A 56,414-nucleotide genomic window follows, 5' to 3' on the forward strand; every position below is an offset into this window, starting at 1 on the left:
CGTCGTGCCACAGTAGTCATTCTGGCTTATCTCCTTATGCAGGTTGGAAACCCACACACAAACCATCAGACACTCTCGCAGTCGACGATCAATTCCTACTGCCGCGCCAGCATCACCACCAGGCAGGCTCGCCAGCCGAAGGCGCAGATATTCCACTCTTAACTGCGTCTGGCGGACTTTCCGAGCATACTGACTCAACCGGATATGGCACCCAGCTTCCGTAGCTACGGCATAAGCCGCAGAAAGATGCATCCCACATCTTTTAGCAGCTTGGCGTACCGACAGTCCGCTTCGGACTAGCTCTACAAGCTGGAAAGCCTGGCTACCGCGGCGATCAACTCGTTTGGCTTTAAACACGACTGGCAATCCAAAGGCATGACAAAAATTCAAAGCATGCCCGTAATGACAACCAAGCTCACCAGCCGCCGAACGGACACTACGCCCACTGCCAACCAAGGCAACTAAGCCACGACGATCCGATTCAGACAACGAATGAAACGGGCCAATAATCTCAGACACAACAACACCCTTCTAAGGGAAAGTGTTGCAACGACCCTCTGAACTCAAGATTGCTTCGTGGTGACGACTATCTATAGGTAATTCAATTTAAATCGGTGTGGACTTTGGGGGTGGTAGTGGCGTTGTCGATAGCCGGGGGTTTAATCTGAGTCACACTCGCTTGTATTCGTAGCGTAGGACATGGTGAGTTGTCGACTTTTGAAGGAGCACTATGCAGACCCCGCTCGGGCTCACGGCCATGGGCCTCATCATCATTTTCGTGACGGTGGGATTTTTGATCCGCGGCCGAGTAAATCCCATCATCCCCATGACGCTGGTACCCGTAGTTGGCGCCTTAATATGTGGATTTGGTCTAGGTGAAATATCTGACTTTTTCAGCGAGGGCTTAAATTCCGTCATCAACGTCGTGGTGATGTTTATCTTCGCCATTATCTTCTTCGGCATTTTGCAAGACGTCGGCCTGTTTACCCCAGTCATTCGCGCGCTCATCAAGGCCACCCGGGGAAGGATCATGGCCGTAACGCTGGGCACTGCGGCGATTGGTGTAGTAGCGCACCTTGATGGATCGGGTTCTACTACCTTCCTCATCACCATCCCGGCCCTCTTGCCGCTCTACCGTGCGCTGAACATGTCGCGCTACGTGCTCATTACCATTGTGGCGATGGCTGCCTCGGTCATGAACATGGTTCCTTGGGGCGGCCCGCTGGGCCGCGCCGGTGCTGTGGTCGATCAGGAGCCCAATGCCATCTGGGTGCAACTCCTGCCTATTCAAGGCGTGGCGATTGTGCTGGTATTCCTCTTGGCTGCGCTTTTGGGGTGGTGGGAACAGCGACGCATAGCGGGCCTGCGCGAAAGCGGAGAACTAGCGGGTGGTACTGCAGTGGACGTTAACGCATTGGCCGATGAATTCGCTGCTGCACAGGTGCGTGAACAACATAAATTGGGCTACCACATCCGCACAGGGCGCTGGGTAACCGTGGTCAATATCGTCGTTGCACTTGCCGTTTTGGTGGCCTTGCTCTCGGGCGTAGTCCCGCCCGCCCCAGCCTTTCTCATTGCCACGACCATCACTCTGGCTATCAACTTCAGCGGTCCCATGGAGCAGGGTGAGGCCCTGCGACGGCACGCGCCCAATGCCTTGGCCATGGCAGGCGTCATCCTTGCAGCCGCTATGTTCTTGGGTGTCCTCAATGAAACCAAAATGCTTGAGGAAATCGCACTGACACTAGTGAACGTTCTGCCAGAGAGCGTCGCACCGCACCTCCATGTGATCGTGGGCTTCTTCGGTGTGCCGCTAGATTTGTTGACCTCGACGGATGCTTATTACTTCTCAGTGCTTCCTATTGTTCAAGGAACTGTTGAAAGCTTTGGGGTCAGCGGCATGGGTGCGGCCTGCGCGCTCATTATCGGCAACGTGGTGGGCACCTTTGTTTCGCCCTTCTCTCCTGCATTGTGGTTGGCGCTGGGGCTTGCGGAAGGTCAGATGGGTAAATACCTCAAGCTGGCTTTCCCAATTGCGTGGATTTTCTCCGCCATCTTGGTTGCCGTGGCGCTATTTACGGGAATGCTGGCGTAACAACGAAAAAGGCCCGCAGCAAAGCTGCGGGCTATTGGTCGGGATAACAGGATTTGAACCTGCGACCTCTTCGTCCCGAACGAAGCGCGCTACCAACCTGCGCCATATCCCGGCGTTCCGCCTTGAAAAGCGGTACCTGGATACTTTAACGCAAGCTGAGCGCAATCAACAAAACGGCAGGTGGCTGGGTTTAGTCCACCTCGGTGATTTTCAGCAGAGTGGCGGAAGGGCGGCAGAAAATGCGCACCGGGGCGAATTTGGAGGTGCCCAGACCATTGGAAACATGCATCTTCATCGGGCCGAAGTCGTGGAGGCCCTGCACGCGGTCGCGGTCGATGCCGCAATTGGTTACCAGTGCGCGGGAGCCGGGCAGGCAGATCTGGCCGCCGTGAGTGTGGCCGGACAGGGAAAGTTGGTAGCCATCGTCCGCGAACTTTTCCAGCACGCGGGGCTCGGGGGCGTGGAGGAGCGCCAGGGACAAGTCGGCGTCCTCGTTGGGCGGGCCGGCGATTTCGGAGTAGTCATCCAGATCGTGGTGCGGATCGTCCACGCCGGCGGCGGCAAGGCGGACGTTGCCTACCTTGAATTCATGGCGGGCCTGGTTGGCATCGCGCCAGCCGTGCTCCAAGAAGGCGGCGCGCATACCGCGCCATGGCAAGTCCACGTAGGAGGGCTCGCGCTTTTTGCCCAGCAGGTACTTGAAGGGATTGACCGGCTGCGGTGCCCAGTAATCATTGGTGCCGAAGACGAAGAGGCCGGGGCGGGCCAGCAAAGGGCCGAGAGCGCGCAACGTATCGGGAACGGCCTGCTGGTCGGAGAGATTATCGCCAGTGTTGACCACGAGGTCCGGCTCCAGGGCGTCGAGGGCAGAAACCCAGGCAATCTTGGTCTCCTGGCCGGGGATCATATGCAGATCGGACAGATGCAGCAGCCGAAATTCTGGCTTACCGCGCAGCGTGCCCTTGGGCAGGAGGGGGAGCGTATATTCCTTGAGCTCGAATTTGGTCAGTTCGCTATAGCCCCATGCCGCGGCGCCCAGGCCGGCAGCGGTGAGGCCGCCAAGAATACGTAAAAGTTTCACGGCTACCACACTACCTGGCGTACATTGATAGGCATGAGCGAGCTAAAACAATCCATCCGTGCAGATCTGAAAACCGCAATGAAGGCCAAGGAGAAGCAGCGCACCAGGGCCATCCGCGCCTTGCTGGCCGCCATCCAGGCCGAGGAGACCAATGGTTCCCGGCATGAGCTGGAGGACGCCGATATCCTCAAGGTGATTGCGCGCGAAATCAAAAAGCGTCGCGAGTCCGCCGAGGTTTATGAGGACAACGGCCGTCCGGAGCTGGCGGAAGCCGAGCTTGCCGACGTCCCCTTCTTCGAGGCCTACCAACCCCGCCAGCTGGACGAGTCCGAGCTGCAGGCTTTGGTGAAGGAATCTATCGCGGAGGTTGAGGCCGAAAACGGCGAAGCACCCACCATGAAGCAGATGGGTGCAGTAATGAAGGTGGCCAATGCCAAGGCCGCCGGCCAGGCGGATGGCAAGCGCCTGTCCGCCGAGGTCAAGTCCCAGCTGAGCTAAAGCGGGCGAGACCGCAACGGGCGAGGCTTAGCGGCCAAGCAGGCTGCGGACGTCGTTGGCAAAGCTATCGATGTCCTCTTGGCGGATGCCAAAGTCTTCCGGCGAGAACCCGCCGCCGGTACCGCCACCGCCGTTGCCCGTTCCGCCGCCTGTGCCGCCAGTCGAGCGGCCCGGGCTCGTAGCACCGTCGGCATTACCGCCGCCGGTGCTATTTTGTGCGCCGGTGGAGTTGGCGTCGGCCACGCCGGAGGAAGGGGATTGGGAGGCCCCGGCGCCGTCGGAAAGCTGCAGCGTAATCTCCGCGCCCTTCTTCTTGCCGTCCTTGCCGGTAATCGCGCGAACCACGCGGCCATAAGGAACATTGCCGCCGATGACCCGGGAGGTCTTGACCACGTAGCCCTTGGACTCCAAGGTCTGGCGGGCCTCGGTCTCGGACTTGCCGCGCAGGCTATCAAGGGTCTTATCGGCCGTGGTGCCGTTGTCGTACTTCTTGTTGTAGTTCGGCAGTCCGGCCTTGGTCGCTATCGGCAGCTGCGTAGCCATGCTGAAGAAGGTCTGCGCCGGTTCCAAGCCGCCGTAGAGGTTGCCCCAACCCGCGCACTGGCGCACCGGTCCGGTACACAGCGGGACGGTGGAGGTGCCATCGTTATAGATATACGGCGCGGCGGAAATGCCCTCGTTGAATCCCAAGAATGCGGAGGACTGGTTGGACTCGGTGGTGCCGGTCTTGGCCGCGATTGGGCTGGAGTAACCGGCCGCCTGGGCGGCATCCTTGGCGGTGCCTTGCTTGGCGTCCTCGGACAGGGCATTGCTCATCGCGCGGGCTACGTCCTTATCAACGGCCTGCTCACACGGGGTTTCCTTGAGATAGACCTCGTTGCCTTCCTTATCCGTAACCTGGGAGATGGGGTTGGGCTCACACCACCTGCCATCCGCGGCCAGCGTGGCGCCGACATTGGAAAGCTCCAGCGGGTTGACCTGGTCCGGGCCCAAGGTGAAGGAGCCGGAGTTGGCGTCCTTGGTGTGCTGAGCAATCGAGGTGTCTTTATCAAAGCTGCCCTTGTCATCGTAGGAGCGCAGGCCCAAACGAACGGCCATATCGACGATGGGTGCAACGCCCACCTGCTCCGTGAGCTTGATAAACGGCGTATTGGGGGAGTGTGCCAGCGCTTCCTGCAGCGTCATCGTGGCCTTATAGGAACCAGCGTTTTCCACGCAGTAGCGGTCCGCCGGGCAGCCGGCGGCGCCACCATGGCCTAGGCCCTCCGCCTCGTAGCGGGTGGGCACATCCACGGTGTTTTTGATGCCATAGCCCGCTTCGAGCGCGGCCGCGGCGGTAAAGACCTTGAAGACTGAACCTGCACCGTTGCCCACCAAGGAGTAGGGCTGCGGCAGGATGGTCTCATTTTTATCTAGGTCCAAGCCGTAATCGCGCGAGGAGACCATGGCCAGCACCTTGCGGTCCGACCTGCCGGGCTTGATGACGTTCATGACTTCGGCCACGCCCTGGGCATCCGGATTGGTATGGCTTTGGACGGACTCGAGGGCCTTGTCCTGCACCGTTGGATCCAGCGTGGTCTTGATGGTGTAACCGCCGCGCGCCAGCTGATCCTCGCTAATGCCCTTTTTATCCAGGTATTTCAGCACATAATCACAGAAGAAACCGCGGTCGCCGGCGCCGATGCAGCCATTGGCCAGCGTTTTGGGCTTCTTGCCGACGCCCAGCTTCTCCTCCTTATACTTATCCGCTTCCTGTTGCTTGATATGGCCATTATCCGCCATGGATTGCAGGACTAGGTTGCGTCGGTCGGTTACTTCCTCGGCGTTGGTATAGGGATTGAGGCGCTCAGAGGATTGGACCATGCCGGCCAGCATTGCTGCCTGCGGCACCGTGAGCTCGGAAGCATGCGTGTCAAAGTAGGTGCGGGCCGCCGCCTCGACGCCGTAGGCATGGTTACCAAAAGACACCAGGTTGAGATAGTTGGTGAGGATGTCCTCCTTATCCAATTCCGCATCCATCTTGGTGGCCATACGCATCTCGCGCAGCTTGCGGGCCACGGATTGCTCGGTGGCCGCGGCGCGCTCTTCATCGGTGGTGGCAGAGACTAGCAACAGGTAGTTCTTGACGTACTGCTGATCGATGGTGGAAGCGCCCTGGGAGACGCCGCCTGACGTCAGGTTTGTCCATAGCGCGCGGAAATTTCCCTGGAAGTCCACGCCTTCGTGATCATAAAAGCGCTCGTCCTCAATGGAGACGATGGCGTTTTTCATGGCCTTAGAGATCTTCTTGCTCTCTACCGGGTGGCGGCGTTGGCTGAAGACATAAGCCATGTCCTTGCCCTTGGCGTCTTTGATTGTGGTGACGCCTGGGATATTGCCGGCAGTCAGATCTTGCAGGTCAGATTGCATGGTTTCGTTAGTGCGGGCAATCGCCACACCGGAAATGCCCGCGAAGGGGGCAAGAGCCAGGGCGATGAGCGCTCCTACCAAGACCGTAGACAGGGCTATCTTGGCCAAAGATTTGATGACAGTCACGCCCCATACACTACGTGGTTGCCCTTGGTAGGTGGAAGATCACTCGCACCCCCTAAAGTGTGACGTGTTAGACAATCTTCTACCTGGATGAATAGACTCAGATGCGTTACATAGTATTCCGTCTGGGAAGGAGCACACTCACCCATGACCGTTCGTGTGAAGACTGCTGGAATGTCTAATACAGCCCGAAATCCCGAGCGTGGTGAGTGGGTCACCCAGGCCAAATGCCGCAAGGGCGACCCGGATGCCCTATTTGTTCGCGGTGCGGAACAGCGCAAGGCGGCGGTCATTTGCCGCCACTGCCCGGTGTTGACCGAATGCCGCGCCGACGCCCTGGATAATCGCGTCGAGTTCGGTGTGTGGGGCGGGCTGACCGAGCGCCAGCGCCGAGCCCTGCTGCGCAAGAACCCCCACATTACGGATTGGGCCCACTACTTGGCCCAGGGTGGTGAGCTCGTCGGGATTTAAGAATTTAGACGGCGTGGGGCGTATTTAATAGTTAGAATGGGCCCCATGACTAAATGGGAATACGCAACCGCACCTGTCCTTACCCACGCCACCAAGCAGATCCTCGATTCTTGGGGTGAAGATGGCTGGGAACTGGTCACCGTCACCCCGGGTCCTAACCCGGAAAACGTCGTGGCCTACTTCAAGCGCGAGGTGGCAGAGTAAATGGGCTTTCATGCTCGCTTGCGGGAGCTGGGGTATGAGCTACCGGGCGTCGCCAAGCCGCTAGCTTCCTATGTGCCGGCCGTGCGCGTGGGTGATCAGGTCTGGACCTCTGGCCAGCTTCCCCTCGTGGAAGGCGCCCTGCCGTTCACCGGCAAGGTTGGCGCCGAAGTCACCACGGAACAAGCCCAGGAACAGGCTCGTATCGCGGCGCTGAATGCTCTTGCCGCTATCGATGCCGAAGTTGGCTTGGACAATGTCTCCCGCGTGGTAAAAATCGTGGGGTTTGTGGCCTCCGATCCGGCCTATGCAGACCAACCGGTAGTTATCAATGGTGCCTCCGATTTCATCGGTGAGGTCTTTGGGGATGCTGGAAAGCATGCTCGCTCCGCTGTGGGCGTAGCTGCGTTGCCTAAAAACGCCCCGGTAGAGATCGAACTAATCGTAGAAATTGCTGCTTGATCGGATAGGCTAGTAACTATGGAGCACCCCGCATATAGTCAATTGCGTCCCGTCAGCCAGTCCGTTGGCGTAGTCCTTTGTGATAACCCCAGCTACACCGCCCTTGAGGGGACGAATACGTGGATTATTCGCGCCGCTGAAGACTCTCGGGCGATCGTCGTGGATCCGGGTCCCGAGGATGAAGGCCATCTCAACGTTGTGCACCGCAACGCAGGTGAGGTGGCTTTGATTTTGATTACCCATCGCCATGATGACCACGCTTCGGGCGCACAACGCTTGCGGCAGATGACCGGCGCCCCCATCCGCGCCTTCGATCCGAGCTACTGCAATGGTGCCGAGGCCCTCCAGGACGGCGAGCACATCTCCCTCGATGGCATCACCCCAAGTCTCGAGGTCGTGCACACCCCAGGGCATACCGCGGATTCTACCTGCTTCTTTGTGTGGAGCGGCGAGGTAGCAAATTCCCGCCTCGAAGGCATTATCTCCGGTGACACCATCGCCGGCCGCCACACCGTTCTCCTTTCGGAGACGGACGGTAACTTGGCCGATTACCTGCGCACCCTCGACACCTTGGAAGAGCGCGGTAAGGATATTGCGCTGTTCCCGGGACACGGACCAGACTTGGATGACACCTCTCAGGTGGCCCGCAAGTACATTGACCGCCGCCACTACCGCCTTGACCAGATTAAGGAGATCCGCTCCCGCCTAGGCGATGATGTAGATCTGAATACCCTGGTCAACGAGATGTATGACGATGTGGACCCGGTGCTGCGCCACGCTGCGGAGCAGTCCACGCGCACCGCGCTGAAGTACTTGGACGGCGAGGCTAAATAAGCCTATTTCCATTGGCCCCTCTTCCTTTTTGGTGGGAAGAGGGGCTTAATTGTTCTGTGGGCTGAGGAAGGAGGCGCGCAGGGTCAACGTGTGGCCACGGTATGGCCCGCCGGCAGTGCGGTGTGGAGCGTACCGTGGCCACAAGTGTGGTGTGGAACTGGTTAAGGGGGGTAAAACCAGCGAAACCCCGCCGAGGCGGGGTCGTGAGCCGGCGCGGTCTTAGCGAGCGCGGCGGGCGAGGTGCTCGGTATCGACGATGAGCACGGACTTGCCCTCGAGGCGGATCCAACCGCGGTGTGCGAAGGTGGCCAGCGCCTTGTTGACGGTCTCACGGGAAGCGCCCACCAGCTGGGCAATCTCTTCCTGGGTGAGGTCGTGGTTCACGCGCAGGGCGCTGCCTTCCTGGACGCCGAAGCGGTTAGCCAGCTGCAGCAAGGTCTTTGCCACGCGGCCCGGAACGTCGGTGAAGATGAGATCAGCCAGGTTAGCGTTGGTGCGGCGCAGGCGGCGAGCCAGCACGCGCAGCAGCTGCTGGGCGATTTCGGGGTGGTCACCAACCCACTTCTTGAGCAGCTCGGAGTTCATGGTGGCGGCCTGAACCTCGGTCACGCACACTGCGGAAGAGGTGCGCGGGCCCGGATCGAAGATGGACAGCTCGCCAAACATATCGGATGGGCCCATGACGGTCAGGAGGTTTTCGCGGCCATCTGGGGCGTGGCGGGCGAGCTTAATCTTGCCCGAGGTGATGATGTACAAGCGATCACCAGGCTCGCCTTCGTCGAAGATGGTGGTTCCGCGCGGGTAGCGCACGGTCTCCATCTGCTCGATTAGGTGCTGCACTGCAACGGGATCAACGCCTTGGAAGATTCCGGCGCGGGAGAGGATGTCCTGTACGCCTTCCACGTTTTACTCCTTGGATGTCGACTACGAAAGTCCATAGATGAGCCTGTGCCACATCTGGGTGCGGTCTTTCGTGCACTCGACAATGCGGAACAAGCGGGGTCACTGTGTAACGCGTTTCATCTTACAGTGTAATTGGTCACTTTTGGTACTTCAGTGAAATTTTGTCACACTATAGAAACTCTACTCGTGCTAGTGCACGGTTCAGGCCAGCAGTTTTCCGGCCTAGTCAGCAAAAACGACTGCCTCAAGCTTTTCCATCAGGAGGGCGAAAAGGGCGATGGCAAGTGGTACCAGAATCACGAGTGAAATCATGTTTTCCTAGTCTACTAAGCTAAACCCCATGAATTCAGCACTGTCAGCGGCCAGCGCGCCGGAGCTGCGCGCACCGGAGGTAAATCGGCGTTTGGCGCAGGAGTACCCGGATGCACGGTGTGCCTTGGATTATGACTCCCCGCTGCAGCTGCTCGTTGCCACCGTTCTTTCTGCGCAATGTACGGATGAACGCGTGAATTCGGTGACCCCTGAACTCTTTGCCCGCTACCCAGAGGCGGCGGATTATGCTTCCGCGCAGCGCTCGGACTTGGAGAGCATCCTGCGGCCGCTTGGCTTTCAGCGCGCCAAGGCGGGGCACCTTTTGGGCATTGGGGAGAAGCTGGTGGCAGATTTTCAAGGCGAGGTCCCGCGCACGGTCAAGGAACTGACCAGCCTGCCCGGCGTCGGGCGCAAGACCGCACTGGTGGTGCTCGGAAATGCCTTCGGGGTCCCCGGACTGACCGTGGATACGCACTTCGGCCGCCTCATGCAGCGGCTCGGGCTGACGGGGGAGAAGACGCCGGTCAAGATTGAGAGGGACATCGCTAAGCTCGTGCCGGAAGAAGAGTGGACGATGTTTTCACACCGCGTCATCTTCCACGGGCGCCAGGTCTGCCATGCGCGCACGCCGGAGTGCGATGCATGCGTTCTGTGGGATATGTGTCCAGCTGCTCGTGGGCGCTAGGCTAACGGTATGAAGAACTACGTCCTTGGCACGGTGATTGCCGCGATCCTCATTGCCGTTATCGCGGTCGTGGGGGTCTCGCAGTTACGGGGTGGGGGCGGATCCGAGGAGGCGTCGCCAAGCGAGGCTTCCCCGCAAGAAGTCCCGCAGCGCCCAGACTGCCCGGCCGGCACCGTGGCTGGGGTAGAGCTGGAGTGCCTAGGTGGTGCGGCTGCCGGAAAGCCCGCCGATGAGGGCATAGCCGTGGTTAACGTGTGGGCGTGGTGGTGCGAGCCGTGCCGCGCGGAACTTCCCTATCTGCAGGATGTGGCGGAAACGCATCCGGACTGGCAGGTCGTGGGCGTGCACGCGGATAAGAACGCGGGAAATGGTGCGGCCTTCCTGAATGACTTGGGCGTGGAGCTGCCGAGCTTCCAGGATTCGGATAATAAGTTTGCCGGTGAGCTGGGCCTGCCGGGCGTGGTGCCGGTGACCGTGGTGTTAAAGGACGGTGAGGTGCGCAAGCAATTTGCGCAACCGTTTAGCTCCGCAGCGGAGATTGAAAAGGCCGTGGAGGAGGCGATTGCGGCATGAGTCAACTCCTTCCCGAGCGCACGCCAGATTGGCTCAAGCCGGCGCTGGGGGTAGACCCCAGCCAGGTGCAAGAGCTCATTGGCAACCGGCAGGCTTCGTCCCTCAATGGCACCAATGTGCAGGTACCAGTTAAGCGGGAAGCGGCTGTGCTCATGCTGCTGAGCGGTGAGAGCGCGGAGGAGGCCAGCATTTTGCTCACGCATCGCTCGCCGTCCATGCGCTCGCACTCGGGCCAGATTGCCTTTCCCGGCGGCCGCCGGGATCCCGCCGATACCTCCCTGGTGGATACCGCGCTGCGGGAAGCCTGGGAGGAAACGGATCTGCAGCGCAACTCCGTGACCCCGCTGGAGCAGTGGGATCAGCTGCATATCCGCGCCACCGGCAATCCGGTGAGCCCCATTCTGGCGCATTGGACCCAGCCGGGGGAGGTCTATCCCGCCAGCCCCGATGAAACCGATGACGTGTTTCTCGTACCGATCCGGGAGTTGGTCGATCCGCGCAACCGCTTCATGGTGGGCTTTAGGAAATGGCAAGGACCAGCATTTCACGCCAATGGCTACGTCATTTGGGGCTTTACCGCCGGTGTGCTCTCGGCACTATTGCAGCACGCCGGGTGGAGCGTTCCATGGGATAACAATTCAGTCATGGACCTGCGTGACTCCCTCACAAACTCCCGCAATAATGAGAAGATGTCCTAACCGCTTGTGCCGCGGTACGTATTCGTTTTAACTCCCAGATAGAAAGAACCCATAGCCATGACTCCTGCGCTCATCGTTGACGGCCTGATTGTGGTCGCCGTCCTCATAGCGCTCCTGAGTGGGTGGCGCAATGGTGCCCTCGCGGCGGTATTGGCCTCCATTGGTGTGGGCGCTGGGGTAGTGCTAGGCATTGCCGTGGCCCCGGCCGCCCTGCGTTTGGTGGATCAACCCTCGCTGCGCTTGCTGCTATTGGTGGGAATCCTGGTGCTTTTTGTGGGCGTCGGGCAGCTTATCGGATCCTCGTTGGGTGGCAGCGTGCGCGATCGCATGAAGGCGCGCAAGACGCAGCGCCTCGATTCCGCCGTGGGTGCGGTTTTTCAAGCCTTTGCCGCCTTGGTGGTTATTTGGCTCATTTCTATCCCCGTGGCCACCAACTTAGGTGGGGTGGCGGGCCAGGGCCTGCGCGATTCCCGCATCTTGGGCAAGCTCAACTCGGCCGCGCCGGCGCAGGTAGCGTCGCTGCCCAATGGGGTGGCGGCGATGCTCAACGAGTCCGGCCTGCCGCCGCTAGTCTCGCCGTGGCAAAACTCGATTAGCACCGAGGAAGTAGAAGAGCCGGACCCAGACGTGCAGGATCCGGAGATGGTGCGGCGTATGCGGCCGTCTATCATTCACGTGCTTGGCGACGCCGAAGAGTGCTCCCGCCGCCTCATGGGTTCCGGCTTCGTGGCGGCCGATGACTACGTGATCACCAATGCTCACGTAGTGGCCGGCACGCAGACCGTGCGTTTGGATACCAAGGTGGGCCTCAAGGACGCGACCGTGGTCTACTACAACCCGGATGTGGATGTGGCGGTGCTGCACTCGCGCGACCTGGGCATCGATCCGCTGCCGTGGGCCCAGGCCCCGGCCCAGACGGGCGATGATGCCATGGTCATGGGCTTCCCGCACTCTGGGCCTTTCGACGCCGAGATGGCGCGCGTGCGCGATCGCATCACCATTTCCGGCCCGGATATCTACTCGCATGGTCGCGTGGAACGCGATTCCTACACCGTGCGCGGCAAGATCCAACAAGGAAATTCCGGCGGGCCGCTGGTCAACACGGCCGGCGAGGTCCTCGGCGTGGTCTTCGGTGCCTCGGTGGATGATTCCGAGACGGGCTATGCCCTAACCGCCGATGAGGTCAATGCCCAGATCGGAGACATCACGCGGCTTACCCACCCGGTTGATACCGGGGAGTGCGTGGCGCACTAGCGATGTTCTTGTAGCCAGGCCGCTAGCGTGGAAACGAAATCCGCCGGTGCTTCCAGGTGCGGAAGGTTCTTCGCGCCGGGGACGGTCGTGGCGGTAAATCCGCGGCGGGCGCGCGAGGCGGCGCGGCGGACCACGGGGTTCCACAGTCGCTGCTGGGCGTGGATGAAGAGCACGGGACGCTCTACTGTCAGTTCTACCCAGGTCAAGGGGACCACGGCGGTGCGCATGCGGTGGTTCCACAAGATTCCACGGCGGACGCTGCCGATGCGGGAGGCGCGCAGGCGGAGATCGAGGATGCGGTCTAGGGCGGCGTCGGCAAGCGAAGGCCCCGTATCCAGCTCCAACTCCTTGCGGTAGGCGCGCGGGCTAAGCAGCAGGTTTTGGGCGCGGGTAACGCGCGGCAGGCGGCACAGCAACGAGCGCAGGTTAATCCACCCAAAGTCCCACGGCCGGGCAGCAATCGCGCGGCGCAGATCCACCGGGTGGGCGGCGGAAATGGAGGCCAGGCCGCGCACCCGCTCAGGGCGCTCTGCCGCCAAGCACCATGCCACGGCGCCGCCGGTATCGGCGCCTACTACAAAGGCGTCGTCGTGGCCCAAGGCTTGGATAAGACCGCTGATATCGCCCACCAAAGTGCGGATATCCTGCCCCGCATCAATGGGCGGCTTATCGGACATACCAAAGCCCCGCATATCCACGGCCGCGACGTGGAAGCCGCGTTGTGCAATCGGCGCTATGACCTCCTGGTAATCGAACCATCCGCCGAAGGCGCCGTGGATGAGCACCACGAGTGGCTGCGTGCTATCGCCCGCCGTGGCGACGTGCAGGCGAATGCCGCGGGTGTGGACGAACTCATGCGCATAAGGTCCATCCAGCTCCACCGTTGAGGGGGGCAGGGGTGCGAAGGCCATGGTGCCGCCTTTCTATAGTTGGGGCAGAAACGGTAGAGAAGAGGGGGCGGAAGTACACAAAATCCGCCCCAGGCTAGCTAGGGCGGATAGAGGCGTGCACGTACGCGTGGCGCCTGCCGGTTTAGGTGTAGAGGCCGTTGGTGTTCTTACGGTCCAGGGACTTCTGCGCCTTGCCCGGAACTAAGTTCTTGAGCTCCTTGGTGGAGTCAATGGTCTTCTGCGGGGCCTTGACCTGCTTGACGTTCTTCAGGCCAACGAAGGCCAGGATGCCGGCGAGAACGATCATGATCAGGAAGACGATCAGGAACGCTGCCCAGCGGTCCAGCCAGACGGCGAGGAGCTCGGCCAGGAAGAAGAAAAAGAAGAAAGAGCTATACAGCGCGATGGTGCCTGCGCCGCCGAAGAGGCCTGCACCGATGCCGCCCTTCTTAGCAGACTCTGCCAGCTCGGTCTTGGCTAGTTCCACCTCGGAGCGCACGAGCTGGGACATCTGCTCGGTGGCGTTGGAGACCAGCTGGCCTACCGAGGTCTCGGACGAGGATGTATCCACGTCACTCAAAGGGATCGAGTTCACCTTCGGTGCAAATTGATCAGTACCGTCGGTAAAAAGTCCATCGTTGCTCACGATTAATTCTCCTCGCGTTTATCTAAACCTTGTAATGTCCCCAACAATAATGGAATCACTATTATCCCATGGTGCCACGCATACTTAGGGACTTCCACGGCTATCCTAATGGATATGTCAGAAAATGACGCGTTATCCCCGCTGTTTCGCCTGCCGGGGGTAAAAGAAAGTGCAGAAAAGGCCGCCGCTGCCATTGCCCGTGCACACCGCCGACCTGCAGGATTGCGCAAGTTTGAGGTCATCTCCGCCGAATCTCTCATGCGCGGCGCCCGTGCCAGCGTGGCGCTGGACGGCCACGCCATCCCCCCACACCCGGGACCAGAAGATATGGAAGAAGGGCCGCTGGCCAGCGCTGTCAGCGCCTATTCCGTGGCCGCCCCAGAACTCTTAGATGCTACGGTGCGATCCTTTGCGCGGGCACCGCTGCAGGTGCTGGCGCGCATCGACGTCGCGGCCGGAGGCACCGGCATTCCGACCGGCGAGAGTGCGCGCTTGCAAGGGTTAGGCCGGCTCATCGCGCAGGGTGGCGGTCCCGCCTTCGATCTCTTGCTGCCGAGCGTGGTCCATGCCGAGATTGCCGCCGGCGAGTTCTTTGGCCCTCGCAGTGGCCTCGTCGCGCGCGTTGCCTCCCGCCTTGCCGCGGTGCATACGGGCTTTGACCCGCGTGGTTTTGCCGTGCCCGAGGTCTACTACACCCGCCACCGCGCCGAATATGCCGCCGCGGTGGGCAACTATCGCACAGCGCTTGCCGACGCCCTCTTAACCCACCTCGCCGCCTGGACCGCCGGTGGCAAAGAAGCCGACGCGATTGCCCGCGCGGCCTAGGAGGCGCGCCGTGGGCCCCGCTTGGGCGGGCCAGGGCGGCCCGGATGCTGCGTTAGCCACAGGCCAGCGCCGATAACTGCCGCGGTACCCGCCAGAACGGAAGCGCCGATTCCAATTTCCTTGGCGGTCGGTGCAGGAAGGAGCGGCACCGGGTCCTTAAAGGAGCGGATATTCCACTCGTGGGCGAGGGCGTGGCGCTTTAGTTGCTTGTCTGGGTTGACGGCGACGGGGTGGCCTACCTTTTCTAGCATCGGGATATCCGTAGCGGAATCCGAGTAGGCGTAGCTGGCATTAAGGTCGAGGTTTTCTGCCGCTGCGGTCTGATCCAGTGCCTCTGCTTTAGTGGGGCCCTTGCAATAAAAGAGCACCTCCCCGGTAAAGCGGCCGTTTTCCTCTGCCAATTCGGTGGCAATGACGTGCTCGACGCCGAGTTCTTCTGCGATGATGTCCACCAGCACGGCCGCGGAGGCAGAGACAATGACCACGTGGTGGCCAGCGGCGCGGTGGGCGCGGATAAGTTCGCGGGCCTCAGCATAAATGGAGGGCGTGACCACGTGATGCATGGTGTCGCGGGCGATGGCGCGCACCTCGTCCACGGACCATCCGGTGACCATTGCGGTGAGTTGGTCGCGGGTGGAATCCATGCCTTCGCTGGTCAAACCGGAGAACATATAGCTGGCCTTAGCAAGTGATAGCTGCAGTGCTTCGGCCGGCGAGATGAGCCCGTTGTGGAGGAACTCGCGGCCAAACGCATAGGCCGAGGAGGTGGCGATGATGGTCTTATCGAGATCGAAAAACGCCGCGGTGCGTGCGGGGTCGCCGCCAGCGCGGGTGGTGGCGCGGCGGGGATGACGGGGCTCGCGGGAAGTAGTCATGATGTGCTGCCGAGTGTAGCCGCACTTAACGCTTGCTGGTGTAGAAGTGGCTGATGTTAGCGGTGATTTGTATGTCACTAATGTGGGATTGGGAGTCCGCGTGGGGGTGGCGCTGGGTGAACATGCATTCGGTGCAGGTCAGCGCCGTGACCGTGGAAATCTGCTGTTAGCTGTTGTGATTGGGTGGCGAACATGTCATAATAAGCCGTGCAAGGCCCCGATATACCGTGCGGCCTGCCCCGGCTCACCCCCCGAGGCCGGGTTACTGACGGCCCGCGCGCACACCCCCCGATGCGCGGGCCGTCACCTATATCTACCGCCGTGCGGCGCCGGTTATCCACAGATTTTTGGTTGAAACGACAACCAAACTAGGTCCACATGGTGACTTCTGGCGGGTTATCCACAGCACTGCTGCCGGAGCCTCGTTGCGGTTGCGCGAATGCTTCAAGCTATGAGGCATGAACGCACTACACCCTGATTCCGCCGTCATCGTCGTCGCCATTGGTGACGAAGCGCTGCGCGCCGAGGCCGTTCACGCCGCGGCTGCTACCAGCCACGATGTGCTGACTGTAACCGATCCCCGCGATATTCCGCGCAGCTTGCCTGGCGCCTATGCGGTGCTGGTTGATTCCCTCATGGCCCGCGTGGTGGCAGCAGCGCGGCGCACCGACACCGCGCCTGCGCCGGTGCTTTTCCTGGCCGCGGACCCCGGACCGATTGATTACGAGGCGGCGCTCGCCTGCCATGCGGAGAGCGCCTTTATCATCCCCGCCCAGGTGAAGGAGTTGCTGGCGAGCATTGCCGCTGCGGGCGCGCCGCAGGAAGCGCGGCCGGGCAGTGCGACCATCGCCGTGGTGGGCGCGAGCGGTGGGGTGGGCGCTTCGACCTTCGCGGCCGCGTTGGCCCGCACCCAATGCGCAGCTGACGGTCGCGCCCTGCTTATCGACGCCCACCCATACTCCGGCGGCCTCGACCTCCTGCTCGGTATAGAAGCGGAACCGGGGGCGCGCTGGCCGGAGCTTACCGTGGGCGATGGCAGTATCGATGCCGCCGATCTCTACCGCGCGCTGCCATCCACGCCTGATGGAGTAGCGGTGCTCTCGGCCGCGCGCAGCACCGTCGCGGATCCCTTCCGCTTGGACAAGGACCTGCTTGCGCGAGTGGTAGGGGCGGCCCATGCAGGCGAAGGGTTATGCGTGGTGGATTGCACCCCGGAGACCATCCCGGATGCCTGTACCCACGTGGTCATCGTGGTGGCCGCGGAAGTGCGCTCGGCCGCGTCGGCCGCGCAACTTCTGGTGCGTCTCGATGCTGCGCGGCGCAGATGCGTGGTGGTGCTGCGGCAACGCCAGTGGGCGTCGTTAAGCGCGGCAGAAGTAGAACGCATCGTCCACAGCACGGTGCTGGCAGAATTGCCGACGCTCCGGGGCCTCACCCGCGCGGTGGAAATCGGCGGCCTGCCGCAGCGCCTCCCCGCACCCTTGCGCAAGGCCGCCCGCGCGGTCCTCGAGGAGGTCGGCGTATGAGCGAGCATAAAGCAGCACAAGAAACGCTGGAAAAGATGCAGCGCATCATCGCCGCCGAGCCCGACGTGGTGCATGATGCGGCAGCCCTGGCCCGGCGCATTCGCGCAGAAGCAGGCGTGATTAGTGACGTCGCGGTGCTTGACCTGCTGCGCCGCCTGCGCCAAGACGCCACCGGGTTGGGACCGCTCGATGCGGTGCTTGGCCGCGAGGGTGTCACAGACGTCGTAGTCAACGGGCCACACGCGGTATTCATGGACCGCGGCGAAGGCCTTGAGCGCACCGATATCACCTTCCGCGATGATGCCGAGGTCCGCCAGCTGGCCAGCCGGCTTGCGGCAGCTTCAGGCACGCGCCTCGATGATGCGCAGCCCTTTGCCGATGGCCGCGTCACCCGCCCCGATGGTGTCGTGCTGCGCGTCCACGCCTTGCTAAGCCCGCCCGCGGTTGCCGGGACTTGCCTGAGCCTGCGCGTACTGCGCCAAGCGCAGACCACCCTGCCCCAGCTTGTAGACAATGGCACGCTGCCTGAAGACATCGCAGCACTGCTGCGCGCCGTGGTGGACAAGCGGATTTCCTTCCTAGTCATCGGCGGCACCGGTTCCGGCAAAACCACCCTGCTTTCCGCGCTTTTGGGAACCGTCTCCGAGCGCGAACGCATCCTCGTTATCGAGGACACCGCCGAGCTCTCCCCACACCACCCGCACTGCGTCAGCGTGGTCTCGCGCCGGGCTAACGCGGAGGGAAGCGGCGAGGTCACGATGTCACAACTGCTGCGCCAAGCGCTGCGCATGCGGCCGGACCGCATCGTGGTGGGCGAGATCCGCGGCCGCGAGGTGGTGGATCTCCTCGCTGCGCTCAACACCGGCCACGACGGAGGCGCCGGCACGCTGCACGCCAATTCCCTCTTTGAAGTACCAGCCCGCATGGAGGCTCTCGCCGCCCTCGGTGGCTTGGACCGTGCGGCGCTGCACTCGCAATTGGCTGCGGCTGTGCACATGGTGCTGACCATGGAGCGCACCCCACAGGGCCGCCGCCTCGCCCATATCGGCGTGCTCGAGGGAAACCCAGTGACTCCACGCATCATCTGGAGCGCCGAAGCTGGCCCGGCAGACGGCTTCGCGGAATTCTCCGCGCAGCTGCTGGGAGAGCATGCCGGAGAGGCCAGCCATGCTTAGCTACCTCATCCTTGCCGCTGCGCTGCTTATACCCGCGCCCTCGAGTGCCGGCCGCCTGGCCTCGGTCACGCGCCGGGTACAGACCAGCTCGGTGGTGATCTTAGGCGCAGTCTTTTGCGGCAGCCTGGTCTTCTACTCGGTGGGACGCATCAGCATTGCCATTGCCGCCGCCATTATCGCGTGGTGCGTGTCCTGGTACGTCAAAGACCTGGTGGCCGCGCGGGCGGAGCGGCGCGGCCGCGAGGGGCTGGCCGCTTACCTGGGCGTGGTCACCGCGGACCTGCGCGCAGGGGCGACCCTGGCTGGGGCGCTTGCCCGCGGCGTGGAGTCCCTTCCAGCCACCACCCCGCGCGAGGTATCCGCAGCACTAGAATCCACGGCCGCCCTCGCCGCGCGCGGTGCGCCGCCGCACATGGCGTTGATAGATGCGCAGGGCGGCAAGGCCCTGCCGGAACTTAACCGCCTAGGCCACCTATTAGAGCTGTCCACCTACCACGGTATCGCGGTGGCCAGCTTGCTCGACCAAGCGCAAAGCCGCCTCGACGCTTCCCGACGCCACCAGCAATCCACCTCCGCCAGCCTGCAAGGACCCCAGGCCACCGCCACGGTGCTCGCGTGCCTGCCCATAGCTGGCATCGCCATGGGAGGGGCCATGGGCGCCAACTCGCTCGGCTTCCTTTTAGGCGGCGGATTGGGTGGCATTCTCCTCGTGGTGGGCGTGGCGCTGGCCTGCTGCGGATTCGCCTGGTCGCGCGTCATTATCCGGAAGGCGGCCGCATGACCCCGCTCATCTTTATCGCCCTCGCCGCCCTCATTGGCCTGCCGCCGCACACCGCCCGCCTGGCACCTGCCAGCGCAACCGAGACCACCGCCAAGACCCCGCGCGATGGCCCGACCGCGCGCGGGGGACTGATAAGCAAGCTCAAGCCCGCAGCACCGCTGGATCCGTTGGCAGTAGCTGGCGACGTCGAACTTTTTGCAGCGTGCCTGGCCGCAGGGCTCTCCGCGCACGGCGCCACCACCGCGGTGGCCCGCACCGCGGATGCCCAGACCAAGGAACTGTGGGAGACCGTCGCTGCGCTACTCGGTGTGGGCGTTCCCGCGCAGTCCGCGTGGGGCCACATGAAGGGCCATGCGGGGCTGGAGGACTTAGCGCAGCTTGTCATCATGTCGGGCCAATCCGGCGCCACCATCGCGGCCGGATGCCACCGAATCTGTACTTCTTTGCGCGCGGAAGCATCCGCCCACGCCACAGCACAGGCGGAGCGCGCAGGAGTATTTATCGCCCTCCCGCTGGCGGTGTGCTTCCTGCCAGCATTCATCGTTCTAGGACTTGCGCCCGTAGTTATCAGTTTGGGCACACAACTTCTCTAAACCTCACATGAAAGGACACTAATCATGCACGCACTTCAGAAGTATTCCCAGCTCATCCGCAATGACGAGGGGATGAGCACCATTGAATATGCCATGGGTTCTCTGGCGGCCGCCGCGCTTGCCGGGGTGCTCTACATGGTCATCAACGGCGGCGGGGTGGTCGATGCCATCGAGGGCATCATTACCGACGCCCTCTCGAATACCCCGAGCTAGCGCCGCTCTCTCACCACGGCCGGCGGGCCCATCCTGCCGGCAGAAAGGAGGAATGATGCACAGGGTATTTGATGACGATGGCTCCGTGACCATCGAGGCCGCCTTGGCTTTAAGCTCCCTGGTCTTGGTCGCGGCGGGAATCGTGGGTGCCATTGCCACGCTGGCATCTTATATCGCCGCGGTGGATATGGCGGGCGCGGCCGCGCGTTCGCACGCCATCGGCGTCGAATACCATCCCCCGCGCGAGGATGCCCAGGTCAGCGTGGAAGAAAGCGGTGGGTTGGTGAGGGCGTCGGTAAGCGTCGATGCCCCCGTCGGCACCATGCGCTCCGAGGCGGTATTTCCAGCCGAGGTGGGCGGAAATGAGTAGGCCGAAGCGCTGCGGCGAGGAAGGCTATGCCACCATTGCCGCGGCCGGCATCATCGTCGCCATCGTGAGCCTGCTGCTTATCGTGGTGGCAGTGGGCTCGCGGGTGGCCGCGCGCCACGAGGCCCAAGTGGCGGCCGACCTCGCGGCGGTTGCCGGTGCCTGGGCCCTCGCTACGGGTGAAGATGCTTGTGCCGCCGCGCGCGATACCGCCGCGCTCAACGACGCCGCCTTAGAAACCTGCACCGAATCCGGCCGCGACGTCATCGTCACTGCCACGGTTCGTGGACGGTCCACTCAAGCGAAGGCCGGGCCGGTATGAGCTGGCAAGACGCAATAGCGCGGCTAGTCCTGCGTCATGGTGACCAGCGCACCCAGTAGCTTGATGGCGCCGTCCTTGCTCAGCGGATTGTTCCCGTTACCGCACTTGGGCGATTGCACGCACGACGGGCAACCGGCCTCGCACGGACAAGAGCGCACCGCCTCGAAGGTGGCCTCGATCCATTCGGGGAAGCGGCGAAAGCCCTCCTCTGCAAAACCGGCGCCGCCGGGGTGGCCGTCGTAGACAAAGACGGTAGGCAGCTGCGTATCGGGGTGCAACGCGGTGGACACGCCGCCAATGTCCCAGCGGTCGCAGGTGGCGATAAGCGGTAGCAGGCCGATCGCGGCGTGCTCGGCCGCGTGCAAGGTGCCGGGCGTATCGGAGGCGGTAACTCCCATCGCGGAAAGCGCCATCGGATCGATGGTGTAGGCCACCGCCCGGGTGACCAGGCGCTGTTCGGGGAGATCGAGGGGGATATCGTCGCCAATGGTGCCGTCGGCAAGCCGCACCTGGTAGCCGGTGACGCGGTCGGTGACCTCCACCTCTACGTCCGCCACCCATAGTCCTGGGGAGTAATTGACCAGGTTATCGGCCTCGCGCAGGATGCGGATATCCGTGGTGGAGCGCGGAGTCGTGGAATAGTCCGGGGCCTCGGGGCGGGCCAGCGCCAGGTAATCGCTGAGGATGAGCTCCTCGATGACAAAACTTTCGCCCTGGTGCAGGTACACCGCGCCGGGGTGGACTTGGCTGGTAGCGCGGGCGGCATCGATGGTGCCGAGCAGGCGGCCGTCGGAGGAATCTACGATCATGACTTCCTCGCCCGCCCCGCCGCGCAGCGAAACCGCGGTATGTGCCGTCTCCGGGGAGAGCTCTTCCGGCGTATGGGCAGGGATGGGCACGGCGAACCAGCCGCGCTCGCGGCGGCGCAGCAGGCCAGATTCAGCCAGCTGGTGAACCACATCCTGCGCGCCCCAGGCGGCAATCGTGGCATCATCCAGCGGCTTTTCCACCGCAGCGCAATAGACGTGGCCGAAGAGGATATACGGATTGGCCGGGTTGAAAACGCTGGCCTCCACGGGCCGACCCAGCAGTGCCTCCGGATGGTGGACCAGGTAGGTATCCATCGGCTCGTCGCGGGCGATGAGCACCACGAGCGAGCCTTGCCCGCGGCGGCCGGCGCGCCCTGCCTGTTGCCAAAAACTTGCGACGGTCCCCGGGAAACCGGCCGTGACCACGGCATCGAGCCCACCGACATCGATGCCCAGCTCGAGGGCGGAGGTGGTGGCGACGCCGAGCAAGGAGGCGTCATCAAGCGCGCGCTCCAACGTGCGGCGGTCCTCGGCCAAGTAACCGGCGCGGTAGGCGGCGATGCGCTGGGCAAAATCGGGCCGGCCGAGGCTACCGGAGAGAACCTCGGCCGCGCGCATGGCCACCACCTCGGCCGAGCGGCGCGAACGCACAAAGGTCATGGTGCGCGCGCCTTCTGCGATGAAGGAGGCCATCATCTCGGCCGCCTCGGTGGTGGCGGCGCGGCGCACCGGCGCCCCGTGCTCGCCCTCGGCCCCTTCGATAAAACCCGGTTCCCATAGCGCCACGGTGCGCGCGCCGGTGGGGGCGGTGTCCTCCGTAATCGCGCGGGCGGGTCGGCCGGTAAGGCGCTGCGCATGCCGGCCCGGGTCCTTCATGGTGGCCGAGGCATAAATAACCGTCGGCCGCGAGCCATAGTGCGCGCACAGGCGCAGCAGGCGCCGCAGCACCAGCGCTACGTTGGCGCCGAATACGCCCCGGTAGGAATGGCATTCATCGATGACGATGAACTCCAGGTGCCGCAGCAGCCGCGCCCACCGCGCGTGCGCCGCCAGCAGGGACATATGCACCATATCCGGATTGGAGAAAATGAACCGCGAATGATCGCGCACGCCCGCGCGGGATTCCTGCGGCGTATCGCCGTCATAGGGCGAGGGCACTACGTCCCTGAGCGCCGGAATGCCCCGGCACAGCTCGAGCACGGCCTGCAGCTGGTCCGAGCCCAGTGCCTTGGTGGGGGTGAGATAGAGCGCGCAGGTGGTTGGCTCCTGCGCTAGCCGGCTCAGGATGGGCAGCTGGTAGCCCAGGGACTTTCCCGAGGATGTGCCGGTAGAAATCACGGCATCCTCACCGGCCCAGGCGGCTTGCGCGAGCTCAGCCTGATGCCTATATAGCTTGCCGACGCCCCCATCTACCAGCTTCTCCTTTAATTCCGGCAGCACCCACTCGGGCCACTCGGCATACTGCGCGCGCTGCGGCGGCAGGGTGGTCTGAAATGTGAGAGTGGACTCATCGAGGCGGCGCTGGATGAACTCGAGGAGCTCTTCTCCCGGGGGATTATCCGTTTCCGGGTGAGCCAATTTCTACCCCCTCGTGAGTTAGGCCTATCGCTTTGGCGTGGAACGTGTCACACTGATATGAGGCCAATGATGTCTTGGTGCGGTGTTTACACTTTAAGGTACTGCTAAAGGACGCATTTACCGAACCCCTCGGCGCGGAATCGCCGCACCGCTAATCAAGAAAAGGACTGCACACCATGGCACAAGGAACCGTTAAGTGGTTTAACTCTGAAAAGGGCTACGGCTTCATCGAGCGTGCGGACGGCGAAGGCGATATCTTCGTCCACTACTCCGAGATCCAGGGCAGCGGCTTTCGCACCCTAGAAGAAAACCAGCAGGTCACGTTCGAGGTAGGCTCCGGCCCGAAGGGTGAGCAGGCCCAGTCCGTGTCCGTAGTTTAGGCGGCCGGCTCCCTCGCTCAGGCCTTCCCGCTTTGGCCTTCCTGTTAAGGCGTTTCGGCGTAGCCGCGGCGGGTATCCCACCACTCGGTGAACTTATTCTGCAGTTTCTGCAGGCCCACGCCGATGATGACGGCGGCGATGATGCTGACCACCACGGCCAGCACGGGCGAATTGGAAAAGGCCATGCCGCCCAAGTATCCAATGGCGAGTGCCTGGGCCGCCCAGAGCGCGACGCCAATGGTGTCGAAGAAAACAAAGACGATCCACGGGAAGCGCATGGACCCCAGCAGGATGGTCATAAACAGGCGCGCTGAAGGAATGAAGCGGGCAATAATAATGGCCGCACCGCCGCCGCGGCGCATATTGCGCTTGACCCAGTTGAGCCCCTCGTAGGCCTTCGATCCCTTAGGTACGCGCTGGAGCAGGGGCATGAAGCGCGTGCCCAGCAGGAAACAGAGATTATCGCCCATCATGGCGGCAATGAGCGCTACAAAAAACATGGTGGGCAGGTGTGGAAAGCCCTGGGAGCCGGACCAAGCGCCGGCCATATTGAGCGGGATTTCAGACGGCAGGACGGGGAAGAAGCAGTCACCGAAGATCAGCACGCCGACCAGCGGGTAGATCCACTCTGTGGACATGACGGTTTCGATCCACATAGTGATGGTGTCAACCATGAATCCTCCCCGGGCGTCGTCTTGGGTGTGCTATCGTGCCCCACAATGCTTTCACAGCTACTGGGCGTTCTAAGTAGGCCAGTATAGACCCGTTCCGTGGGGGTACATAGTGCCCCTGAAAACGGCCTTTTGGCAGTACCGCGTATATGGTGCGAGAAAGGAAATGCAGATCAACTGTGTACGCTAGGGGCGATTGCTGAAAGCGTGCATACCTTATTGTTCGCATCATCGAAAGGGATGAAGTCGAAGTGGCAGAAGCAGCCGGGCCGGGAAAGACCTTGGTGATCGTCGAGTCGGCGACGAAGGCGAAGAAGATTCAGCCTTACCTCGGAGATAACTACATCGTGGAGGCCTCCGTGGGCCATATCCGCGATCTTCCCCGCGGCGCTGCGGACGTGCCGGCTAAGTATAAGAAGGAATCCTGGGCGCGCCTCGGCGTGAACCCGGAGGATGACTTCGCCCCGCTGTATGTGGTGAGCCCCGATAAGAAGAAAAAGGTCGCGGACCTCAAGTCCAAGCTGAAGCAGTGCGATCAGCTCTACCTCGCAACAGACCCCGACCGCGAGGGCGAGGCCATCGCCTGGCACCTGCTAGAGGTGCTCAAGCCCAAGGTTCCGGTGCGCCGAATGGTCTTTAACGAGATCACCAAGTCCGCGATCCTAGAGGCCGCGGACAATACCCGCGATCTGGATTACAACCTTATCGACGCCCAGGAAACCCGCCGCATCCTCGACCGACTCTACGGCTATGAGGTCTCCCCGGTGCTGTGGAAGAAGGTCATGCCGCGGCTTTCTGCCGGCCGCGTGCAGTCGGTGGCCACCCGCGTCATCGTCGAGCGCGAGCGCGAGCGCATGGCGTTCATCCCTGCGGACTATTGGGACCTAGCCGCCACGCTAGATACCGGCGCTGCGGACGCGGACAACCCCGCTACTTTCGACGCCCGCCTCACGGCCGTCAATAGCAAGCGCGTGGCCTTGGGCCGCGACTTTGATGACCGCGGAAACGTCAAGAGCAAAGACGTCATCGTCATCACCGAGCCGCAGGCCAAGGCCTTGGAGTCTGCGCTCCAAGGCGCGGGCATGGAAGTCGCTGGGGTCGAACACAAGCCCTATACGCGCAAGCCCTATGCGCCGTTTATGACCTCGACGCTGCAGCAGGAGGCTGGCCGCCGCCTGCACTTTACCTCTGAGCGCACCATGCGCATTGCGCAGCGCCTGTACGAAAACGGCCACATTACTTATATGCGTACGGACTCCACCTCGCTGTCCAAGCAGGGCCTGTCCGCTGCGCGCAATTCCGCTACCAGCATCTATGGCGCAGAGTACGTCTCTGATTCCCCGCGCGTGTATGACCGCAAGGTGAAAAACTCCCAGGAGGCCCACGAGGCTATCCGCCCGGCCGGCGAGTCCTTCGCAACCCCGGGCCAGCTCTCCGGCCAATTGGATGCGGAGGAGTTTAAGCTCTATGACCTGATTTGGAAGCGCACCGTCGCCTCCCAGATGGCCGATGCCAAGGGAACCTCGATGAAGGTCACCGTGGCGGGCAATGCCACTACGGATAACGGCAGCTATGACGTGGAATTTTCCGCCACCGGCCGCACCATTACCTTCCCCGGCTTCCTGAAGGCCTACGGCGCGGACGACGCCAAGGGTGACAAGAAGGGCGAGACCCGCCTGCCGCACTTGGAGGAGGGCCGCGCCCTGACCGCCAAGGAGGTCTCCGCCGAGGGCCATTCCACCAACCCGCCGGCGCGCTATACCGAAGCCAGCCTGGTCAAGAAGATGGAGGACCTGGGCATCGGTCGCCCGTCCACCTACGCGTCCATCATCAAGACCATCCAGGACCGCGGCTATGTGGTCTCGCGCGGCAATGCGTTGGTGCCCTCCTGGGTTGCCTTCGCCGTCGTGGGCCTGCTGGAGGAGAACTTCACCGAGCTGGTGGATTATGACTTCACCTCTTCCATGGAAGACGAGCTAGACCAGATTGCCACCGGTATCGAGGACGGCACCGCTTGGCTCAATGGTTTTTACTTTGGCAACGCCGAGGCCAACGAGCAGAAGGCAGCTTCCATTGCCCGTCACGGCGGCTTGAAGTCGCTTATCGACGTCAACCTGGAAGCCATAGACGCCCGCAAGGTCAACTCGCTACTGCTTTATACCGACACCGAGGGCCGCGACGTCTTCGTCCGCGTGGGCCGCTACGGCCCGTATATCGAGCGCGCCGTTGGTACCAACGATGACGGAAGCATCGAGTATCAGCGCGCTAACCTATCCGAAACCGTCACCCCGGACGGCCTGAACGAGGAGCTGGCGGAAAAGCTCTTCGCCACTCCGCAGGGCGGCCGCGAGCTGGGCGAGAACCCGGAAAACGGCCGCATGATTGTGGCCAAGGAGGGCCGCTTCGGACCGTACGTTACCGAGGTTGTCCGCGAGGATGAGCGGGAGAAGGCCGAGGGTGAGGCCGAGGAGGTCGTCGCCAAGGAGCGTGCCGAGGAAGACAAGCAGCGCGCCGAGGAAGGCAAGCGCGCCAAGAATTGGGAAACCAAGACGGCCGCAAAGCAGAAGGAAAAGCGCGTCAAGGAGTACATCGAGAACAAGCTCAAGCCGGGTACGGCTTCGCTGTTTAGCTCCATGGAACCCTCCACCGTGACTTTGGAGGAGGCCCTCAAGCTGCTTTCCCTGCCGCGCGAGGTGGGCGAGGACGACGGCGTGATGATCACCGCGCAGAACGGCCGCTATGGCCCGTATCTGAAGAAGGGTACCGATTCGCGCTCGCTGGCTAAGGAAGAGCAGATCTTCACCATCACCTTGGACGAGGCCCGCCGCATCTACGCCGAGCCGAAGCGTCGCGGCCGCGCTGCGGCCCAGCCGCCGATTAAGCAGCTGGGCGATAACGACGTCTCCGGCAAGCCCATGACCGTCAAGGACGGCCGCTTCGGACCCTATGTCACCGACGGCACCACCAATGCCTCCCTGCGCCGCGGCGATGACCCGGAGCAGCTTACCGACGCCCGCGCGAACGAACTCCTTTCCGAGCGCCGCGCCAAGGAAGCTTCCGGCGAGACCAAGAAGAAGTCCACCAAGAAGTCCTCTAAGAAGACGACGAAGAAAAAGGCAACCAAGAAGGCCACCAAAAAGTCCACGAAGAAGGCTGGCAAGAAGGCAACTAAGAAGCCTTCGCCCGGCACGAAAAACGTGGTAAAGGCCGGCTCGCGCAAGAAGTAACCGCGTAAGGTGGCGGGCATGAACGATTTTCTTGCCCGCACCCAAGAAGGCGCCGCGGCCCTGTGGCGCGCCGTCACCGATATCAGCGCGCGGCCGGAGGTTTTGGCCGCGGTTCGCGAAGAACCCGCCGTAGGCGCCGGAGTTGTAGCCGGAGCCATTGGCCAAGTGGAAAAGGCCCGCCGGCTGACTCGGCCTTCGGCGCTCGGCGTGGCGGCCGTAACGGCGAACCATGCCGCCTATGCGTGGAGCCTCTATCGCCGCGGCGCGCGCAATGATGCCCTGGGCTGGGGCCTGCGCGCGGCCGCATGGGGCGCGGGCGTTGCCGCCACTCGCACACAGCCGACGGCCGCAGCCGTCGCGGTGGGCGGCGCGGCGGTGCTCACGACCTCGGCTTTGGCGGGAGACCCAGCGCTGCGCACCGATGCTGGCAAGGGCATGAGCCACGGCGCCAACCTGCTCGTTGTGGCCGAGGGGCTGACGGCCCTGCGCGCGGGGCTCGCGCAGCGATATCGCGGTAAGCGGAAGCAGGGGGCGCGCCTAGTGGGCGCGGCCGAGGCGGGCGCCCTAGTTGTCGGCCACCTGCTGCTCCTTGATGGCCTGCGCCGCACCCGGTAACTGCGGCTGCATCGTCGGGCCGTAGGACAGGCGGCGGTGCACGGCCTCAAAAGGTCCGCGGCGGTCGAAGACTTCCAGCACGCAGGCCCCGATAAGCGTGGCCAGCCACACCGCGAAGGCCAGCGCGGCTTGGCCAAAGGCGCCCAGTTCGTGGCCGAAGTTCAGCGTGAATGGGTGCACGAGGAAGAAAAAGAGAATGGACTGCCCTACGTAGCCGCTCATGGAGCGCTTGCCCAGCGCCGCAAAGGGCCACAGCACTGCGGGCAGTGGCGCGCCGGCCGAAAGCCGCTCCTGCACCGGCTGCAGTAGCAGCGCGAGCCCGGCCAGGATGCCAGGCCCGGTAAAGACTCCGATGAAAGCGTTGGCATTATTGGCCGCATTGGCCCAGCGTTGCTCGATGACCCCCAGCGTGCTCAAAGACCATAAGGTACCGATTACGACGGTGATGGCCACCGCAATGGCGACCCAGCGTAGGAGGGTGGGGCGGTGAGAGGGGACGTCGGCAAGCACGCCCTGGCGCGCCCACACAAAGCCCACCAGCATGACGGGCAGGTACATCAGCACAATGATTGGCGTGGCAATGGCCTGGCTGCCGAGGGTAATAAGCTGGCTAAGCAGCAGATCGGGGTAGGACTCGATGGTGCCAATGCCCTCCGTGGCCACCACGCCGCTGGGATCCGCAGCACCGGAAATGAAGGCTACCACCCCGCCCAGTGCGCACAGTGCGAACAAAATATAAGCAACGAGCATGAGGGTAGAATCCCGCTTGCGCAGCAGGAAGGCGATGATAATTCCGGCCACGCCATAGAAGAACATAATGTCGCCCCAAAACAGCAGCACCAAGTGCACTGCGCCCATCGCGGCCAAGAAGGCATAGCGCTTGGCGATGACCCCGCGTGCCGCCCGCACCGGAAACCCGCGCCGCCACAGACTCATCGCAATGAGTCCCACGCCAAAGCCGAGCAGGGTAGAGAACATGGGCAGTCCGCGGTTGTGGACAAAGAAGGCGCCAAAGACGACGGCCGCCTTATCCCACGCGCTGCCATCGATGATGCCGCCGAAATAGCTGCCCGGCCGGTCGGTGGTGATGATCCATGCCGTGGTCATATTGGCCATGGCGATGCCTAGAAGGGCCATGCCGCGCGCCACATCGGGCACGATCATGCGGGGCCGGGAAGCTGAGCTCACTGAAAACCTCGTTATACCTCGGAACGTTCTGCCAGGGTAGCGCGGATAGGGCGAGCCAGCTGGGTCATGCGGTGACGCCCGCGCAGCTCAATGGATTTCATCATAGTCCAGCGGGCCTGCTCGGCCTCATTGGCGGTCTTGAGCGTGGCGGCGTTGGTAAGCACCTGGCCCGGGGTGTCCTTGGCCAGCTCGGTTAGGCGCGCAGCCTCGTTCACGGCGTCACCGATGACGGTGTATTCGAAGCGATCCGCGCCGCCGATGTGCCCGGCGACGACGTGCCCCGCCGCCACGCCGATGCCCGCCTGCAGCTCCAGCCCGCGCAACTCGCCGCGCAGCTCGCGGGCGGCCTGCAGGGCCATGGAAGCGGAATCATAAACGTTGAGCGGCGCGCCGAAGACAGCCAGCGCGGCATCACCCTGGAACTTATTAATGATGCCCTTGTTGCGGTGCACCACCTCGACGACGTGCTCGAAGAACTTATTGAGCTCCTCCACTACCTCCTCGGGGGAGTGGTTGACGGCGAAGGTAGTAGAACCGATGACGTCAATGAAGAGCACCGCGACCTTGCGGTCCTCGCCGCCCAACTCGGGGCGCTCCTCTAGGGCGCGCTGCGCCACCTCGGCGCCGACGTAGCGGCCGAAGATATCGCGCACGCGCTGGCGCTCGCGCAGGCCACGCATCATCTCGTTGAAACCGGCCTGCAGTACGCCCAGCTCGGACCCGTCATAGATATCGACCTCGGCATTGTTCTCGCCGCGGCGCACCCGGTTAATGGCGTCCTGCAGCTCCACAATCGGGTCCACCACGCTCATCACCGCGAAGCTAGTACCGATAAACCCGGTGGCCAGGGCGGTAAGTGCCAGGGCCGTGATGGCGGGAACCAGGTCTCCTGCGGTGCCGGAGAAGAGCCCGGTGCTCTGGGCGATGAGCACCAGCAAGATGCCGACCAGCGGCACGCCGGAGGTCATCAGCCAGGCCGAAATGAGGCGGTACTTGATGGGCGGCTCCAGGGTGGCATCCTCGAAGCGGCGTGCCACCGCCTGGGCGGCCACCGGGCGCACGAGGCGTTCTGCCTGCAGGTAGGTCAAGATGACCACTACGAGGCCGGCCAGGGTGGCGGACACGCCTACGACGAGCCCGAGGCTGCCGGATTCCCGGCCGGAAATCACCACGGCCAGGATGATGCCGATGAGCCACACCGCGGCCGCCACCACGGATTGGTAGACGGGGATGCGCATGACCAAGTTGCGCACCATATTCGGATCGTGCTCGTCCGGGTTGCGCTGCCAGTCCAGCACCGGGCGGAAAAGCAGCAGGGTGACGGCGATGCCGATGACTACGGCAAAGATGAGGTACACCGCGGCGACGCCCATCAGGCTGGGCAGCTCGGCGGCAAAATCCTTAATCTCCGGCATCGGTAGGAAATAAAGGACAAAGGTCATGATGGCGATGGCACCGATGAGGTTCGCACCAAGGACTAAGGCGGCGTAGACCGGCCATTGGGTACCCATGAGCCATCGTGCGCCGCGCAGTAGTCTGTTCATGCTTTCATACTTTAGTAAGACCAGTAGGCTAGGGCGAGTGAATACCGGAAGCGTTGCGCAAAGATTGGCAGATACCCCAGGTGTGGCCCGTACCATCCTGGGCGCCGCTCGGGCGGCCAGGGGGATGCCGGGGGCAGACCCGCGGGCGATGAGCCATTCCTGGCTATTTACCGGCCCGCCGGGCTCCGGCCGTTCCTTGGCCGCCATCGATTTTGCGGCCGCGCTCATGTGCACGGACCCGGAGGAGCCGGGCTGCGGCCGGTGCGAGGCCTGCCGCGCGGTGCTGGAGACCAAACAGCACACCGATTTGGTCCTCGTGGATCCGCAGGAGGTCATCATTCCCGTGGATACGGTGCGCGAGGTCATCGGCCGCGCGGCGAGCCTGCCCACGGTGGCGCCTTGGCGCGTGGTGATCTTCAATAATGCCGACCGCCTGAACAATAACGGCGCGAATGCCCTGCTCAAGACGGTGGAGGAGCCGCCGGCGCGCACCGTGATTATCATGTGCGCTCCTTCCGACGCCCCCGAGGACTTCTCCCAAACCCTCCGCTCGCGCTGCCGCCACCTCTACATCCCCTCCCCGTCGGTGGAGAGCATTACCGCCCAGTTGGTCAGCGAGGGCGCCTCGGATCACGACGCCCACTTGGCCGCCCTTACCTCCCTCCGCCACGTCGGCAGGGCGCGGCGCCTAGTCAACGATCCGGCCGTGCAAAAGCGCCGCGCGGTGGCCATCAACCTGGCAGAAGAGGTCTTCCACGGCTCTCAGGGCTTCCAAGCGGTGACCTCGCTGCTGAAGATGGTGGACGCGGAGGCGAAGGACTCGCACAAGGAACAAGAAGAGGCCGAGCTGGCGAAGTTGGAACAGACCCTCGGCGTCGGTGCGAAGGGCAAAGGCGCGGCCAAGGCGCAGCGCGACGCCCGCTCCGCCATCAAGGAACTGCAGGACCAGCACAAAAAGCGGGCGAAGCGCCGGGTGATCGACAACCTGGACCTTGTGCTTGTTGATCTCTCCGGCGTCTACCGCGATGCACTCATGCAGAAGGTGGGCGCGCAGGTGGATCTCACCCACCCGGACTTCGCTGGACTTTCTGGCGAGATCGCGCAGCGCGTGAGCGAGGAAGGCCTGCTGGACTGCCAGGCGGCCATTACGCTGTGCCGCGAGCAGCTGACCCAAAACGTCGGCACGCAGATTGCCTTCGACGGGTTGGTGGGCCGCCTGCGCCGTGCGTGCCTGTAGGCGGGGCCCGATTTCTATTCCGCGGCGCCCCTAGGTTAAACTCTCTCTTGCTGCACTGGCGCATGCCAAGCAGCGCGCCGCCTTAGCTCAGTCGGTAGAGCATTTCACTCGTAATGAAAAGGTCGCGAGTTCGATTCTCGCAGGCGGCTCCACAGAGGCCGCAGGTGTATAGCCTGCGGCCTTTCGCGGTTTTGGGGAAAGCGCGTTGTGGCGGCGGCGCGCTAAGCCCCGCCGTGGTTATTAAGCAGGCGCGGGACCACCTTGCCGGTAGCGTTGCGCGGGAGCTTGGCCAGGAAGTGCACGTCGCGCGGAACGGAGTGATCGGCAAGCTTGGTGCGGACCCAGTCGCGGATGGCGTCGGCGGTGAGGGCCTTTCCAGCGGCGTCGGCAGTAGGCACCGCCCACACGGCGATGCGCTGGAAAGTCTCGCTATCCTTTACGCCACCGGCGTGGACCTCGTGGATGCCGGGCATGGCCTCGAGGACCTCGGTGACGGACTGCGGGTGGACGTTTTCGCCGCCGACGATGATCATGTCATCGGCGCGGCCGACCACGTGCAGGAAGTCGTGCTCGTCAATGTAGCCCAAATCGCCGATGGAGATGAGCCCGTCCACCTTATTGAGCCGCAGGTTCGGGTTGGTATAGCCGGTCATCGCGGTGGAGTTGGTCAGGTAGATCTCTCCCACCTCGCCGCGCGGAACCGGGTGGCCCTCCTTATCGAGGATGCGCAGCTTCGTGCCTGAGGCCACGCGCCCGGCGATGGTGGGGTTGGCGGCCACCTGGTCCATGGTGGCGGTCGTTGCCAGTGCGAGCTCGGTGGATCCGTACACGTTGCACAGGATGGCGCCGAAGCGCTCATTGGTCTCCTTGACCACCTCCGGGGTCAGCGCATTGCCGGCCGAGGCAATGAATTTCAGGCTCGAGGTATCGAACTCGCCGGCCGGGTCCCGCTCCACCAAGCGCTTAAAGAAGATGGGGGAGGAAATCATGCCATCGAGGCGGTAGCGCTGGACGTCGTCAAGCACCTGCTCCGCGTCGAATACGCGGCGGGTGACGATGGTATTGCGCAGGCCAAGGGCAATATTGATGCAGGCCCAGCCCCAGGTATGAAAAATGGAGGCGGTGAGCTGCAGGCGCTGGTCGGCGCGCCACGGAATCGTATCCACGATGGAGGCCAGCACCACCGGCAGGGTTGGCTCCGGTCGTACAATGCCCTTCGGAATGCCCGTGGTGCCGGAGGACATGAGCACGATTGGGCCGTGCTTGGGGAAGCGCGGCAGCTCCACGGCCGGCGGGTTCTTCACAATTTTATCGAGCTTTGGCAGATCGCTTGCGCCCGTGTCGTGCGCGATGATGACCGGGATATCGGTGTCCACGCGGTCGATAAACTCATCATCTACGACGAGCACGTTGATGCCGTTTTCTTCAATGCAGCCGGCCAGCTGTTCTGGGGAGGAACCCACGTTGAGCAGGTAAATAGAAGCGCCCACATAGCCCTTGGCGCCGAGCGGAATGATGATGCCGCGGCCGTTGCGTGCCATGACGCCGAGGCGAATCTCGGGCAGGTCCAGCGAGCGGAGGTAGCGGGCGAATCCCTGCGTGTGGGTGCGCAGCTGGCGGTAGGTGAGGGTGCCGTCGTCGTCGATAAGCGCCAAGCGCTCCGGGCAGGCGAGGTAGCCTTGTTCGATCTCGCGCGCGGTGGTGAAGCGGTAGCGGGCCAGGTTCGGCAGCAGATTGAGCTGGGCCTTCGCGCCGCCTTGGTGGCTGACGAGTCCGGCGTTAAGAAGCGCCGGCACGAACCGGCCGAGGGCTGCAGCGTGGAATGTGAAATCAGAAAAATTCACGATCGGGAAAGCTCCAAATTAGCGAAGATAACGAAAAGATAACCATGGACGATATCGTGAGAGAGGCGGGCGGTGTTGCCGCCAACTCGAAATATGTTACAGAAGTGACTACAGTTACCTGAAGTTACTGGTGTTTCTAGAAAAGGATCTCATGAAATCTCTGCAGCTGAAAGTACTCTCCGTGGTGGCGTCCGCGCTGACCGTGCTGGGTGTGGTGGCCGCGCCGCAGGCCACCGCCGCGGAGCGCAACCTAGTAGCCTTCGGCGATTCCGTCTTGGCGGATCCAGATGCCGGCGCCTACTTCGCCCACCGCTACGATCCCTCTAAAGGTGTGGGCGTAGATTGCCCGACCTCCAATAACTACGCCAAGCGCGCGGGCGCCAAGTTGCGCCTTCCGGTGCGGGACTTCTCCTGCTCCGGTGCCGTGTCCATGTCCCCCGGCCCGCAGGTTTCCCAGCAGGTGGATGCGGCCATCCGTACCGGCGCGCTGAGCCCGGCTACTAACCGCGTGGTCATCACCACCGGCTTTAATGACACCTACAACCACCGCGATATGAACCTGCCGCAGATTCGCAAGCAGTTCGCGGACCGCACCGCCCCGCAGATCGAGCGCATTAAGCGCGCGGCCCCGAATGCCCGCATCCAGATCGTTGGCTATCCCACCATCGGTTCCGGCCCTTATTACTGCCTATTCCACTTCGGCCCGCGCCCGGCCGATTCCACCTTCCTGCCGGGCATTCAGGACTTTGAGAATAAGGCGCAGTGGATGCAGGTGGACCTGGCGGCGCGCACCGGCGTGCAGTTCCTAGACCTGAAGCCCTCTACCCGCAATAACGGCATGTGCGCCGATGCAAACCAGCGCATGTGGGCTGGTCTGGTGGACTTTACTGGTGGCGATGGCAACCTTCCCATCCACATGAACCAGCGCGGCCACGAGCATACGGCCAACGTCATTGCCCGCTCTTAAAACGAGTTTTCAATAATGCGCCGGTTTTGAAAATATCGGTACGCTCGGGCGCATGACTGTAAAAGCTGTTATTGCCCGTTCCAAGGGCGCGGAAGTCGAAACCGTCAACATTGTCGTTCCTGATCCCGGCCCTAACGACGTCATCGTGCGCGTCCAAGCCTGCGGTGTGTGCCACACCGACCTTGCTTACCGCGATGGCGATATTGAAGACGCCTTCCCCTTCCTGCTCGGCCACGAGGCCGCAGGCGTGGTGGAAACCGTAGGTTCTGCGGTTACCCACGTGGAGGAAGGCGACTTCGTCATTTTGAACTGGCGCGCCGTGTGCGGCGAGTGCCGCGCCTGCAAGAAGGGCGAGCCAAAGTACTGCTTCAATACCCACAACGCCTCCAAGAAGATGACCCTCGAGGATGGCACCGAGCTCACCCCTGCGCTGGGCATCGGTTCCTTCGCTGAGAAGACCCTGGTCCACGAGGGCCAGTGCACCAAGGTGGAAGACACCGACCCAGCCGCTGCCGGCCTACTGGGCTGCGGCATCATGGCGGGCCTCGGCGCGGCCGTGAACACCGGCGATATCCAGCTCGGCGAGTCCGTTGCCGTCTTTGGTTGCGGCGGCGTGGGTATGGCTGCCATTGCGGGCGCCAAGCTGGCGAGCGCGGCAAAGATCATTGCCGTGGACATCGACGAGTCCAAGCTGGAGACCGCCCGCGAGTTCGGCGCGACCGACACCATCTGCTCCAAGGACCTTTCGGAGCAGGAGGTTATTGACGCTGTCCGCGAGCTCACCGGCGGCTTCGGCACCGATGTCTCTATCGACGCCGTGGGCATTCAGCCCACTTGGCGCCAGGCCTTCTACTCCCGCGACCACGCCGGCCGCATGGTCATGGTGGGCGTGCCGAACCTCACCGACCACGTGGATATCCCGGCCATCGACCTCTACGGCCGCGGCGGTTCCATCAAGCCCGCGTGGTACGGCGATTGCCTCCCAGAGCGCGATTTCCCCGCTTATGTGGCGCTGTCTAAGGCCGGCAATTTCCCACTGGATAAGTTCGTCTCTGAGCGCATTGCGCTTGACGACGTCGAGCAGGCCTTTGCCACCATGAAGTCCGGCAAGGTTCTACGTTCGGTGGTGGAGTTCTAATGCGTATCGATAGCACGGTTACTTCTGGCAAGTTCCGCCTCGATGGCGGCGAGTGGGACGTGGACAATAACGTCTACGTCGTGGGCGATGACTCCAGTGTGTACGTGGTGGACCCCTCCCACGACCTCGATGCGGTAGCAGAGCTCGTTGGCGACCGTCGCGTGGAAGGCATCTTGCTCACCCACGCGCACAATGACCACTGCGAGCTCGCCCCCGAGGCCGCAAAGCGCTTCGATACCGAGGTCTACCTGCACCCGGACGATGACATGCTGTGGCAGGAGTCCAATGGTGATGCTCCGTACACGCCATTGGCGGACCGCGGCCAGTTCGATATTGGCGGCGAGAAGATTACGGTCTACCACACCCCGGGCCACTCGCCGGGCTGCGTGGTGCTGCACGTGGGCGAGACGCTGCTGTCGGGCGATACGCTCTTCAACGGTGGCCCTGGTGCCACCGGCCGCAAGTACTCCGACTTCGATGTGATCATCGAGTCGCTGAAGAACGTCGTCTTCACCCTGCCCGAGGACACCAAGGTCCTGCCAGGGCATGGCGACGCTACCACGGTGGGCGCGGAGGCCGCGCGCATCGACGAATACATCGAGCGCGGCTACTAGCCTCTAGTACGCCCGCAGGTACTCGCCGTAGCCGGACTTGAGTAACGGCTCGGCGAGTTTTTCTAGCTGGGCGCGGTCGATGAAGCCCGCCTCGTATGCGGCGACCTCGGGCGATCCGATAACGATGCCGGTGCGTTTTTGCATCACCTCGACGTAGGCGGAGGCCTCGCTCATCGAGTCCACCGTTCCCGTATCGAGCCACACGCTCCCGCGGTGCAGGCGCTGGACATTGAGCTCGCCGCGGCGCAGGTACTCTTCGTTCACGGCCGTGATTTCCAGTTCGCCGCGGCCGCTGGGCTCGATGCCCTTGGCTATCTCCACCACGGAGTTGTCATAAAAGTACAAGCCCACCACCGCGTGGTTCGACCGCGGCACTTCCGGCTTTTCCTCGATGCTCAGCGCATGGCCGGCGGCGTCGAATTCCACGACACCATAGCGCTGCGGATCCGAGACCTCGTAGGCGAAGATGATGCCGCCCTCCGGATCTTGGCAGTGGGCGAGCTCGCCGCCGAAGCCGTGGAAGATATTATCGCCGAGTACCAGCGCGACGCTGTCGTCTCCAATAAACTCCTCGCCAATCAAAAAGGCCTGCGCAAGGCCCTCCGGCCGCGGTTGGACCGCGTAATCGATCATGAGTCCGAGCTGCGATCCATCGCCAAAGAGGCGCTGGAAGGCCCCCGCATCCTCCGGGGTGGTAATGATGAGGATTTCTCGAATGCCCGCCTGAATGAGCGTGGTTAGCGGGTAATAAATCATCGGCTTGTCATAAATGGGCATGAGTTGCTTCGAGATGCCCTTGGTAATCGGGTAGAGCCGCGTGCCGGAACCGCCGGCCAGGATGATGCCTTTCATTTAATCCTCCGGGTACAGCGCCAAGTACAGGGCCAGGGCCGCGCGCCAATTCTGCGGCTTGAAGCCGGTAGCCTCGATTTTATCTAGCGCAAGCGTCGACTCCTTGGGGCGCGGCGCCTCGGGGCCCGCGATCTCGCGGTACTGCTCGGTGCTTACCGGAGTGACCTCGGCCGGGTCGTGGCCGAGACCGATGAACACGGCCATGGCAATCTCATCGCGGCCCACGGTATCGCCCGAGTTGGAGAGGTTATACACGCCGTACTCCGCGTCGGAATTGAGCAGGTGGACGATGCCCTTGGCCAAGTCCTCGGCAAACGTGGGTCGCCCGCGCTGGTCGTGGATGACCTTCGGTTCCACTCCCTTTGCGGCCAGCCGGCGCATGGTGGACATGAAGTTCTCGCCATCGCCAAAGACCCAGGAAGTACGGATGACGTAGTGCTGCGGTGCGGTCTGCGCGGCGGTATCGCCCGCGGCTTTCGACGCCCCGTACGCACTCAGCGGCGACGGCAGTTCCTCCTCAGTGTGGACCTCGTTGGTGCCGTCGAAGATGTAGTCGCTCGAGACATGCACCAGCGTGAGTTGGTTCTCCGCGGCGATGCGCGCCAGCCGTGCAGGCGCTTCCGCATTGACGGCCCAGGCGGCGGCGCGGTCGTTTTCGGCACCGTTGACGTCGTTATACGCCGCGCAATTGATGATGGCAGAGTACTGCTTCCAATTCCGTTCTGGTGGGTCGGTGATGTCGAAGTCGGCGTGGGTGCAAAACTCGGCGTCGGCAAGCAGGCGTTTGAGCGCACGCCCCAACTGCCCGTTTGCACCCGTGACAAGGGTGCGGCGGGCGGACATCGGGCTCACGTCTGTGAGGGCGGGGTGCTGCTTGTCCTTCTCCGAAATCTCGGTGGGCTCCAGCGGCCAGTCGACGATGTTGAGGTTCACCGCGGAATAGCGCGCCTCGGCCGACCAGTGCTCATTCACCAGGTAGCAGTAGGAGGTTTCCTCCAGCGCCTGAAAGCCATTGGCGACGCCCCGCGGGACAAACACCGCAGTCTCCGGACCCACCTCGTGGGTGACGACCTCGCCAAAGCTTTCCGACCCCTCGCGCAAGTCGCACCATGCACCGAAGATCTTGCCCTGCGCCACCGAGACGAACTTGTCCCACGGCTCGGCGTGCAGGCCGCGCGTAGCACCGGCGTGGTTGAAAGAGATATTGTTCTGCACCGGCTGGAAGCTCGCGAGCTCGGGTGCGAGTCCGGTGAATTTCTCGCGTTGCCAATTCTCCTTGAACCAGCCGCGGTTATCGCCGTGCACGTCGAGGTCGATGATGAGCAGCCCCGGGATGGCGGTTTCGGTAATACGCATATCTACTGTCCTTGCTGCTTGTAGCGGGCTTCCACGTCTTCTTTCTCGGGCTTCCACCAGCCTTCGTTATCTCGGTACCACGCGATGGTGTCTTCGAGACCGGCGCGGATATCCGTGAACCGCGGGGTCCATCCCAGCTCGCGACGCAGCTTGGTGGCGTCCATGGCATAGCGTTGGTCATGGCCGGGGCGGTCCGCCACGTGCTCATAGAGCGCGCGCCCATTGCGGGTGTGGCCCATGATTTCGCAGATCAGCTCAATGACCTGCTTATTATTAATATCTTCCTGGTCCGCGCCGATATTGTAGGTCTCGCCGATGCGGCCCCGCTCGAGGATGGCGAGCACCGCTTCGTTGTGGTCATCGACGTGGATCCAATCGCGCACCTGCTCACCCGTGCCATAGAGCTTGGGCGTGCGTCCGGAGAGGATATTGGTGATCTGGCGGGGAATGAACTTCTCGATGTGCTGGTAAGGCCCGTAATTATTGGAGCAGTTTGAGATGGTGGCGCGCAGTCCGAAGGAACGCACCCATGCCCGCACGAGGTGGTCAGACCCCGCCTTGGTTGCCGAATACGGGCTGGAGGGAGCGTAGGCGGTGTGCTCGCTAAATTTGGTCGCTGCTCCTATCTCGAGGTCGCCGAAAACCTCGTCAGTGGAGACATGGTGGAAGCGGGTATCGTGCTTGCGGCAGGCTTCCAGAAGGGTGAAGGTGCCTACGAGGTTCGTGTGGATGAAGGGCGAGGGGTCGCGCAAAGAATTATCGTTATGGGACTCGGCGGCAAAATGAACCACTACATCGGCAGCGGCGACGAGCGGTTCTACGGTGGCGGGATCGGCGATATCGCCCTCCACGAGGTCAATATCGAGGCCGGCGAGGTTGGCGCGGTTTCCGGCGTAGGTGAGCTTGTCCAGCACCGTAACGCGGGTATCGGGACGCGCCTGGCATATAAGGCGCACGAAATTGGCGCCGATAAAACCGGCGCCGCCAGTGACGAGCATCGTTTGCATGGTTATCCAGTGTAGGGCAGTCGGGCGCGCGGCTGTGGCAGGCTGCGGGCCCCGGTCAGGCCGCGCCCGGGGGTGACGGCGGTGGCGAAGACGGATCGGTGAGCCTGCGGGCCGGGGCTTGTTCCGCGGCGGGGTGGTCGTTGACCTCCACGGTGGGCGATAGGCCGTTGGTGTGGGCGGCTCGGTATCCTACCCGGCCCGTGTCGGGATCCCGTTCGGCGTGTCCCATTCCATTGCGGCCATCGCGGTAATCGTTATTGTCCACGTGGTGCCGGCGGCACAACAGAGTGAGGTTCTTGAGGTCGGTGGCGCCACCGTGAGACCAGGCTTGGAGATGGTGAACGTCGCAGTCCTGCCAGGGGCGGTTACACTCTGGGTGGGTGCAGACGAGTTCGGAGGCCGCTAGGGCGAGCTTCTGCCAGAGGGAAGCGGTGCGCTTGGTGCGGCCGAGCTCGAGGGGGAAGCCCTTCTCATCCACGGCGCAGAAGAAATCGTGCCGCGCGCCGCCGAGGCGGAGGAGATCGAGCGGGGTGAGCTCGATGCCGGTGCTGGTGGCGAAACGGGTATCACCGCCCATCGCTTCCAGCTCTTCCAAGGTGGTGGCGACGAAGAAGGAGCCGAGACCGTCGGAGTTCTTTTGGGTGGCGGAAAGATAGCTCGATAGCGCAGCGGTCAAGTGGTCCGCCATGCGCTGGGCATAGGTGCGGGTATCGTCCTCGGGGCTGAGGTCCGCGCTGCCCTTATTCTTTGCGGGCGCGAAGGCGCCGGCGAGGATGGCGGCTGCGGAGGCATCGAGGTAGCCGGAGATGTGCACGCCGCCGTCAGCATCTTGGCGGGAGATACTAAAGCGGCGCTTGCGGGTAGCGGCGTGCGGATCGGGCTCGCCGGCTGGGTTGAGAGCGTGCTTATTCGCTTTGCGGATGGCCTTGCGTAGCCACTCGCGCAGGGAATCGAAGGAACGACGCTTGGCCTGCTCGAGAGCCTGGTTGCGCAGTTCGCTCGGGCCGGGGATGGCGTACTTGCTGAGGCTGCGCAGCTCGTTCTCGATGAGGTTGAGGATGCGCTCGGGGATAGGCTCTTCCTCAAAGAGTTTCTTGCGACGCTTCTCCTCCTCGCGGCGCTCGCGGTCAGCGCGGCGGCGGGATTCCTCCTCGGCTCGGGCGCGTGCGGCATCGTCAGCATCGGGGTCCGCAGGGGGAGCCGGCTCCGGATCGGGGATGGGCGCGAAGAGGTTGCGTCCATTGCGGAGACGGGCGGCGGCCTCGGCATCGGTAAGGCCTAGGCGGGTGGTCAGGTAGTCCTTGGCCTTGGAGGAACCAACGCGGCGGCCGGCGTCATCCCGCTCCGCGATGAAAGCGAAGGCGGCGTCGATGGTGGACTTATTGCCTAGCGCCCGCTCCAAGTGTTCGAAATGCGAATGAAGAAGCTCGAAGGACAGATCGGAGGGATCTTGCATGAGGCTGCGCAGCTGGGTGAGCCCAGTGGCAACCTGTGCGATGGCGGAGTCTATCTCCGCGTGCTTGGTGGTCTGCATGATCCCTCCCTTCCATTTCGTCTACATGTTCTATTTTACCCAGATAAAACACCCCGTCAACAGGAAAGAAGGATTTGGTCAATAGATTAGACATTCCCCAAACAAACGCAGACTAAACTCCGCGAAACGGGGCCAAAACCACTAACTCGGGAAGGGAGGAAGGGCCTTCTGGTTAAGCCAGGTGTCTACGGTGGCGTCGAAAAGCGCGGGGTCAGGAGCGGCGGCGCGGAAGGCATCCAGCAGCATGGAAGGCTCTACCACCGAATGCCGGTGCTCGGTGAGGTAGCTGCGGAGGGTGGTAAAGAAGGCGTCGCCAAGCAGGCGGTGGATGGCGTGCACGGTTAAGGCCCCGCGCTTATACACGCGGTCATCGAACATATCGCGCGCACCCGGATCAGAAACGGTGAGGTTCTGCGCCTTTCGTCCCAGGACGTTGTAGTGGGAACGCGCCGCCTCGCGCGCGGTGGTCTCGCCCTTGTGCTCGCCCCATAGCCACTCGCTGTAGCAGGCAAAGCCCTCGTTGAGCCAGATATCCTTCCACTCGCTCAGGCCCACGGAATTGCCGAACCACTGGTGCGAAAGCTCATGCGCAATAAGGCGCTCGAAGGCGTGGTCGCCCTTAATATGATTAGAGCCAAAGATGGACAGGCCCTGCGCCTCCAGCGGTATTTCCAGCTCATCTTCCGTGATGACCACCTGGTAATCCGTAAACGGGTAAGGGCCGTAAATGGAGGAGAAGAAGTCCACCATTTCCTGCTGCTGGGCAAACTCATCGAGCACGCGCTCGCGCAGCGCGGCCGGCGCCCAGGCGCGCGTGGAAGGCCCTAAATCAAAATTAGAGAACTCGCCTACCTGGACTGTCGCCAGGTAGGCGGCCATGGGCTCGCGGGTGCGGTAGTGCCACCGCGTGGTGGAGCCGCCCGCCCGGCGGGAGACGAGGTCACCATTGCATACCACGATGAAGGGATCATCGGCCGTAATGATGATGTCATAGTGCGCCTTTTCAGACGGCGTATCGTCACAAGGGAACCAACTCGGCGCGCCGTTGGGCTGGCTGGCCACCAGCGAGCCGGATTCGGTTTCTTCCCAGCCAATCTCGCCCCAGGTGGTGCGGATCGGCCGCGGGCTGCCGCCATAGCGAATAATCAGCTCAAATTCCGTACCAGCGGCAATCTCCTCAGCAAAACGCAGGCGCAGCTTGCCGGAAGACTGACGGAACTTAGCCACCCGCGGCGCACCCTTTGCGGTCACGCGCCGAGCCACCATCGCCCCGCCTAGGTCTAGGGTCAGCGACGTTAAATCCTCGTCGGCCCGGATGGCCAAAGTAGCCTCGCCTTGAAGTAGGTTGGGCTCCACGCGGTAGGTCAGATCCAGCGTGTAGTGGGAAACCTCGAAACCGAGGTTAAAATCCACGCCGGTATACGGATCAGTGTGGGCACGCGAAAGGGCGGTAGGAAGCAACTTCATAATGCTGCAAGCCTACCGCCCTTTTAGCCGCGGAAAGAAACGAGCTTATTTATTGAAAGCGCGCTCGAAGACCGGCCAAGAATCCTTGAGGTCCGCAATCCAGTGCGGCCAGGAGTGGGTGCCGGTATTGCGGAAGTTGTAGGTCGCCGGGATGCCAGCCTGGTCCAGCTTGGCCTTAAAGTTGTGGGTGCAGTAGTTCACGCCAGCCTCGATGGCGCCGCCTTCCACCTGCAGCTGAGCGGAGCCCAAAGCAGCGGTAGCAGGGTTGTAGCCCTTAGCCACGTTATAGGAGAAGGTATCCTCCTTGCCGGCCAACCCAGAACCGGAAGAGATGTACAGCTCCGTGCCGCGCAGCTTCTCGTGGTTCATCATCGCGTCGTTGTAGCGGTTGGTGGGGGAGCCGAACGGGCCCCACATCTGCTCCGTGGTCGCACCGCCGCGGTTGACGGTGAGCTCCACGGCCTTGTGCTCTACCGGGTAAGCGGTAGCCGCGCAGCCGGCGTAGGAACCCACGGCGTCGTAGAAGCCCTGGTTGTGCTCCGCCAGCAGCAGGGAGGAGGTGGCGGACATGGACATGCCCGCGATGGCACGGTGGTTATCGGCCTTGATATGGCCCTCGATGGCACCCGGCAGTTCCTTGGTGAGGAAGGTCTCCCACTTCTGCGGCCCCTTGAGATACTTGGAGTTCGGCTCGGATACCCAGTCGGTGTAGTACGAGAAAGCACCGGCCTGTGGGACGACCACGTTGACGTTCTTGGAGTGGTAGAAATCAACGGCGTCAGAAAGCTTCAGCCAGTCCATGTCCTGCTCCGCGCCGCCTGCACCGTTGAGCAGGTAGATGGTCGGGCGGTTCTCATCCGTTGCGCGAATGACGGCCAGCGGAATCTTGCGGCCGTTCATGGCTGGAGAGGTGGCCTGCAGCTTTTCGACGCGCGGATCGTCCTTGTACTTCTGGTACCAAGTCTGCTGCTCCAGCTCTGGGGTGACCTCCAGCGGGGCCAGGGTGGACTGGGCGGCGTTGCCCGCTACCTGTTGCGGGGTGAGCTGTGCGGCCCCCGCCATCGGGGCGCAAGCCAAGCCTGCGCACACTGCGGTGCCGGCAAGGATGGAGCTAAGGCGCTTCATAGTGCTTCTTTCCTGTAGTTAATGAATTCCTGATTATTCGGCAGCGACAGCAGCCTCGGCGGCCGCTGCGCCCTCTGCGTCCATGCCCTCGACAAAGTCCTTGTCCGGGGACTGGTCAGCGGCGCTCGGGGCGTCCTTAACCTGCGCATTTTCCTCAGCCTGCGGTGCCTCGATAGAGAGCTCGTTGGGCTTTACCTCCGGCTCGCCCGGTGCCTCTGCAGCATCCTTGGCAAAGCCGCGCTCGAAGGTCTTCCACGAGGAGAAAATGTCATCGCGCCAGCCCGGCCAGGAGTGGGTGCCGGTATTGCGGAAGTTCCAGTCCGCGTCCATGCCCTGGGAATCCATCTTGGCCTTGAGGTCATGGGTGCAGGAATTCATCGCGGCCTCGATGACGCCGCCCTCAACGATGAGGGTGGAAGACCCCGGAACACCCCAGTCATTGGCGCCGCCCAGGCCGGAGTTGACCGAAACATAGGTCTCGGACTTGCCCAGGTTATTCGGGTTAGCGTTCACCAAGGCATCGTTGTACACGTTGTACTCGCTGCCCATAGCGCCCCACATCTGGTCGGCCGAGCCACCGCCGCGGTTGACGGTCAGCTGGGTGTACAGGCGTGGCAGCGGGCGAGAGGTGGCAGCGCAGCCAGAGAAGGAGCCCACGGCGTTGTAGAAGCCCGGGTTGTGCTCTGCCAGCAGCAGGGAAGAGGTAGCGGACATGGACATGCCGGCGATGCCGCGCTTGCCATTGCCGCCGATGTGCTTTTCCAGTGCGTCCGGTAGCTCCTTGGTGAGGAAGGTTTCCCACTTCTGCGGGCCCTTGAGGTAGCCATTATTCGGGGAAGATACCCAGTCGGTGTAGTAAGAGAAGGCGCCGGCCTGCGGGATGACCACATTGACGTCCTTGGACGTGTAGAAGTCCACCATGTCCTGCATGCCCTCGGTCTCAGGGTCGACGTCATGGTTGGCGGTGGCGGTCAGCCAGTCCATGCCCTGCTCAGCGCCGCCCGCGCCATTGAGCAGGTACAGGGTGGGGCGCTTCTTATCAAAGTTGCCGTCCGGGGTGATGACTGCCAGCGGAACCTCGCGGCCGTCCATGGCGGCGGAGGTGGCGGTCAGGGCCTTAACGTGGTTGCCGTAGTGGTTGCCGGCCTTGCTCTTATGGCCAAAGGCATAGCCCTTCCACTTATCCTTGTCCTTCAACCCGGCAATATCCACCACGCGGTTTTCGCCTTCGGTGGTGATCGCGTAGTTGATGTTTTCCGGATCTGCCGGGTCGGTGAGGTTGACCTCGCGGATGGTGGACGGGGTGGCGTCACCCTGGTTCTCGGCCGGCTCGACGGCGGAGGCGATAGGGGCGTAGAGGACTCCTGCCGCGATGGCGATGCCTGCGACGCTGGAGCCGATAGAGCGCAAAGTATGCATATTTTTAGCTTCCTCGAGTTAAGAGAATCTTCTCAGTAGGTATCGTTCCGCAAAGCGGGAGTGTTAGCAAGACTCTATGCCTTAATAGCCCTTTTAATGTAGCAAAACCTGTGGCGCATGTGGTTTGTGTGTCATAATTCTGAACGCGGCGCGTATGTAACGGTGGCGCTACAATCTCCGCTAGTACTAAACGTGTGAATAATGTGGTCCCCATCCGCGGGCCCATCCCTCGCTCTAGGCAAGTAAAAACACAGAAAGAAGCATAATGAACGTTTTCGATTCCATCCTCGTGGCCATCAACGAAGTTCTGGGCCAGTTCCTGCACGCCGGCTCCTCCATGTCCTCCACCGCTGCACTGGCTCTCGGCCTGTTCTAAAACACCGAGCCCATAGCCCTGCGTGGGGGCGTCGCGCGCTTGCCGACGCCACCGTGCAGGGCCTTTGTGCGTTTTACCCCCGAAGCGTGGGGTACTCGGGCATAAGAGTGTGGCCCAATGCGCGACATGGAGGGGAAAGTTACGTATCCTAAAGGACGTGACTAATGAACATTATGACGTAGTAGTACTCGGCGCGGGCCCTGGCGGCTACGTGGCCGCCATCCGTGCAGCTCAGCTTGGTAAGAAAGTTGCCGTAATCGAGAAGCAGTACTGGGGCGGTGTCTGCCTCAACGTAGGCTGCATCCCTTCTAAGGCGCTGCTGAAGAACGCTGAGGTTGCCCACACCTTCAACCACGAGGCCAAGGACTTCGGCATTTCCGGCGATGTCTCCTTCGACTTCGGTGTTGCCCACAAGCGTTCCCGCAAGGTTTCCGCGGGCATCGTCAAGGGTGTCCATTACCTGATGAAGAAGAACAAGATCACCGAGATCAACGGCCTTGGCTCCTTCAAGGACGATAAGACCATCGAAATCACCGATGGTGATGACAAGGGCAAGACCGTCACCTTCGATGACTGCATCATCGCTACCGGTTCCGTGGTCAAGTCCCTGCCGGGCGTAGAGCTCGGCGGCAACATCGTGTCCTACGAGGAACAGATCCTCAACGATGAGGCCCCGAAGTCCATGGTCATCGTCGGCGCCGGCGCCATCGGCATGGAATTTGCCTATGTTCTGTCCAACTATGGCGTAGACGTCACCATCGTGGAGTTCATGGACCGCGTCCTGCCGAACGAGGACAAGGACGTCTCCAAGGCCATTGCCAAGGAGTACAAGAAGCTCGGCGTCAAGCTGCTGACCGGCTACAAGACCACCTCCGTGAAGGACAACGGCGATAATGTCACCGTTGAGGTGGAGTCCAAGGACGGCTCCAAGCAGGACACCCTCACCGTGGACCGTGCCATGATCTCCATCGGCTTCGCCCCGCGAACCGAGGGCTTCGGCCTGGAGAACACCGGCGTTGAGCTCACCGAGCGCGGCGCTATTGCCATCGATGACACCATGCGCACCAACGTCGACCACATCTACGCCATCGGTGACGTCACCGCGAAGCTGCAGCTCGCCCACGTTGCTGAGGCCCAGGGCGTTGTCGCCGCAGAGACCATCGCCGGCGTGGAGACCCAGCTCTTGGGTGACTACATGAATATGCCGCGCGCTACCTTCTGCAACCCGCAGGTCGCTTCCTTCGGCTACACCGAAGAAGCTGCCAAGGAGAAGTTCGCGGACCGCGATATCAAGGTCGCTACCTTCCCGTTCTCCGCTAACGGCAAGGCCGCTGGCCTCAATGAGACCGCCGGCTTTGTCAAGCTCATCGCGGACGGCGAGTACGGCGAGCTCATCGGCGGTCACATGGTGGGCTCCAACGTTTCCGAGCTGCTGCCGGAGCTGACCCTGGCGCAGCGCTTCGACCTCACCGCTGAGGAAATCGGCCGCAACGTTCACACTCACCCGACCCTCTCTGAGGCCATGAAGGAAGCAGCCGAGGGCATCGGCGGCCACATGATTAACCTCTAAGCAGGGCTGCTTGCCGACGTCGCCTTTGAGCGCGACGCCAGCGGCACCGCACCGTTCGCTCCCCTCGTTGGAGGGAGGCGGACCGCGGTGCCGCCTTTTTATGTGCGTTCCACCTGGGCGGCAGCGCGTTAGTACGGTGCCACGGCGGAGCGGTGGGCATCGACGCTAATGACCTCGTTGATGGGTGGAAAGGCGCGTTGCGCGCAGTTCTCGCGCGGGCACGTGCGGCAGCCGGAGCCGATGGGGGTGGCGGTAGAGAGATCAGTGAGATCGAGCCCCTCGGCGTAGACGGTGCGGTCGGCGTGGCGGGCTTCGCAGCCTAGGCCGATGGCGAAGAGCTTATCGGTATCGCCAAAGCGCCCCTGGTGGTGCTGGACGGCGCGCGAAATCCACAGGTAGTTGCGGCCATCGGGCATTTGGGCCAGCTGGCGGGAGATAATGCCGGGCTGGGTGAAGGTCTCGTAGACATTCCACAGCGGGCAGGTGCCGCCATTATTGGAAAAGTGCACGCCGGTGGCGGATTGGCGCTTGGACATATTGCCGGCGCGGTCGACGCGAACAAAAGTAAAAGGAATGCCGCGGAGGTTATCGCGCTGCAGGGTGGACAGGCGGGAGGCCACGGATTCATAGCCCACGCCGAAGACCTGGCAGAGGTATTCCACGTCGTAGCCGGAGCGCTCGGCTTCGGAATGCATCAGTGCATAGGGCATCACGGTGGCGGCGGCGAAGTAGCTGGCCAAGCCGCGCCGCGCGAGGTTGCGCGAAGCATCCGAGGTAAACGGCTCCTCCTCCACTAGGGAAGCGATGTCGTCCCCGGCCTCGAGGAAGCTCAGCTCCGCGGCCATGCGGAAGGCGCGCTGGCCTTCGCTCAGGCGCGACGCGAGCCGGAACTCGCCGGTTTCGCGGTCAAAGCTGTGTAGCGTGCCATCCATCTGGGAAGTGATGTGGATATCTACGTTGTGGCGATCGCGCAGACGCTGGGCCAGGGCGTGTTCGGTGTCGCGGATGCCGAAGTGGGTGACCGAGAGGGCGTCGGCAAGCTGCTCTGCATGGTGGTCCAGATTGTCCAAGTAGTTCTGGCGAGCGTAGAAGAAGTCGCGCACCTCGTCGTGCGGCATGGATAGGGCCTGGGTGGCCTCGGTGGTGCGGCGGGCATCAGTGGCCAGCGAGAGCTTATCGCGCACATTGCGGTAGCGGCGGTGGACGTCTACCAGCGTGCGAGCCACGGTGGGGTGGTTATAGACCAGCTCGGAGAGCTCCTGCAGCTCGACGGGGGAGGGGCAGAGCTCCTTGTCTTGGATGACGTCCTGGATCTCGGCGAGCAGGCGGGAGTCATCGTCACGGGAGAAGAAGGTGGCATCGACGCCGAAGACCTCGGTGATGCGCAGGAGCACTGGGACGGTGAGCGGACGGACGTCGTGTTCGATCTGGTTGACGTAGCTGGCGGAGAGTCCCAGCGTCGCAGCAAGGGAAGCCTGACTGAGATCGCGCTCACGGCGAAGCTGGCGAAGGCGGGATCCCACATACGTCTTACTCATGCCGGCAAGGTTACTGGCTGGCCTGCGGGTGTGCACCCTAATTGCAAAGATCTTGCGAAGAATGTTTACCCGCCTGTGGGCTACATGTGGGTTTCATGCGAAAGTTTGACACATAAAGGGGTAAGGCGGTCACTCTGGCAACACTGGGTGACCAAGTTCACAAATCTGGGACAAATTACGCAACGTCAATATTGCGGAATTCCGAGCTGCCAAGGTAGTGACGTTTTGTCCGGAGGCTTTTAAGGCAACCCTTACCTAAGAGAATTCTGACTTTAACCGTACCGCTGTACCGTTAGCTGAAACGCTGCAGGAATTGACTAGTAACCAGCGGTTAAGCCCAGTTAAAGTGAGGGCGACAATGGAGGTGTCATGACTTTAAGAAATCCGGACCGTGAGGCAGTAGCTCACGGCCACATCACTAACGAACCAATCCGTCAGAAGCCGGGAGTGCCCTCCTGGGTTCTGAAGCTCATTATGGCCGTCACTGGCCTGCTTTTTGCCCTTTTTGTTGTTGGCCACATGGCCGGCAACCTGAAGTTGTACTTGCCGGCGCACGGCGGCGAAGAGGCGCTGGATGAATACGGCGCATTCCTGCGCTCCATGGGCGAGCCGTTGTTCCCGCACGAGGGCGCATTGTGGATTATCCGCGCCGTCCTGCTGGTTGCCATCCTCGCCCACATCTATGGTGCATTTGCCCTGACCGCACGCTCTAAGGCGTCCCGCGGCAAGTTCCGCCGCAGCAACCTGATGGGCGGCCTTGATTCCTTCGCTACCAAGTCCATGCTGGTCACCGGCATCGTCTTGCTGCTGTTCATCATCTTCCACCTGCTGGACCTGACCCTGGGCGTGCAACCTTTCGCCCCCGGCGACTTTGCAGAGGGCGCGGTGAAGGCCAACATGATCGCCACCTTCAGCCGCTGGCCGGTCACCATCGTGTACGTGATCGCTATGTGCTTCCTGTTCCTGCACCTCACCCACGGCATTCGCCTTGCCGCCTCTGACCTGGGTATCACCGGTGCGAAGTGGCGTCAGACCTTCCTGATCCTGGCGTACGTCATCCCGGCCGTTGTCTGCATCGGCAACATCGTTATGCCTTTGTCCGTTGCCCTGGGCTTGGTCAGCTAAAGGAGTTAGAAACCCATGACTAATACTGAACTCAAGCGCGAGCACCCTAAGTTCTCGCACCCACAGTCCATCGTTCCGGGCGTATCTGCCGGCAACATTCTGGAATCCCACGAGCCGCACGGCGTGCCGATGAAGGATATGTGGTCCCACCAAAAGGACCACATGCAGCTGGTCTCCCCGCTGAACCGCCGCAAGTTTGAGGTTCTCGTAGTTGGCACCGGCCTGTCCGCTGGTTCCGCTGCGGCCGCACTGGGCGAGCTGGGCTACAAGGTAAAGGTATTCACCTACCACGATTCCCCGCGCCGCGCGCACTCCATTGCCGCGCAGGGTGGCGTCAACGCCTCCCGTGCCAAGAAGGTGGACAATGACTCCGCCTACCGCCACACCAAGGACACCGTTAAGGGCGGCGACTACCGCTGCCGCGAGTCCGACTGCTGGCGCCTGGCAAACGAGTCCGTCCGCGTCATTGACCACATGAACGCCATCGGCGCCCCATTCGCTCGCGAGTATGGCGGCACCCTGGCTACCCGTTCCTTCGGTGGCGTGCAGGTCTCCCGTACCTACTACACCCGTGGCCAAACAGGTCAGCAGCTGCAGCTGTCCACCACCTCGGCGCTCTACCGCCAGATTGGCCTGGGCAACGTGGAGCTTTTCGCTCACAACGACCTGCAGGACATCATCGTCTACAACGACAACGGTAAGAAGCGCGCCGGCGGCATCGTTACCCGCAACCTGATTACCGGTGAGCTCAAGGCCTTCACCGGCCACGCAGTTGTGCTGGGTACCGGCGGCTACGGCAACGTCTACCACATGTCCACCCTGGCAAAGAACTCCAATGCCAGCGCCATGATGCGTGCGTATGACAGCGGTGCCTACCTGGCCTCCCCAGCCTTCGTGCAGTTCCACCCGACGGGCCTGCCGGTCAACTCCGATTGGCAGTCCAAGACCATCCTGATGTCGGAGTCCCTTCGTAACGACGGCCGCATTTGGTCCCCGAAGAAGGAGGGTGACGACCGCGACCCGAATACCATTCCGGAAGAAGAGCGCGACTACTTCTTGGAGCGCCGCTACCCGGCATTCGGCAACCTGGTTCCGCGCGACGTTGCCTCCCGTGCCATCTCCCAGCAGATCAACGCCGGTCTGGGTGTTGGCCCGCTGCACAACTCGGTGTACCTGGACTTCCGTGACGCCATCGAGCGCCTGGGCAAGGACAAGATCCGCGAGCGTTACTCCAACCTCATCGAGATGTACGAAGAGGCTATCGGTGAGTCCGCCTATGAGACCCCGATGCGCATCGCCCCGACCTGCCACTTCACCATGGGTGGCCTGTGGACCGACTTCAACGAGATGACTTCCATCGACGGCCTCTTTGCCGCCGGTGAGTGCTCCTGGACCTACCACGGTGCTAACCGCCTGGGTGCTAACTCCCTGCTTTCGGCTTCCGTCGACGGCTGGTTCACCCTGCCATTCACCATCCCGAACTACTTGGCTGACCACCTCAACGAGGAGAAGCTGGCCGAGGATTCCCCAGAGGCACAGGCAACCCTGGCACAGTCCCAGGAGCGCATCGATCGCCTCATGGGAGTGCGCGGTGAGAACCCGCACGGTCCGTCTTACTACCACCGCCAGCTGGGCGATATCCTCTACCACGGCTGCGGTGTGTCCCGTAACGTCGAAGACCTCAAGGCCGCGATCACCAAGATCCGCGAACTGCGCGAGGACTTCTGGGCTAATGTCCGCATTCCGGGCGAGGCCAACGACATGAACCAGGTGCTGGAGTACGGCCTGCGCGTAGCCGACTACCTGGACTTGGGCGAGCTCATGTGTGTCGACGCTTTGGACCGCGATGAGTCCTGTGGCGCTCACTTCCGTGAGGACCACCTGACCGAAGACGGCGAGGCAGAACGCGACGATGAGAACTGGTGCTTTGTTTCCGCATGGGAGCCGGGCGCAAATAAGAACGAGTTCATCCGTCACGCCGAGCCGCTGTACTTTGATTCGATCCCGCTGATGACAAGGAACTACAAGTAATGAAACTGACACTTGAGATCTGGCGTCAAGCCGGACCGACCCAAGAAGGCCACTTCGAGACCGTCCAGGTGGATGACGCCTCTGAGCAGATGTCCATCCTGGAACTGCTGGACCACGTTAACGAGGGCTACATTGAGCGCGGCGAAGAGCCCTTCGCTTTCGCTTCCGACTGCCGTGAGGGCATCTGTGGTACCTGTGGTTTGACCGTCAACGGTCGCCCGCACGGCCCAGGCCAGAACACCCCTGCCTGCCAGCAGCGCCTGTTTAACTTCACCGATGGCCAGACCGTCAAGCTGGAGCCATTCCGTTCTGCTGCCTACCCGGTCATCAAGGACATGGTCGTGGACCGCGCGGCACTGGATCACGTAATGGAGCAGGGCGGTTACGTCTCCATGGATGCGGGTACCGCTCCGGATGCGGATACCATGCACCTCAACCACGAGACCGCCGAGTACTCGCTGGATCATGCCGCCTGCATTGGCTGCGGTGCCTGCGTTGCTGCCTGCCCGAACGGTGCGGCTCACCTGTTTACCGGTGCGAAGCTGGTGCACCTCTCCCTTATGCCGCTGGGCAAGGAAGAGCGTGGCCGCCGTGCCCGCAACATGGTCGACGACCTGGAAGCCAACTTTGGCCACTGCTCCCTTTACGGTGAGTGCGCCGATGTCTGCCCGGCCGGCGTTCCGCTGACCGCAGTTTCTGCGGTTACCCGCGAACGTGCACGTGCTGCTTTCCGTGGCAAGGACGACTAAGCTAAGGTTATTCCGTAGGAATACTAGGAACGAGAGAAAGACAGAAAGACTCCGCCATGAGCGATAACACCCATGCAGTCGCTGACTACGCCAGCGAGACCTACCCAGAGTTCTCCGGCAAGATTCAGGACACCTACATTGAGGGCTACGATCCAGTATCCTTCGGTGCTCCTCACTCTTCCCTGCTTCGCACCTCCACCTGGGTGGGCATGGGTCTGATCCTGTCTTGCCTCCCGGCTGCCGGCATCATCATTTGGGGCCTTGGCGTGTGGGACACCCCGCTGGGCACCGCAGGCGAGGGTGACTACACCCTGACCATGATCATCGGCATCATCGCCCTAGTCATTGTGGCCATCGCCGCAGTAGGCACCGTCCACTACGGCCGCCGCTACTACCGCAAGTACCGCAAGGAAACCGGCCGCGTTAACTAGTATTCGCTTTTAAGCCAAGCACCAACAACCCCCGCTCCTCACAGCATGCACGCCATGCAGGGAAGCGGGGGTTGTTGCATATCTTGAGCCAAAGGCCCAAGAAGGCGCCAACATAGCGTTGCTTTAAGCTGCGCTTGCCGACGCCTCCCTCCTTACCGTTGCTTCAACGCCCCCAGATTGCGATCGAGAGGTGCTCCCCGCGTTCGTAGTTGAACGAAGGCGGATCAGTGGGTGCTGTTGCAAAGTTGGAGCAGTAGGAAGAGCGACGTGAAATAATCACAGCCATGGGTATCTTCTCCGGTCGTCATTTCCCCTCGTGACATCATTTTGTGGGCAGTGCGGTGGTACTGCCGCTACGGGGTGAGCTACCGCGATCTGGAGGAAATGATGACTTCAGCGGGGCGTGCCGGTCGATCACACCACGATCTACCGCTGGGTCCAGAAATACGCCCCTGAGCTGGACAAGCAAACACGGTGGTACCGACAGGTACCTTACTGGCAGGCCAGTTCCTGGCGGGTGGATGAGACCTATATCCGGGTCGGCGGCAGGTGGTGCTACCTCTATCGGGCGATCACCGCCGGTGGCCAGACCCTGGACTTTTACCTCTCTCCGAAGCGGAACGTGGCCGCAGCGAAGCGTTTCCTGGCCAAGGCCCTCAGATCCAATGCATCAGCCGGGTATCCCAGAGTGATCAACACCGATAAAGCACCCTCCCTAGCCAGGGCAATCGCCGAGTTGAAGTCAGAGGGAATCTGCCCGCCAACAGTGGAACACCGGCAGGTGAAATACCTCAACAACATCTTCCAGAATATCTAAGCAGGCTGGGCCATAATGCTGGCCAGGCGACGAAGAAAGGAGTGTTCGCGGTTCTCCACCCAACTTTGCAACAGCACCCCCGTATGCAACTCGATGCTAGAGACAAGAAATACAGTTTCGCTTTTCACTGTGAGTAGACATGGAAAATAGCAAAGTTCTTGTTTTAATTGGAATCACCCTAATTATTTGGTGCGCGTTATACAGGTACAGAACAACCACCGCTAAATGGGTTTTTATTGCAGCCTCTTTAAGCACCTGTCTAGCGTTTGTCCTAGGTCTATCAGGATTTCTAGGGTTAGGTCATGGTTACATCGATTTGTTGTCTCTAGTAAACGTATTTTTAAACGCATTTATATTGTTGGCCATAGGCCAGTTCCACAATCGAAACAGATCGGACCACGTAAAAGATGTATAGAGCAATGCCCCAAACGTGGGTCACGGGACTCGCTGGTAAAGACATTTCCGGAAAAGATATGTCCAACTATGACCTGACGGATATCAATCTCGAAGGAAGCATATGCAAAGGATGCTCGTTCCGCGGCTCCATGGTGGCATGGGCTAACTTGAAATCGGCAGATTTCACCGACGCAGATTTTACGAACGCAATTCTTAGCGAGTCAGACCTTCGTGGAGCGACGTTAACGCGCGCTAATTTTACGAACGCATATCTAGTACCTGTTACCGCCAATCCAAGGCAATTCTCTGGATGTACAGGTTTGGATGCAAGGAATGCGATATTTTATAGCCCTTGATTGCGCCTACACGAATTCCGTTTGAACCCTTTTTTATAATGAGCATTGAAAACGTGTAAACAACGCAATGTGAGGGTAAATCAGCGCACTCGCCGAGCCCGCCATAAATCAGAACATATGCTAAAGCATATGTTCTGATTTATGGTTTTAGCTGCTGGTTTCCCTAGAGAAGATGAAAGCAAGGGGCAAATCGACATGATAATGCGTGTCTCTGGGTGAACCTGGGCGGATTTTTACTTTGCGTACTTCTGGGCATTAAAAGCCTCTGACGCTGCTTCCGGGAAAGTTGGAATTGGGGATGTGGTTATGACACTACGGTTGGGCTCTATCCAACAATCGCTTTCGAAGGGATAGCCTTCTGCTGCTCGGACACGTCACTGCGTTTCGTGATGCGCACGTACTCTTGATCAATAAATTCGCTGCGCCAGCAGAGTGTCAGCGCAGCGATGTGCAGAGACAGAGATGAGGGGGCCGAGGATTAGTCGTCCTTCAGGCCGCCGATAACCTTGTTGGCCTTATCCTTCATACCCTCGGCAGCATCGAAGAGCTTATCCTTAGCCTCGGAAGCGACCTGCTCAACCCCATTAAGACCGCCTGCTTAGATTAACGAAGTTAGTGTTTGTGCTAGTGGGTATTTATCTTCTCTAACAGAACAAAATCTGGTGCCCTTCAGTTCAGATTCTTTGGCGTTCATAAGCTTAATTGCTGAAGGCAGAGGTCGAGTGCTTTTAAGTACGCACTAGTCTTAATGGTCGAAGCCCGAATACACCTTCACAACCTCAAGGAGAACTTATGACGCACCGCGCGGAGGAAGGCCTCGAGATGGCTACGGCATCGGCATCGTCGGGTGCTACTCCTGTGCCGCAGGCTGGTAATCAGGAGGCTCGGCGTGCGGACCTGCGCCGGTGGAAGGCGATTGCGCTGTCGTTCCTGATTGGTGCGGCGGTGATCTTTTTGGGGTGTTCGTGGTGGCAGGCGTCGGAAAGCGGGGCTCCGGTATGGGTGGGCTACGTGCGTGCCGCGGCGGAGGCCGGCATGGTGGGTGGCCTGGCGGATTGGTTTGCGGTGACCGCGCTATTTCGCCGGCCGTTGGGGCTGCCCATCCCGCATACGGCGTTGATTCCGAATAATAAGGACCGCGTGGGCGATGCCTTGAAGGACTTTGTGGAGGAGAACTTCCTGACCGCGGATGCGCTTAGCGCCAAGGTCCGGGAGGCGGAGCTGCCGCTATGGCTGGCGCGCCAGGGTGTGGAGCCCGGCAAGGCGGAGGAGGTCTCCGCGTGGATTGGCGAGCGTGCCGCCAGCGTGGTGGAAGATCTCGACCCAGCTGAGGCAGAGCAATTCATCCGCACCCAAGTCATGGACCGCCTGGCCGAGCCTGAGTGGGGCCCGCCGCTGGGTAGGTTGCTGGAGGGCTATATTGCTGACGGCAAGGCTCGTCCGCTGGAGGACGACCTCATTGAGTGGGCGCACGGCAAGATTCTGAGCATGGAGCCCACCGTGGTCACCGCAATCGACGAGCGCATGCCAGGGTGGGCGCCGCGCTTTGCCCGCGAGATGGTGGGGGAGAAGGTCTATACCGAGCTCGTGGAATTCGCCGATGAGGTGCGCCGCAATGGCAACCACGAGGCTCGCCTGGCC

Annotated in this window: 51 protein-coding genes, 2 tRNA genes and 2 pseudogenes (1 of these 55 running past the window's edge); 34 read left to right on the top strand and 21 right to left on the bottom strand. The window is 62.0% G+C overall.

What is annotated here, in order from left to right; translation table 11 throughout:
• Nucleotides 1-519 (bottom strand): annotated as a pseudogene (locus QP965_RS04970) (hypothetical protein); the annotation flags it as partial.
• A gap of 211 nt (nt 520-730) precedes the next feature.
• Here QP965_RS04970 and QP965_RS04975 point away from each other — a divergent pair.
• Nucleotides 731-2,095, top strand: coding sequence for a CitMHS family transporter (locus tag QP965_RS04975; RefSeq protein ID WP_284844287.1), 1,365 nt, complete (start codon nt 731-733; stop codon nt 2,093-2,095).
• Nucleotides 2,096-2,130: 35 nt separating this feature from the next.
• Here the strand turns inward: QP965_RS04975 and QP965_RS04980 are convergent.
• Both QP965_RS04980 and QP965_RS04985 read right to left on the bottom strand, forming a co-directional pair.
• Nucleotides 2,131-2,207 (bottom strand) — tRNA-Pro (locus QP965_RS04980).
• Nucleotides 2,208-2,285: 78 nt separating this feature from the next.
• Nucleotides 2,286-3,176: a metallophosphoesterase gene (locus QP965_RS04985; protein WP_250410959.1), complete on the bottom strand. Its 891-nt coding sequence runs from the start codon at nt 3,174-3,176 to the stop codon at nt 2,286-2,288.
• A gap of 33 nt (nt 3,177-3,209) precedes the next feature.
• Between QP965_RS04985 and QP965_RS04990 the strand changes: the two genes are divergently transcribed.
• Complete coding sequence (locus QP965_RS04990; protein ID WP_284844288.1) at nt 3,210-3,674, top strand: GatB/YqeY domain-containing protein; 465 nt, start codon at nt 3,210-3,212, stop codon at nt 3,672-3,674.
• A 27-nt stretch (nt 3,675-3,701) separates the two neighbouring features.
• On the opposite strand, the gene QP965_RS04995 is transcribed toward QP965_RS04990, so the two are convergent.
• Nucleotides 3,702-6,209, bottom strand: a complete 2,508-nt coding sequence (locus QP965_RS04995; protein WP_284844289.1) for a transglycosylase domain-containing protein — start codon at nt 6,207-6,209, stop codon at nt 3,702-3,704.
• A gap of 144 nt (nt 6,210-6,353) precedes the next feature.
• Between QP965_RS04995 and QP965_RS05000 the strand changes: the two genes are divergently transcribed.
• Genes QP965_RS05000 through QP965_RS05015 form a run of 4 tightly spaced genes read left to right on the top strand, consistent with a single transcriptional unit; the run spans nt 6,354 to nt 8,174 of the window.
• Nucleotides 6,354-6,677, top strand: a complete 324-nt coding sequence (locus tag QP965_RS05000) for a WhiB family transcriptional regulator (RefSeq protein WP_005323132.1) — start codon at nt 6,354-6,356, stop codon at nt 6,675-6,677.
• Nucleotides 6,678-6,722: 45 nt separating this feature from the next.
• Nucleotides 6,723-6,881, top strand: a complete 159-nt coding sequence (sp36, locus tag QP965_RS05005) for a Sp36 family protein (RefSeq protein WP_005323131.1) — start codon at nt 6,723-6,725, stop codon at nt 6,879-6,881.
• Complete coding sequence (locus QP965_RS05010; protein ID WP_284844290.1) at nt 6,882-7,340, top strand: RidA family protein; 459 nt, start codon at nt 6,882-6,884, stop codon at nt 7,338-7,340.
• An 18-nt stretch (nt 7,341-7,358) separates the two neighbouring features.
• Nucleotides 7,359-8,174, top strand: a complete 816-nt coding sequence (locus QP965_RS05015) for an MBL fold metallo-hydrolase (RefSeq protein ID WP_284844291.1) — start codon at nt 7,359-7,361, stop codon at nt 8,172-8,174.
• Nucleotides 8,175-8,393: 219 nt separating this feature from the next.
• Here QP965_RS05015 and glxR read toward each other — a convergent pair whose 3' ends face one another.
• Nucleotides 8,394-9,077 (bottom strand): CRP-like cAMP-activated global transcriptional regulator GlxR, encoded by a 684-nt coding sequence (gene glxR / locus QP965_RS05020; protein ID WP_005323128.1) that lies wholly within the window; start codon nt 9,075-9,077, stop codon nt 8,394-8,396.
• 340 nt (nt 9,078-9,417) lie between these two features.
• On the opposite strand from glxR, the gene nth reads away from it, so the two are divergent.
• From nth to QP965_RS05040, 4 genes are read left to right on the top strand one after another with little or no spacing between them, the layout of a single operon-like run.
• The gene (gene nth, locus QP965_RS05025) at nt 9,418-10,074 is read left to right on the top strand and encodes an endonuclease III (protein ID WP_284844292.1); all 657 of its coding nucleotides are present in this window, start codon (nt 9,418-9,420) and stop codon (nt 10,072-10,074) included.
• Nucleotides 10,075-10,083: 9 nt separating this feature from the next.
• Nucleotides 10,084-10,647 carry a TlpA family protein disulfide reductase gene (locus QP965_RS05030; protein WP_284815678.1) on the top strand — a complete coding sequence of 188 codons (564 nt, stop codon included), beginning with the start codon at nt 10,084-10,086 and terminating at the stop codon, nt 10,645-10,647.
• Nucleotides 10,644-11,345, top strand: a complete 702-nt coding sequence (locus tag QP965_RS05035; RefSeq protein WP_284844293.1) for an NUDIX hydrolase — start codon at nt 10,644-10,646, stop codon at nt 11,343-11,345. The genes QP965_RS05030 and QP965_RS05035 overlap by 4 nt, the downstream gene beginning before the upstream one ends.
• Nucleotides 11,346-11,402: 57 nt before the next feature.
• The gene (locus QP965_RS05040) at nt 11,403-12,599 is read left to right on the top strand and encodes a MarP family serine protease (RefSeq protein ID WP_239278480.1); all 1,197 of its coding nucleotides are present in this window, start codon (nt 11,403-11,405) and stop codon (nt 12,597-12,599) included.
• On the opposite strand, the gene QP965_RS05045 is transcribed toward QP965_RS05040, so the two are convergent.
• Nucleotides 12,596-13,510 (bottom strand): alpha/beta fold hydrolase, encoded by a 915-nt coding sequence (locus QP965_RS05045; RefSeq protein ID WP_284844294.1) that lies wholly within the window; start codon nt 13,508-13,510, stop codon nt 12,596-12,598. The genes QP965_RS05040 and QP965_RS05045 overlap by 4 nt on opposite strands.
• Before the next feature lie 121 nt (nt 13,511-13,631).
• Nucleotides 13,632-14,138, bottom strand: a complete 507-nt coding sequence (locus tag QP965_RS05050) for a phage holin family protein (RefSeq protein ID WP_239278546.1) — start codon at nt 14,136-14,138, stop codon at nt 13,632-13,634.
• 105 nt (nt 14,139-14,243) lie between these two features.
• On the opposite strand from QP965_RS05050, the gene QP965_RS05055 reads away from it, so the two are divergent.
• A complete protein-coding gene (locus QP965_RS05055; RefSeq protein ID WP_284844295.1) occupies nt 14,244-14,960 on the top strand; it encodes an oxidoreductase in 717 nt (238 codons plus the stop codon).
• Here the strand turns inward: QP965_RS05055 and QP965_RS05060 are convergent.
• A complete protein-coding gene (locus QP965_RS05060; RefSeq protein ID WP_284844296.1) occupies nt 14,957-15,835 on the bottom strand; it encodes an HAD family hydrolase in 879 nt (292 codons plus the stop codon). The genes QP965_RS05055 and QP965_RS05060 overlap by 4 nt on opposite strands.
• 458 nt (nt 15,836-16,293) lie before the next feature.
• Here QP965_RS05060 and ssd point away from each other — a divergent pair, with 458 nt between their 5' ends.
• Genes ssd through QP965_RS05095 form a run of 7 tightly spaced genes read left to right on the top strand, consistent with a single transcriptional unit; the run spans nt 16,294 to nt 20,812 of the window.
• On the top strand, nt 16,294-17,361 hold the full coding sequence (ssd, locus tag QP965_RS05065) for a septum site-determining protein Ssd (protein WP_284815670.1): 1,068 nt from the start codon (nt 16,294-16,296) through the stop codon (nt 17,359-17,361).
• A complete protein-coding gene (locus tag QP965_RS05070; RefSeq protein ID WP_284815668.1) occupies nt 17,358-18,536 on the top strand; it encodes a TadA family conjugal transfer-associated ATPase in 1,179 nt (392 codons plus the stop codon). Before ssd ends, QP965_RS05070 begins: the two co-directional genes overlap by 4 nt.
• Entirely contained in the window at nt 18,529-19,317 is a 789-nt protein-coding gene (locus QP965_RS05075) for a type II secretion protein F (RefSeq protein WP_239278487.1), read from the top strand. The genes QP965_RS05070 and QP965_RS05075 overlap by 8 nt, the downstream gene beginning before the upstream one ends.
• The gene (locus QP965_RS05080) at nt 19,314-19,910 is read left to right on the top strand and encodes a type II secretion system F family protein (RefSeq protein ID WP_284844298.1); all 597 of its coding nucleotides are present in this window, start codon (nt 19,314-19,316) and stop codon (nt 19,908-19,910) included. Before QP965_RS05075 ends, QP965_RS05080 begins: the two co-directional genes overlap by 4 nt.
• A gap of 24 nt (nt 19,911-19,934) precedes the next feature.
• Nucleotides 19,935-20,123 carry a DUF4244 domain-containing protein gene (locus QP965_RS05085; RefSeq protein WP_198492408.1) on the top strand — a complete coding sequence of 63 codons (189 nt, stop codon included), beginning with the start codon at nt 19,935-19,937 and terminating at the stop codon, nt 20,121-20,123.
• Nucleotides 20,124-20,178: 55 nt separating this feature from the next.
• Nucleotides 20,179-20,493, top strand: a complete 315-nt coding sequence (locus tag QP965_RS05090; RefSeq protein WP_005323101.1) for a hypothetical protein — start codon at nt 20,179-20,181, stop codon at nt 20,491-20,493.
• The gene (locus QP965_RS05095; RefSeq protein ID WP_284844299.1) at nt 20,486-20,812 is read left to right on the top strand and encodes an Rv3654c family TadE-like protein; all 327 of its coding nucleotides are present in this window, start codon (nt 20,486-20,488) and stop codon (nt 20,810-20,812) included. Before QP965_RS05090 ends, QP965_RS05095 begins: the two co-directional genes overlap by 8 nt.
• Before the next feature lie 23 nt (nt 20,813-20,835).
• Here the strand turns inward: QP965_RS05095 and QP965_RS05100 are convergent, their stop codons facing one another.
• Nucleotides 20,836-23,199 (bottom strand): Zn-binding domain-containing protein, encoded by a 2,364-nt coding sequence (locus tag QP965_RS05100; RefSeq protein WP_284844300.1) that lies wholly within the window; start codon nt 23,197-23,199, stop codon nt 20,836-20,838.
• A gap of 176 nt (nt 23,200-23,375) precedes the next feature.
• Here QP965_RS05100 and QP965_RS05105 point away from each other — a divergent pair, with 176 nt between their 5' ends.
• A complete protein-coding gene (locus QP965_RS05105; RefSeq protein ID WP_204610420.1) occupies nt 23,376-23,579 on the top strand; it encodes a cold-shock protein in 204 nt (67 codons plus the stop codon).
• Nucleotides 23,580-23,623: 44 nt separating this feature from the next.
• On the opposite strand, the gene QP965_RS05110 is transcribed toward QP965_RS05105, so the two are convergent.
• Nucleotides 23,624-24,253 (bottom strand): DedA family protein, encoded by a 630-nt coding sequence (locus QP965_RS05110; protein ID WP_200435935.1) that lies wholly within the window; start codon nt 24,251-24,253, stop codon nt 23,624-23,626.
• A 248-nt stretch (nt 24,254-24,501) separates the two neighbouring features.
• On the opposite strand from QP965_RS05110, the gene topA reads away from it, so the two are divergent.
• Both topA and QP965_RS05120 read left to right on the top strand, forming a co-directional pair.
• Complete coding sequence (gene topA, locus QP965_RS05115) at nt 24,502-27,477, top strand: type I DNA topoisomerase (RefSeq protein ID WP_284844301.1); 2,976 nt, start codon at nt 24,502-24,504, stop codon at nt 27,475-27,477.
• 18 nt (nt 27,478-27,495) lie between these two features.
• Nucleotides 27,496-28,092 carry a hypothetical protein gene (locus QP965_RS05120; protein WP_284844302.1) on the top strand — a complete coding sequence of 199 codons (597 nt, stop codon included), beginning with the start codon at nt 27,496-27,498 and terminating at the stop codon, nt 28,090-28,092.
• Here QP965_RS05120 and QP965_RS05125 read toward each other — a convergent pair.
• Both QP965_RS05125 and QP965_RS05130 read right to left on the bottom strand, forming a co-directional pair.
• Nucleotides 28,042-29,280, bottom strand: a complete 1,239-nt coding sequence (locus QP965_RS05125; protein ID WP_284844303.1) for a DUF418 domain-containing protein — start codon at nt 29,278-29,280, stop codon at nt 28,042-28,044. The two genes, QP965_RS05120 and QP965_RS05125, sit on opposite strands and share 51 nt — an antisense overlap.
• Before the next feature lie 11 nt (nt 29,281-29,291).
• Nucleotides 29,292-30,824: an adenylate/guanylate cyclase domain-containing protein gene (locus QP965_RS05130; protein ID WP_284844304.1), complete on the bottom strand. Its 1,533-nt coding sequence runs from the start codon at nt 30,822-30,824 to the stop codon at nt 29,292-29,294.
• Between QP965_RS05130 and QP965_RS05135 the strand changes: the two genes are divergently transcribed.
• Together QP965_RS05135 and QP965_RS05140 are read left to right on the top strand one after the other, a co-directional pair.
• Nucleotides 30,823-32,061 carry a DNA polymerase III subunit delta' gene (locus QP965_RS05135; protein ID WP_284844305.1) on the top strand — a complete coding sequence of 413 codons (1,239 nt, stop codon included), beginning with the start codon at nt 30,823-30,825 and terminating at the stop codon, nt 32,059-32,061. The genes QP965_RS05130 and QP965_RS05135 overlap by 2 nt on opposite strands.
• A gap of 76 nt (nt 32,062-32,137) precedes the next feature.
• Nucleotides 32,138-32,213, top strand: a tRNA-Thr gene (locus QP965_RS05140).
• A 69-nt stretch (nt 32,214-32,282) separates the two neighbouring features.
• Here the strand turns inward: QP965_RS05140 and QP965_RS05145 are convergent.
• Nucleotides 32,283-33,905 carry an AMP-binding protein gene (locus QP965_RS05145; RefSeq protein WP_284844306.1) on the bottom strand — a complete coding sequence of 541 codons (1,623 nt, stop codon included), beginning with the start codon at nt 33,903-33,905 and terminating at the stop codon, nt 32,283-32,285.
• A 151-nt stretch (nt 33,906-34,056) separates the two neighbouring features.
• Between QP965_RS05145 and QP965_RS05150 the strand changes: the two genes are divergently transcribed.
• From QP965_RS05150 to QP965_RS05160, 3 genes are read left to right on the top strand one after another with little or no spacing between them, the layout of a single operon-like run.
• Nucleotides 34,057-34,872, top strand: coding sequence for a GDSL-type esterase/lipase family protein (locus QP965_RS05150; protein ID WP_284844307.1), 816 nt, complete (start codon nt 34,057-34,059; stop codon nt 34,870-34,872).
• A 52-nt stretch (nt 34,873-34,924) separates the two neighbouring features.
• A complete protein-coding gene (locus QP965_RS05155) occupies nt 34,925-36,010 on the top strand; it encodes an S-(hydroxymethyl)mycothiol dehydrogenase (RefSeq protein ID WP_284766108.1) in 1,086 nt (361 codons plus the stop codon).
• A complete protein-coding gene (locus QP965_RS05160; protein WP_005323087.1) occupies nt 36,010-36,624 on the top strand; it encodes an MBL fold metallo-hydrolase in 615 nt (204 codons plus the stop codon). The genes QP965_RS05155 and QP965_RS05160 overlap by 1 nt, the downstream gene beginning before the upstream one ends.
• 3 nt (nt 36,625-36,627) lie before the next feature.
• Here QP965_RS05160 and rfbA read toward each other — a convergent pair whose 3' ends face one another.
• The 7 genes from rfbA to QP965_RS05195 all read right to left on the bottom strand — a co-directional run bounded on the left by rfbA (nt 36,628) and on the right by QP965_RS05195 (nt 45,384).
• Nucleotides 36,628-37,476 carry a glucose-1-phosphate thymidylyltransferase RfbA gene (rfbA, locus tag QP965_RS05165; RefSeq protein WP_284815646.1) on the bottom strand — a complete coding sequence of 283 codons (849 nt, stop codon included), beginning with the start codon at nt 37,474-37,476 and terminating at the stop codon, nt 36,628-36,630.
• Nucleotides 37,477-38,832, bottom strand: coding sequence for a dTDP-4-dehydrorhamnose reductase (gene rfbD / locus QP965_RS05170; protein WP_284844308.1), 1,356 nt, complete (start codon nt 38,830-38,832; stop codon nt 37,477-37,479). It lies immediately after the preceding gene.
• Nucleotides 38,833-38,834: 2 nt separating this feature from the next.
• Entirely contained in the window at nt 38,835-39,830 is a 996-nt protein-coding gene (rfbB, locus tag QP965_RS05175; RefSeq protein WP_284844398.1) for a dTDP-glucose 4,6-dehydratase, read from the bottom strand.
• A gap of 64 nt (nt 39,831-39,894) precedes the next feature.
• Complete coding sequence (locus tag QP965_RS05180) at nt 39,895-41,373, bottom strand: HNH endonuclease signature motif containing protein (protein WP_284844309.1); 1,479 nt, start codon at nt 41,371-41,373, stop codon at nt 39,895-39,897.
• A gap of 141 nt (nt 41,374-41,514) precedes the next feature.
• Nucleotides 41,515-42,840, bottom strand: coding sequence for a M1 family metallopeptidase (locus QP965_RS05185; protein ID WP_284844310.1), 1,326 nt, complete (start codon nt 42,838-42,840; stop codon nt 41,515-41,517).
• Between the two features lie 45 nt (nt 42,841-42,885).
• Nucleotides 42,886-43,965, bottom strand: coding sequence for an alpha/beta hydrolase (locus tag QP965_RS05190; protein WP_284844311.1), 1,080 nt, complete (start codon nt 43,963-43,965; stop codon nt 42,886-42,888).
• Between the two features lie 33 nt (nt 43,966-43,998).
• Complete coding sequence (locus QP965_RS05195; RefSeq protein ID WP_284844312.1) at nt 43,999-45,384, bottom strand: alpha/beta hydrolase; 1,386 nt, start codon at nt 45,382-45,384, stop codon at nt 43,999-44,001.
• A 533-nt stretch (nt 45,385-45,917) separates the two neighbouring features.
• Between QP965_RS05195 and lpdA the strand changes: the two genes are divergently transcribed.
• Nucleotides 45,918-47,330: a dihydrolipoyl dehydrogenase gene (gene lpdA / locus QP965_RS05200; protein WP_005327177.1), complete on the top strand. Its 1,413-nt coding sequence runs from the start codon at nt 45,918-45,920 to the stop codon at nt 47,328-47,330.
• A gap of 128 nt (nt 47,331-47,458) precedes the next feature.
• Here the strand turns inward: lpdA and ramB are convergent, their stop codons facing one another.
• The gene (gene ramB, locus QP965_RS05205; protein WP_284844313.1) at nt 47,459-48,868 is read right to left on the bottom strand and encodes an acetate metabolism transcriptional regulator RamB; all 1,410 of its coding nucleotides are present in this window, start codon (nt 48,866-48,868) and stop codon (nt 47,459-47,461) included.
• 369 nt (nt 48,869-49,237) lie between these two features.
• Between ramB and QP965_RS05210 the strand changes: the two genes are divergently transcribed.
• The 7 genes and pseudogenes from QP965_RS05210 to QP965_RS05235 form a co-directional block, all read left to right on the top strand.
• On the top strand, nt 49,238-49,993 hold the full coding sequence (locus QP965_RS05210; RefSeq protein WP_239278512.1) for a succinate dehydrogenase cytochrome b subunit: 756 nt from the start codon (nt 49,238-49,240) through the stop codon (nt 49,991-49,993).
• Nucleotides 49,994-50,008: 15 nt separating this feature from the next.
• On the top strand, nt 50,009-52,024 hold the full coding sequence (locus tag QP965_RS05215) for a fumarate reductase/succinate dehydrogenase flavoprotein subunit (RefSeq protein ID WP_201802305.1): 2,016 nt from the start codon (nt 50,009-50,011) through the stop codon (nt 52,022-52,024).
• The gene (locus tag QP965_RS05220; RefSeq protein WP_005323073.1) at nt 52,024-52,773 is read left to right on the top strand and encodes a succinate dehydrogenase/fumarate reductase iron-sulfur subunit; all 750 of its coding nucleotides are present in this window, start codon (nt 52,024-52,026) and stop codon (nt 52,771-52,773) included. The genes QP965_RS05215 and QP965_RS05220 overlap by 1 nt, the downstream gene beginning before the upstream one ends.
• Nucleotides 52,774-52,829: 56 nt before the next feature.
• The gene (locus tag QP965_RS05225) at nt 52,830-53,204 is read left to right on the top strand and encodes a hypothetical protein (RefSeq protein ID WP_049377823.1); all 375 of its coding nucleotides are present in this window, start codon (nt 52,830-52,832) and stop codon (nt 53,202-53,204) included.
• 284 nt (nt 53,205-53,488) lie between these two features.
• A pseudogene (locus tag QP965_RS05230) lies at nt 53,489-54,012 on the top strand (IS6 family transposase); the annotation flags it as partial.
• 482 nt (nt 54,013-54,494) lie between these two features.
• Nucleotides 54,495-54,773 carry a pentapeptide repeat-containing protein gene (locus tag QP965_RS11530; protein ID WP_350309236.1) on the top strand — a complete coding sequence of 93 codons (279 nt, stop codon included), beginning with the start codon at nt 54,495-54,497 and terminating at the stop codon, nt 54,771-54,773.
• Between the two features lie 792 nt (nt 54,774-55,565).
• A protein-coding gene (locus QP965_RS05235; protein WP_284844314.1) for a DUF445 domain-containing protein crosses the window boundary here: on the top strand, nt 55,566-56,414 show its 5' portion. It continues 486 nt past the right edge of the window; 849 of the gene's 1,335 nt are visible here — the first part of the coding sequence; it begins with the start codon at nt 55,566-55,568; its stop codon lies beyond the right edge, outside the window.

Source organism: Corynebacterium sp. MSK074, from assembly GCF_030229735.1.
Lineage (GTDB): Bacteria > Actinomycetota > Actinomycetes > Mycobacteriales > Mycobacteriaceae > Corynebacterium.

Excerpts from the sequence above, each read along its gene's own strand:
- QP965_RS04975 (WP_284844287.1), top strand. The coding sequence starts at position 731 with ATGCAGACCCCGCTCGGGCTCACGGCCATGGGCCTCATCATCATTTTC.
- QP965_RS04990 (WP_284844288.1), top strand. The coding sequence starts at position 3,210 with ATGAGCGAGCTAAAACAATCCATCCGTGCAGATCTGAAAACCGCAATG.
- QP965_RS05000 (WP_005323132.1), top strand. The coding sequence starts at position 6,354 with ATGACCGTTCGTGTGAAGACTGCTGGAATGTCTAATACAGCCCGAAAT.
- sp36 (WP_005323131.1), top strand. The coding sequence starts at position 6,723 with ATGACTAAATGGGAATACGCAACCGCACCTGTCCTTACCCACGCCACC.
- QP965_RS05010 (WP_284844290.1), top strand. The coding sequence starts at position 6,882 with ATGGGCTTTCATGCTCGCTTGCGGGAGCTGGGGTATGAGCTACCGGGC.
- QP965_RS05015 (WP_284844291.1), top strand. The coding sequence starts at position 7,359 with ATGGAGCACCCCGCATATAGTCAATTGCGTCCCGTCAGCCAGTCCGTT.
- nth (WP_284844292.1), top strand. The coding sequence starts at position 9,418 with ATGAATTCAGCACTGTCAGCGGCCAGCGCGCCGGAGCTGCGCGCACCG.
- QP965_RS05030 (WP_284815678.1), top strand. The coding sequence starts at position 10,084 with ATGAAGAACTACGTCCTTGGCACGGTGATTGCCGCGATCCTCATTGCC.
- QP965_RS05035 (WP_284844293.1), top strand. The coding sequence starts at position 10,644 with ATGAGTCAACTCCTTCCCGAGCGCACGCCAGATTGGCTCAAGCCGGCG.
- QP965_RS05040 (WP_239278480.1), top strand. The coding sequence starts at position 11,403 with ATGACTCCTGCGCTCATCGTTGACGGCCTGATTGTGGTCGCCGTCCTC.
- QP965_RS05045 (WP_284844294.1), bottom strand. The coding sequence starts at position 13,510 with ATGGCCTTCGCACCCCTGCCCCCCTCAACGGTGGAGCTGGATGGACCT.
- QP965_RS05055 (WP_284844295.1), top strand. The coding sequence starts at position 14,244 with ATGGATATGTCAGAAAATGACGCGTTATCCCCGCTGTTTCGCCTGCCG.
- QP965_RS05060 (WP_284844296.1), bottom strand. The coding sequence starts at position 15,835 with ATGACTACTTCCCGCGAGCCCCGTCATCCCCGCCGCGCCACCACCCGC.
- ssd (WP_284815670.1), top strand. The coding sequence starts at position 16,294 with ATGAACGCACTACACCCTGATTCCGCCGTCATCGTCGTCGCCATTGGT.
- QP965_RS05070 (WP_284815668.1), top strand. The coding sequence starts at position 17,358 with ATGAGCGAGCATAAAGCAGCACAAGAAACGCTGGAAAAGATGCAGCGC.
- QP965_RS05075 (WP_239278487.1), top strand. The coding sequence starts at position 18,529 with ATGCTTAGCTACCTCATCCTTGCCGCTGCGCTGCTTATACCCGCGCCC.
- QP965_RS05080 (WP_284844298.1), top strand. The coding sequence starts at position 19,314 with ATGACCCCGCTCATCTTTATCGCCCTCGCCGCCCTCATTGGCCTGCCG.
- QP965_RS05085 (WP_198492408.1), top strand. The coding sequence starts at position 19,935 with ATGCACGCACTTCAGAAGTATTCCCAGCTCATCCGCAATGACGAGGGG.
- QP965_RS05090 (WP_005323101.1), top strand. The coding sequence starts at position 20,179 with ATGCACAGGGTATTTGATGACGATGGCTCCGTGACCATCGAGGCCGCC.
- QP965_RS05095 (WP_284844299.1), top strand. The coding sequence starts at position 20,486 with ATGAGTAGGCCGAAGCGCTGCGGCGAGGAAGGCTATGCCACCATTGCC.
- QP965_RS05105 (WP_204610420.1), top strand. The coding sequence starts at position 23,376 with ATGGCACAAGGAACCGTTAAGTGGTTTAACTCTGAAAAGGGCTACGGC.
- QP965_RS05110 (WP_200435935.1), bottom strand. The coding sequence starts at position 24,253 with ATGGTTGACACCATCACTATGTGGATCGAAACCGTCATGTCCACAGAG.
- QP965_RS05120 (WP_284844302.1), top strand. The coding sequence starts at position 27,496 with ATGAACGATTTTCTTGCCCGCACCCAAGAAGGCGCCGCGGCCCTGTGG.
- QP965_RS05135 (WP_284844305.1), top strand. The coding sequence starts at position 30,823 with ATGCTTTCATACTTTAGTAAGACCAGTAGGCTAGGGCGAGTGAATACC.
- QP965_RS05130 (WP_284844304.1), bottom strand. The coding sequence starts at position 30,824 with ATGAACAGACTACTGCGCGGCGCACGATGGCTCATGGGTACCCAATGG.
- QP965_RS05150 (WP_284844307.1), top strand. The coding sequence starts at position 34,057 with ATGAAATCTCTGCAGCTGAAAGTACTCTCCGTGGTGGCGTCCGCGCTG.
- QP965_RS05155 (WP_284766108.1), top strand. The coding sequence starts at position 34,925 with ATGACTGTAAAAGCTGTTATTGCCCGTTCCAAGGGCGCGGAAGTCGAA.
- QP965_RS05160 (WP_005323087.1), top strand. The coding sequence starts at position 36,010 with ATGCGTATCGATAGCACGGTTACTTCTGGCAAGTTCCGCCTCGATGGC.
- rfbA (WP_284815646.1), bottom strand. The coding sequence starts at position 37,476 with ATGAAAGGCATCATCCTGGCCGGCGGTTCCGGCACGCGGCTCTACCCG.
- rfbD (WP_284844308.1), bottom strand. The coding sequence starts at position 38,832 with ATGCGTATTACCGAAACCGCCATCCCGGGGCTGCTCATCATCGACCTC.
- rfbB (WP_284844398.1), bottom strand. The coding sequence starts at position 39,830 with ATGCTCGTCACTGGCGGCGCCGGTTTTATCGGCGCCAATTTCGTGCGC.
- QP965_RS05180 (WP_284844309.1), bottom strand. The coding sequence starts at position 41,373 with ATGCAGACCACCAAGCACGCGGAGATAGACTCCGCCATCGCACAGGTT.
- QP965_RS05185 (WP_284844310.1), bottom strand. The coding sequence starts at position 42,840 with ATGAAGTTGCTTCCTACCGCCCTTTCGCGTGCCCACACTGATCCGTAT.
- QP965_RS05190 (WP_284844311.1), bottom strand. The coding sequence starts at position 43,965 with ATGAAGCGCCTTAGCTCCATCCTTGCCGGCACCGCAGTGTGCGCAGGC.
- QP965_RS05195 (WP_284844312.1), bottom strand. The coding sequence starts at position 45,384 with ATGCATACTTTGCGCTCTATCGGCTCCAGCGTCGCAGGCATCGCCATC.
- ramB (WP_284844313.1), bottom strand. The coding sequence starts at position 48,868 with ATGAGTAAGACGTATGTGGGATCCCGCCTTCGCCAGCTTCGCCGTGAG.
- QP965_RS05210 (WP_239278512.1), top strand. The coding sequence starts at position 49,238 with ATGACTTTAAGAAATCCGGACCGTGAGGCAGTAGCTCACGGCCACATC.
- QP965_RS05215 (WP_201802305.1), top strand. The coding sequence starts at position 50,009 with ATGACTAATACTGAACTCAAGCGCGAGCACCCTAAGTTCTCGCACCCA.
- QP965_RS05220 (WP_005323073.1), top strand. The coding sequence starts at position 52,024 with ATGAAACTGACACTTGAGATCTGGCGTCAAGCCGGACCGACCCAAGAA.
- QP965_RS05225 (WP_049377823.1), top strand. The coding sequence starts at position 52,830 with ATGAGCGATAACACCCATGCAGTCGCTGACTACGCCAGCGAGACCTAC.
- QP965_RS11530 (WP_350309236.1), top strand. The coding sequence starts at position 54,495 with ATGTCCAACTATGACCTGACGGATATCAATCTCGAAGGAAGCATATGC.